This is a genomic window from Neobacillus sp. NPDC093182 (genome assembly GCF_044754045.1).
Map to the genome: position 1 here is coordinate 173,015 of NZ_JBIVOI010000003.1, position 57,671 is coordinate 230,685.

Here is a 57,671-nt window from a genome sequence, read left to right on the forward strand (position 1 = left end):
TTGTCGCTGAAGGCCCAAAGCATATAGCCAGTACAATTGGAGCCCTCTTCAACACCTTTTAACAACCACTTCAAATGATCACTAATAAATTCAATGCGGTAATCGTCTTGGATCATGCCTTCTTCATTTTTAAAGCGGTATTCATTTTCCACGCCCATACCATTTTCGGCAATAAACCATTCGATATTCCCGTACTCCTCTTTCATCCGCATTGCAATATCATACATTACTTGAGGATAGATTTCCCAGCCGCGGTGAGGATTCATTTTTCTTCCTGGTAAATCAAAGCTTTCATAATAATAGGATGGATGGAAAGGCGTTTCCTCATTCCATGCCGTTGAACGAGCTTTTACACGGTATGGGAAATAGATATTCAATCCTACATAATCGACTGTGTTCTCTTTAATGATTTGCAATTCTTTTTCTGATGCTTCAAAAGCAATATCATGTTTATACATTAAGTCCATCAATTCTTCAGGGAATTCCCCTTTAATCGAAGGATCCAAGAAAATTCTGTTGTAAAACAAATCAAAAATGCGGGCTGCTTTTTGATCATGTTCAGCAGATGAACGAGCATAGGCTACCTCAGGATTAATGATGTTACCAATCTTTGCACCATATTTATCTTTTAAGCCCATTTGTTTAAATAAACGAATAACTTTAGCTGTTGCTAAACTTTTATTAAAATTCCATTGCATCCATTTCTGCGTATTTTGTTCAAATGGATAACGAATCGCATCTAAGTATACACGCGTTTGAATGACAATCGGTTCATTAAACGTAAACCAATGCTTAACGCGATCGCCATAACGTTCAAACACTTTTTCTGCATATTTAACGAATAGATCAACAACATGCTTCGATCCCCATCCGCCATATTGCTTAAATAAAGAAGAAGGAAGTTCGTAGTGTTCAAGACAAATCATCGGCTCCACGTTATTCTTAATTAACTCATTGATCATATCATCTATATAACTAGCATATTCTTCATCTACCACGGCATTTTCATAATCTAATAAAAAACGTGACCAGTTAATAGACGTTCTAAAGTTCTGCAAACCAATTTGTTTCATATAACCAATGTCTTCTTTATATCTATTTTTAAAATCAGTTGCCACAGCAGGACCATACCCATTGTGCCAAACATTTTTATTCTCTTTATACCACATGTCCAGAAAGGAATCCTGTGTCTCTTTTTTTCCTGACCATCCTTCCGTCTGCCAAGCAGACACGGCTGCTCCAAGGAAAAAGTCCTTCGGTACATTCATTTTCTTTTGCATTCTACTTACCTCCAGTTCCATAAGACACTCTTATGAATGATTGATATTATTTGCTGATACGTTTCTATACTTTGTTGGCGTATAGCCAGTAAATTTTTTAAACACATCAACAAAGTACTTATATTCTCGATAACCCACCTTTTCAGCTATTTCATTTACATTAAAAGGGGTTTCTTCAAGAAGCTGCTTAGCTGCATCAACACGCAAGGTATTAATATATTCATTAAAACTCTTGCCAGTTTTTTGTTTAAATAATGAGCTGAAATAATTGGGGGAAATATTAATGACGTCCGCTACCTCATGTGCCTTGATTGGTGAAGCGTAATAGGACCTAATATATTGTTCTGCCCTATCCATTAACCAGTCGTTCGCCTTTGACTTATTAGCCAATGATTCACTTACAGGACTGACAACAAGCCCACCTTCACTAAACGGAAGATACCGAGTATCTTCATACAATCTTAGATAAACCTCATTCAGCTGACCTATTGTGATGTCTGTATCATTAACGACACAATTTAACTCTTGAAAATCCAAATTCTCTGGAGTAATACAAGAAAAATTATTTGTTACACAAGTTAGTAAGACATTTTTACTCGTAAACACCGATACACTTCCAAACCCCTGACTGTTTAACGAATTTTCCACTTGGTTTTCCCAATCCACATTCAAGTTTTGCAGTTCTTCTTCAGAAAGATCTTTTGTTTTATTTTTATACTCTTTTAACATCGTAACAAAGGGATAAATACGCACATCAGCAAATAAACTCGAGTAGTTTGGAGTCGTATCAGGTATATCTAAAACTTGATGAAAAATAGCATTTTGTAAATTCATCTGATAGATTTGCTGTGCAGATTTTTGGTCTTCTTGTAAGGTACTAGTAATTTTTGTGATGACCCGTAAAAGCTCATCTACCTCTACCGGCTTCAATAAGTAATCCTTTACACCTGATTGAATCGCCTGTTGTGCATATTTAAAATCGTCATACCCACTTATAATAATCGTCCGAATATCAGGATAGTTCTCTGCAAGGAATGCTGCCAATCTCAAGCCATCAACATTCGGCATTCTGACATCGGTTAATACTAAATCTATGTCACCATGTTCCTTAATCTTCTGAATAGCCTCCGCCCCATCGTACGCAAGGTCAACAACTTCCACCATATATTCATCCCACGGAATTGTCTGTTGCAAACCACGACAAATAATGGGTTCATCATCAACGATTAGCATTTTAAAGGGCATACTACTCACCTGTCTCATTTGAAATTAGATTACGATTATAATTCTCGGATATAGGGATCTTCAAACGGATCCATGTTCCCGCCTCTGAATCTAATACCTCGAATTTTGCCTCTTCACCGAACGCGATCTCTAAGCGGTCGATGAGATTAGAAATCGCATAACCGCCTTTCCGATTATCATCTTCATGCTGTTTCTCGTTCTTAAATCCCCAGCCATTGTCGATTACATCCATCCAAATTTCCTCATCAACCTTATAGCACCGAATCTGGATAACACCCTGTCTAGGCAAATTTTCAAACCCATGAAGGATACTATTTTCTACTAATGGCTGTAAAATTTGTTTAATAATATAGACATCTTTTATTTGATCATCATAAAAAATGCTATAATTTAGACGATTACCAATTCGACTCTTTTGTAACTCCAGGTAATTTTGAATATACTGGATTTCTTCCTCTACCTTTACCCACATTTTTCCCATATTTAAATTCATACGGAATATTTTGGATAAACGCTCAATTAACTGACCTGTTTCCAATGCTTTTTCTAACCGTGCTGTCCAACGAATCATGTCCAGCGTGTTGTATAAAAAGTGTGGATCAATCTGGCTTTGAAGAGCCTTCAATTCCGATTCACGCTGCTTAATCTTTAACTTGTATTCTCGATTAATATAATTTTGAATCGTGGTGACCATTTGGTTAAATCGGAGTCCTAATTTTCCAATCTCGTCTTGTGAGGAGATATGAACCTTGGCACCGAAATCCCCTTCTCCCAGTTGCTTCGTTTGCTTCGTCAATTCCACAATCCTTCGGATAAAGGACTGATAAAATCCAACAAAAGCCAGCGCCCCGAGCGCTAATAAGAGGAAAATCATAAAAACAAACAAGCCGCGGACATTATATAAACTTCTAACCACTTCTCCCTCATTAACCATAGCAATCGAAACCCAATCCGTTCCTGCAATTGCCTTTTTCACAAGTAAATAGTCACTTTGATTTGCTTTAGTTTTCAACGTTCTATTCTTGCTGTTTACAATCCAACCGGTTATTTTTGGATCAGGAAAGGGCTTCCCGGCTAATGAAGGATCCTGGTGCAGGACGACTTCTCCTTTTTTGTTCAATACAAAATAAACACCAGTTTGGCTGATTGTATTATTTTCTAATGTCTTATATAGCTTAGATTCGTCTAATCGAATTCTCACCATTCCGATAGGTTCGTTGATATGGTTAATGTCATTAATAACCCTTGTCAAACTAACAACATTCTTTTTTTCAGACCCATTTTCAATGACGCGAAAGGTATTGCTCCAATATGGACCACCTTCCAGGTCCTTGGCTCCTTGATTCATACTGACTTCATTACCGATTATGTGGCTGCCTATTTCTAAAACATGTCCATCATTCGCGATTAATAGAATCGAATCAATATAACTATGACTCATAAGCTGAAAGGTAAAATAACCATTAATCCCTGCAACTGCCTCTTTATACTCCGCTTGATTAATATCTTCCTCCGTAGCCGTAAAAAACGTTCGGAAGTTTTTTTCATAAATCATATATGAGGACATATTCTCAATCCCACGTATGATGGATGTTACGTTATCTTCATTTTTTTCTAGTTTACCAACCGCATTTTTTTCAGCCTGCTGCTTAAAAACTGTTGTGGTTTGATAGTAGATAATGCAGCCAATAATTAAGGTTGGTAAGGTAATCAAGAGTAAGAATACGGTAACAAACTTATTTTTTAATCCCCAATTTCGGATCATTGCACATCAGCCTTTTAATTTATTACCATTTAGTTTATCCTTTTACGGCTCCGGCTGTCATACCATTTACAATTTCTTTTTCTAAGAATAAATAGAAAATGATAATTGGAATCATGGACATCGTTAATCCTGCCATCTGCGCTCCATAATTAACGGTAAACTGACCAGCAAAACTTGCAAGACCTAACGGCAATGTTTGAAGGGCTGGATCATTTAGTAATACGAGTGCAAACGAGAACTCGTTCCAGTTATAAATAAAGTTCAAAATGATAACGGTAGCAAGCGCCGGACGAGACATCGGCAAAATAATTGACCAGAAAATCCGGAAGATTCCGCAGCCATCGATAATCGCTGATTCTTCAATATCTTTCGGAAAAGCCTTCATAAAACTGGTTAAGATAAATATCGTTATCGGTAAATGGAAGGCAATATACGGAAATAACAAGGTAATTGGATTATTTAATAATCCCAAATTTTTCAGTAAAATAAACATTGGAACAAGAGTAGCGTGAATCGGTATTAACATCCCGAAAATAAAGAAAGTGTACAAGGCGTTCTTAAACTTAAATTCAATTCTTGCTAGAAAATAAGAAGCTAACGCTCCGATTAACACAGTGAGAATAGTTGCAAGTAAACATATAAAAATACTATTTTTGAAGAGGACGCCTAAATTAGCGGTGCCCCACGCTTCAATATAGTTATCAATAACCAAAGTCTTAGGTAAACCAAATTGATTCACCGCAAATTCTTTTTCTGACTTAAATGAGTTAATAATCATCCAAATAATAGGATAAACATTGATCAACGAAAAAATAATTAAGACTGCATAAATAAGGGTATTTTTTACACTCATTTTCCTGGTGCTTTGATGCAGCGGCAATGCAGATTGTGTTGTTTTCTTAATGGTTGTTTCCATTCTGTGCCCCTCCCCATCAAATAAATTTTTGGCCAAGAACTTTTTTTACAATTCCAATCAATATAAGACTGAAGAAGAAAATAAATACGGATACCGCACTGCCGTAACCATATTTCAGATTCGAAAATGTCTCATTGAACATATACAACGCCATAACATCGGTAGAATGCGATGGTCCGCCATGCGTCATAACATAAATCAAATCAAAGGTTCTTAAACTACCAGAAATACACAATATGATAGCAACTATAATGGTATCCCAAATCATAGGGATGGTTATTTTCCATGTAGTTACCCATTCAGAAGCACCATCCATTTTTGCCGCTTCCATTACTTCTTCCGGTATGTTTTGCAAGGCTGCTAGGAAAATAATTAAATAGAGTCCAACGAATTGCCAGATGACCGTAATACAAACAGCCACCATGGACCATTTTGTATCACCTAACCAGTTTTTTGCCAAAAAGTCTAACCCAACAGCTCTTAGAATTTCGTTAATCATGCCATCCTTCGTATTATAAATCAGGCTCCATGTTAGCGAGATAACAACCGTTGATAAGACCACAGGAAGAAAACCAATGGTTCTAAAAATCTTTAAGCCCTTGATTTTTCGATTTAATAAAAGGGCTATAAACAAAGCAATCGGAATTTGTCCAAATACTGAGGCGATGACAACAAAAATGTTATTACCTACTGAATTCCAAAATAATTGATCTTGAAAAAGATTCTCAAAGTTTTGCAGACCGATGAATTCCATTTCCGAAAAACCGTCCCATTCCATAAAGGAATAATAAAACGATTGGATAATCGGATAGATAGCAAAAACGGTATAAATCAAAAATGCCGGCAGTAAACCGATAATAAGAGCCGCTTTACTTTTCCCAGTTAGTTGCATATTTATCCCCCTATGAAATGACAGGTTGCCTTGAGGGAGGCAACCTGTATTTTAAAAGATTATTTCTTTCCTTGTTCGTTTTCCTTCTGCATATCTTCAGCTAATTCTTTTGGTGTCTTTTCACCAATCGTAATAGATTGTAAACCATTGTTGATCATGTCTGTTAACTCAGGTGTTAACGTGGCATCGTACACTGGTGCTAAACCGCCTTGTGCAAATCCGTTAGCTGTTTGGTAAATTTTAGGAATACTATCATCCATTTCTACTTGTACTGGAACAACAATATTAGACTTAGCTAATCCTTGGTACAGCTCATCACCATAGAAGTACTCTAAGAATTTAAATGCTGCTTCTTTCTTCTTGCCGGATAGTTCAGCATTTAGAGCGATACCACCGCCCGCTGCACCAGAAATTTTCGCAGTATCTCCTTCTCCGCCAAAGCTTGGGAACGGAGCAACACCGATATTATCAATATTTTCTACACCTTCTAGGATTGGTCCAATTGCCCAAGAACCTGCGAAGTGCATTGCAGCTTCTCCACTATTAAATAATGTTCTAGATTGTGCTTCATCAATCGTATTGAAATCTTCGTTAAATGCTTTAAGCTTCGCTAATTCTTCCACTACTGATAATGCTTTTACAAAGTTCTCATCTGTAAAAGAACCTTTACCACTTAAAGTATTTGGTAAGAATTCACTGCCTGTAAAACGATCTGCAATCGTTGAAATATAAACAGACTGTAAAGGCCAAATCGATTTATTACCTAATGCAATTGGTGTTGTTTTTTGGTCATGTAAAGCCTTGATTAAATCTTTTAACTCATCATACGTTTTTGGAAATTCTTCAAATCCTGCCTTCTTCACTGCATCTTTATGATAGTAAATCAAGCTAGTTTCACTAATGTTTGCTGGAATAGCGTACTGCTTTCCGTCAACTGCATAATCTTTCATGATACCTTCTGGGATTTTTCCTTCCCACGTATCAAGGATCTCATTTAAAGGAAGTAACGCTTTTCCTTCAACTAGAGGCTGAATACGTGCACCAGGCCATACACGGAACATATCCGGTAATTGTTTTCCTGCTGCTTGTGTTCTTAACTTTGTTTCATATTGATCATGTGGAATACTTTCAATTTTAACGTGGATACTATCTTTATTTTCTTCATTGAATTTAGCAATGATATCTTTATAAACCTTATATTCCGGACGATTTTCAGTCCAGTCATTCCAAACTGTTAGTTCTGTGACCTTGCTGTCTCCAGAAGCCTTCTCTTCTCCACCGCCACATGCGGTTAAAAATAGTAATAACAAGCTTAAGACTAATACGCCTAGCTTCTTCATGCTTTTTCCCCCTTAATCATATCAATCGCTTACATTTCTTATTGTAAAGGTTTTCATTTTTTACACTATCCGAAAAAATTTAAAAAATATCTGATAATTTACAGTCTTTTTAAAACGGTTTCATTTTTTACATCTAACAACAGTATGAGTTAATACCGTCAAAACAATAAATAAAAAAGCGTAAATGGACCTTACGCCCACTTACGCTTTTAATATAAAGAATTCAATTTTATGTGGTGACAGGCACCACTTATATCACTTTTTGAATTTGATCCTGATCTTGTTTTCCTCGTTTATGATATCCCTTTCCATAATAGAAAGCTGTTAAAATCCCGAGCCAAAGCGGCCCAACGATTAAAGCGATTCTTGTATCTGGGAAGAATGCCATTAACCCTACTACTAGAAGTAAGAATGCTAATGAAACGTAGGATGTGAATGGGAATAACGGCATTTTATATTTTAAACCTTTCAATTGATTTGGAGAAAGGCTCTTACGATACTTGATTTGTGATAACAAAATCATTGACCAAGTCCAAATCGCACCAAACGTTGAAATCGCTGTTACCCATGTAAATACTTTTGCTGGTACTAAATAGTTAAGAACGACACCTACTAATAGGGCACCCGCTGTTACTAAGACGGCAGCACTCGGAACACCATTCTTGTTTAATTTACCAAGACCCTTTGGTGCCTCATCATTTTCAGCTAAGTTGAATAACATACGTGCTGTACTGAAAATACCACCGTTACACGAAGATAACGCAGCCGTTAAGACAACGAAGTTAATGATTCCTGCTGCTGCAGGTATCCCAAGCTTATCAAACGTCAATACGAACGGACTGCCTTGTGCACCGATTTCAGTCCAAGGATAAATCGACATAATGACAAACAATGCACCTACATAGAAAATAAGAATTCGCCAAAATACAGAATCAATGGCTCTCGCGAGTGTTTTCTCAGGATTCTTTACTTCCCCGGCCGTAATACCAATCATCTCAATACCTAAGAAAGCAAACATAACCATTTGTAATGACATTAATACCCCAGTGATACCATTAGGAAGGATACCACCGTTCTCCCAAAGATTGCTGATACCAGTAGCAATACCGCCATTACCAATTCCTAAAACAATCATTCCAATACCACTTACAATCATGAACACGATCGTTACAATCTTAATTAAAGCAAACCAAAATTCAAGTTCACCATACGCTTTTACATTAAGGAAATTGACGGCTGCCATAATCACTAATGCTGCCAGTGCCCAAATCCAGCGGGGTACTTCAGGGAACCAATACTCCATGTAAATTCCTGCTGCCGTAATCTCAGCCATACAAGTAACAACCCATAAGAACCAATAATTCCATCCAGTTAAGAAACCAGGCAACGCACCTAAATAGTCACGAGCATATTGACTAAAGGATCCGGCAACAGGTTTTTGAATCGCCATCTCACCAAGTGCCCTCATAATAAAGAACATAATCATACCGGCAAATGCATAACCGAGAATAATACCAGGACCCGCAAGCTTAATAGCCGTTGCTGACCCTAGAAACAGACCTACCCCAATCGCTGCTCCTAGAGACATTAGCGTAATATGTCTTTCTTCTAAACCTCTTTGTAGTTGATTTTGATTTGTTGATTGATTTTTTTGCATATTCTTCCCCCTAGTTTGGTTGAAATATCCTATTCCCCTTTTACAGTAGAAAAGATAAAATATTATTCGAATAAAACTTATGGTTTGTATTTAAATAATATCCTCCTATTCTTTTTATTGAATGATAGCGTTTACAATAACAACAAAAAAATAAAAAGTGAAAACTTTTCAAAATTAATATAACATATTTGTGAACAAATTATATTGTAGTATAAATACAAAAATATTAAAAGCATATTGTTTAAAATTACAAAATTGTTACATGATGCACAATCTCATTGATAGAGGTGGTATAAATGAAAAACGATCCGTTTCGTGCTAGTTTTGATAGTCTAGAAGAATTTGCAGATATGGTAAGTGAAGTTCTACATTGTCCGATAACCATAGAAGATGCGAACCATCGTCTCCTTGCCTACAGTACCCATGATGATCGGACCGACCCGGCACGGATTGCCACGATCATCGGCCGACGTGTACCTGAAAAAGTCATCAATTCCTTATGGAAGGAAGGGGTCATTCCTTCCTTGTTAAACAGCCGTGAGCCTGTACGGGTTAAGACGGTAGATGAGATTGGGCTGGGAAATAGAGTCGCGGTATCGATTTGGAAAAACGATGAAGTACTCGGCTTCATTTGGGCGTTAGAGATTGAAAAAACACTAGGTGACGAAGAAATGGACTGTTTAAAGCGTGCAGCGGACGCCACAAAAAATAAACTGATTCAGCTGCAGAACCGGAAAAATAAAAAAGAAGAGCAATTTCAAGAGTTTTTCTGGCAGCTGTTAACGAGTCATCTTTCTTCCAATGAAGAAATTACGAATAAGTTTCATGCACTGCAAATTTCGCCTCCTTCTTTATTTGCGGTTGCCGTTTTTCAATTTTCAAAGGAATTAGGAAGAGATGATGAAAAGCATATCGCTTATCTATTAAAAACAATTCAACTGCCAAAGATATTGCTGCACACGATTGACCATCAACAATTAATCTTGTTTATTGCTCTTGATGGAATTGGGCAGCCAGTGAATAAACTAAATGCATTTTGTGAGCTGTTTGTAGCGAAGATGAAAGAGCGATTTGGAATTGATTCAATTGTTCAGGGCTATAGCAGTGTTTATAGTGATTTAGGAAAAGTGGAAAAATCATACAAAGAAGCTCGAACCGTGCTATCAGTAAAAAGAAAGTTCCCTGTTGAAGCAAAAGAAATCCACGGCTATCAAAGCTTAGGAATCTATAAGTATATTGATGTATTGATAGAAAAAGCGGGAACAGACCAAAATGAAAACTATTCTCTGAAAAAGCTTCAAGAATACGATAAAAAAAATAACACCGACCTCGTGGAAACATTAGAAGTCTTTTTAAACAAAGACAGCAATGTCCATGAGGCCGCATGCGCACTAAATGTGCACACCAACACACTAAATTATCGGCTCAAGCGAATATCCGAAATTGGTGAAATCAATCTAAGAGACCCAAACCAAAAAATAACCCTCTACTTAGACCTTAAACTGGAAAAGTTCAAATAATAGTGGTGCCTGTCCAAGGTGACACCTTGTCACAGATGGTGACAGGCACCATCTGTTTGAAAATTTCAACAAAAGAAATTTTGATTTTTTCACTATGTAGGCTCCGTTATTTTTCCTTTTATATCAAGGTTTTTGTGAACGTTTTGTGTAAATACACAAATAGAATCCTGTTATTTCTGCTTTCTAAACAAAGAAAAAATGTTTCGAAGGGATTATTCTAAAGTCAGAAAAAATCACTTAAGACTTCTAAGGGGGATAACGATAATGATTATTGGCGTAGTGAAAGAAATCAAAAACAATGAAAACCGTGTGGCATTAACTCCAGCAGGGGTGGTTTCATTTGCACAAGCTGGACATAAAGTATTAGTTGAAAAAGGGGCCGGAATTGGAAGCGGTTTCGTAGATGTAGATTACGCTCAAGCAGGTGCTGAATTAATAGAGTCAGCTGCTGATGTTTGGAATCAATCTGAAATGATCATGAAAGTGAAAGAACCACTTGAAAGTGAATACAAATACTTCCGTTCAGGTTTAGTATTATTTACGTACCTGCATTTAGCTGCAGAACCTGCGTTAGCACAGGCTCTTAAAGATAGCGGCGTTATCGCAATTGCTTATGAAACCGTTTCTGTTAACCGTACGCTTCCGCTTCTTACACCAATGAGCGAAGTTGCTGGCCGTATGTCTGCGCAGATTGGGGCACAATTTTTACAAAAGTTCAATGGCGGTAAAGGGATCCTTCTCGCTGGTGTTCCAGGGGTTAGCCGTGGTAAAGTAACGATCATTGGCGGCGGTATTGTTGGAACAAACGCAGCAAAAATGGCGATTGGTTTAGGCGCAGATGTAACGATTATTGACTTAAGCGCAGACCGTCTTCGTTACTTAGATGATATCTTTGGAAACCAAATTAAAACATTAATTTCAAATCCTTTCAACATTGCTGAAGCTGTAAAAGAAGCTGACTTAGTCATCGGTGCGGTATTAATTCCAGGGGCAAAAGCTCCTAAATTAGTAACGGAAGAAATGGTTAAAACGATGAAGCCTGGTTCTGTGATCGTTGACGTTGCGATTGACCAAGGCGGAAGCGTTGAAACGATTGACCATGTAACCACTCACGACAACCCAACATTTGAAAAACATGGCGTTGTTCACTACTCCGTGGCGAACATGCCTGGGGCGGTTCCAAGAACATCTACAATGGCTCTTACAAACGCAACCGTTCCATATGCATTGCAAATTGCCAATAAAGGTGTTGTGAAGGCCATCTCTGAAAATCCAGCATTAAAGCTTGGAGTCAACGTGGCGAACGGTGAAATTACCTATGAAGCAGTAGCAAGAGACCTTAACTATGTATACGTACCAGTGGAAGAAGCATTGGAAAAAGAAATCGTATTGAACTAACCATCTAGGTACCCTCAAGTTAATCTTGAGGGTATTTTCATAGGGAATTCAGGGAGGGAGAATGGTGAATCATCATAGTTATCGAGATACATGGGCGGAAGTTTCAATAACTGCCATTAAACACAATGTTAACCAATTTAAAAAATATATCGGTTCGCCCGTGAACTTAATGGCTGTGGTAAAAGCTGATGGTTATGGTCACGGGGCCGTCCCAGTTGCTAAAGCCGCTATAGAAGCAGGTTCAGATTACCTGGCAGTGGCTATTTTGGATGAAGCGATTGAACTGCGTGAGGCAGGGATAACTCAGCCAATTCTGGTATTGGGATATACCCCCGTTCGCTCCATTCGGCAGGCAATGATCGCCGGGGTAGATATTACTGTATTTAGTGAGGAAGTACTTGATGAAATTATTTTACAGTCCGGTGTGCTTCAAAAAACCGTATCCATCCATTTAAAAATCGATACCGGTATGACCCGAATTGGTGTGCAAACACGCGAAGAAGCACTGGTTTTAGCAGTCAAAGCATTGGAGTCACCATTTATTGTTCTTAAAGGTATTTTCACTCATTTCGCTAACGCTGATAGTGAGGATCCATCCTACACACGACAGCAATTCGAGCGATTTCGTTCTGTTACTTCCTATTTAGATGACAACGGAATCTTTATCCCTTTAAAGCATTGCTGTAATACGGCTGGGACAATGAATTTTCCTGAAATGCACCTAGATATGGTCCGTGTCGGAATTGGTTTATACGGTTTGTATCCGGACGTGTCATTGAAGGAGCATCCCATTTCACTTCAGCAAGCGATGACACTTAAAACAAAAATTGCTTGGCTGAAAAATGTAGCCAAGTCGCAGCCAATTAGCTATGGATGCACCTATACCCCATCAACGGAAAGAATAATAGCCACACTACCCATTGGTTATGCGGACGGACTATCTAGACATCTTTCCAACTGCGGTCAATTTCTTGTCCATGGACAAAAGGTTCTAGTAGCAGGCCGCGTCTGCATGGACCAAACGATGATTGATGTAACCAGCGTACCCTCTTGCCAGCAGGGAGATGAAGTAGTTATTTTTGGGGGAAATGGTGAAGCTTTTCAATCCGTTGATGAAATCGCGCTTCTTATGGGGACGATAAACTATGAGGTTGTGTGTTTAATTGGGAAACGTGTTCCGCGTATTTATACTGTTTTAAAAAATGAAATCCACGATCAAGTCCTGCAAACCGTTGAATCTACATAATTCTTGAAAAACAGGTCACATCAACTTTGGATGTGACCTGTTTTAAACTATAATTCTATCTTTGAAACAGGTAATAACAGCTTAATCCCGCGTTTATTAAACGGTAATATTTTTAAATCGGCAATTAAATGACTGATATATCCCCCAAGACAGGCATAGAAAACCCCATGTATTCCAAGTGACCCTTCTAGTTTTGAAGATATTACCCCAAAGAAAATGACGCCCAAGATAGAATGAGTATAGCTGCGGTGCGAGGAGATCGAAGCTGCGACGATATAAACCCCAAGCAGAATTAACCATACCTCCGATAATGAAATACCTCCCGCAAGGACACCAACTCCTGTGATGGTTAGCATGTGCTTTTGTTTGATAAACGACGAGACAATCAAAATCGCCAGTCCGCATCCGATACCAAACCATTTATCAACTGCTCTGCCCTCATAAAAACTATAGAAGACCATTAGAATCCCAATAAACAAGGCAGCCAGTCGAATCACTTTATGGGATAAGGTAATTTTTCCGCGAAGCTTTCCATCAATATCCAAATCAGGCATTAAGCCCGAAACTGCTCCTAGCCCAACTAGGATGATTGTCTCAGTTGGAGAGGAATGGAAGGTGTTGGCCGCAATAAATCCTGTTGCAGCTCCAATTGCTGTATGTGCAGTACCATTCAAATTAAATCCACCTCTATTTTGATAATAAATCTTATCATACAGCAAAACATTTGTTCTGTTTAGAAGTTTCTTATAAAACCCTACTATTATCCTATGAAAAAATAGCCAGGCAGGCAGCCAGGCTATTTCAATCACTACTTTCCTAAATACTTTTCAAGAAACTCAGCCATCTCCGAATAGGAATTTATTTTATTTTTTAGTTTCATCATCGTATGGCCTTCCTCTTCGATGCGAATATACCGGACTGGATGTTTTCGTTTCTTTAGTTTACTGACAATCTGATCGGATTCCTGGATGGAAACACGAGGGTCATTAACTCCATGAATAATCATTAGCGGTGCTGTAATCTTATCCGCATGATTCAAGGGGTCAATTTGGTCAAAAAAATCGCCATCCTTTTCAATCGTACCATATTCGACCTCTCGCAATTTTTTTCGCCAAGGACTGGTTGTTTGCAGGAATGTTCGGATACTCGACATACCTACGATATCAATGGCCGCTGCCCACAATTCCGGAAAGTGGCTGATGGCAGCGAGGACGATAAATCCGCCATAGCTCCCTCCGACAATCGCTGCCTTATCAGCATGAATGTCCCCTGCTTTTTTCAGCCATTCCATTAAAAAAATAACATCCTTTACCGCGTCCATTCGTTTTCGCCCATCATCGAGATGTGTGTAGGTTTTTCCATAACCAGTACTGCCTCGGATATTCGGGGCGACCACGGCATAACCCTGGTTTAAGAAATATTGCAAAAAGGGGCTGTACACCGCACGGCTTTGGCTTTCCGGTCCTCCATGAATATAGACAACCACCGGGGCTTTCTCAGCATTACGATTGGGCTTATAGTAAAAGGCAGGTATTGGAAGCTGGTCAAAGGACGGGAACGATATTTGTTCTGGCTCAATTAGTTTTTCCTCAAGAATGGGTGCGCGCGAGATATAGGTTAGCCGCTTCGCTTGGAGAGTCTTTATGTCCACCTCCCATATGTCAGGAGGATGGGCGGGTCCATTTAATACAAAGCCCAGCTTTTGTTGATTAGGTGAGAATCTGAGATTATAAATCACTCCCATGGGTGTATCCCACGTATATAATTTACTTCGGTCCAGGTCAACGAGGCAGCCCTTTGAAATTCCCCCTTCATTGACCGAAAAAGCTAATTTGTTTTTATCCTTATTCATGGCTAGGTCTTCAAGGTCCCACTCTTCTCTCTCCAGCCAGGTAAATTGCTTTGTAGATAACTCAATCAATGCGAGTCCAAAGAACTCACTGTCCTGATTGGTTAAAAAATATAGATGGTCCCCTTCCTTATTAAAATGAAAATCCTTATAACTGGCTTCACCTTGATGCTCAGTAATCCAGTCCATTTTTCCCGTAGAAAGTGAAAATACCCCTAAATCATGATCAAGGGGAGAGTTTGCCTTTTTTACTAAAAGCGATTTTCCATCAGGAAACCACTTTTCAACCATGTACGTTCCGTCTTCGGTAAATACCCGGCGAATTTCCAAGGTCTCTAGATTCTGAATATAAATATCCAAATAAGCTTGATTCCGGCGGTTACTGGACCAAGCAATCCATTTCCCATCTGGCGAGCTGTCGCCAAATAAATGAAGATGTTCAGGTGAGTTGGTCAAAGCGATTTTATCACCATTCTCCTTTAATAAGTACAGCTGCTCTTTTTCATCGCCGTCCGCGTCCATCCCAAAAACCAAGTCTGACGTTCCAGCAATATATTTAATAAAGGTGATTCCTTTCATCGTAAAAGAGGTTTGCGCCGGCCACCTGTCCTCCCGATCAAGCTCCCATACCTGCGGGATCCCAGTAAAATCCGAAATAAAGCTAATTTTCTTTCCCCTCGGGTCGTATTCAAAACTTTTTACCATACGAACGTGGATATAAGGGTCAATGGTTATTTCCTTCATTCCATTACCACCATTCACTTTAACTTTTTAAAAAAGCTCCCCCTTTCATTCTATTTAAATTGGTTTCTGTTCATTCGGTATTATTTGGCAGAAAAATGACGATTCAAATTTGAATCGCCTTTCCTTACTCTAGAAATTCAATAAACCATTTCACACATTGATAGGTTGTTTCCCAATCCGCTAGATCTTCTACACCCCAGCATGCATACAGGGTTCCTAGTGCAATGGCAGCTTTTAGCAGTCGCTCGCGATCAAGCCCCATCTGTTCGCTGATTGTATCGACACGAAGCTTCAGGATACTTTTTGGATCAGGCTTTGACTCTAATTGATTGGTTAAAAAAGAAACCACATCAAAATATCGGTCCCCTGCGACCCCTTTTGGGTCAATGGCCATCCAGCCCTTTTGTTCAGAATAGAGAATATTTTCATGGTGCAGGTCGCCGTGAAGCAGCTGGGGTCCTTCCGATGTTTCCATTACCTGTTGAAAAAACTCCTCTGCTAACTGAACATGTTCCAATGAAATGGGGCCCACACCGGCCTTCCGGTAGCGCGTTAACCCCTCAAACCAGCGTGTGAGAGAAGGCGTCGAGGTTCCTTCTGGTACAGGTATGCGAATCGCCTGCCAAACTTTTATGAAGTTCTCTAAAACAACCATTTCATCACTTTCAGCTGAAAGCATTCTTCCAGGGACGAGTCGTTCGAGCAGCATGACGCCATTTTCAGGGTCAGACTTCAAAAGCTTAGCACATCCCTCCCCATTATAGGCTTGAAGTGTCACCATCTCATTTCTGGTGTCAAAGTTCGGAACACCAAGTTTCAAAATCAAAGGAGTTCCATTTGAACCCGTAACTTTTAAAACAAAATTATAAGAAAGATTATCAACAGGACCTTCACTCGTGAGCTCCCATTTTTGTAAATAGGTCTCGACTGTTTGCTCTAAAGACTTTAACCAAGTCTCCCCAGCTGGGCCAAATGCGCTGGTGATTTTCTCCTGAAATTCACTAGAAATTTGCATAATATGATTTGCTCCTTATTTTTACGATTACCAGAATAATAAATTCAACATTTCACCCCTAAACTCCTTTTTTAACACAAAAAGAGCGAATCAAGGGGGACGATCCGTCTTTTTTCTAACTACCTTTTATGCTGTTGCTTTTGCTTTATTTTTTGCAACTGTTTTGATGATGAATGGTACTACCCAGTCTTCAGGATAATCCAGATAAAATGTCTTCTAACGTAGGTATTGCAGAAATTGCACCTACCTTCGTACATACCAAGGCACCTACTTTATTACTAAAATAAATAATTTCTTTAAGTTTTTCAAAGTCTTCTATCTCGGGGTTATCTTTTGCAAATTGGTATAAGGTTGCACCAACGAATGCGTCACCAGCACCAGTGGAGTCAATGGATTTTATTTTTACACTAGGAACAATTTCGCTATTTTTCCCATTTGACAGATACGTTCCAACACTCCCTAATGTTACAGCGACTACTTTTGCTCCTAATTCATGAAGATAATTTGTTCCCTCAGCCAAGTTATTAATTCCTGCAATCAGTTTTAGCTCCTCATCACTCACTTTAACAAAATCAGCAAAGGCGATTCCTTTCTTTGCCAAGTCGATAAATTCAGGAATCCTGTTTTTCCATAGATCTTTTCGGTAATTAGGATCAAATGAAATAAATTTCCCTTGTTCCTTTGCAATACGCATTACATGAAAATAAGTGGATTGAAAGGGGTCGCTTAGTAAAGCGGTGGCAGAGCCAAAATGATGTATAGCGGCCTCATTAAGCTTCTCAGAATCAATTTCTTCCTCCACTAAAAAAGCATCAGCTCCGCGATTAAATACAAAATCTCTTTCGCCATTTGCCTGTAAGGATACAAAGGCCAATGTGGTTGGGTGTAAATCATCGAATACAACCATTGAGGTATCGACTTGGACGTCATCAAGAGTCTTCTTTAGAAATTGCCCAAAAGGGTCATTCCCAACTTTTCCACTAAAAACAGCTGTACCTCCTAATTTCGCAATCGTCGCGCAGACATTTGCCGGTGCTCCCCCAGCCTGTTTTTGAAAATTTTGTCCTTCTATTAAGTTAATGTCCACATCGGTACAGAAAAAATCGATTAATAATTCACCCATACATATAATTGATGAACCCAAACCAAACACCATCCTTTTAAAAAATAAAGCTCTAACCAATTGAACGATTAGAGCTTCCATACTAAATTACTTGCTCCAAATGGAATCAAGTTCCGTTACGTTTACTTTCAACACATTTGTGGTCCCTTCATTTGAAAACAAAACGAGTTCTTGCGCTGATTCAGACGGAAACAATAAGCTTGTAATAGCAGCCTCACCATTGTTTCCAAACACCTCAATGGAGGATGTATCTAAGAACAACTGAAGTTTCAACCTTTGATCATCTAACTTTAATGGGGCTTCTTGTACCGCTGGGAAGGATGTCGAAAAGCTATGTTCTCCAGAAAGTGTTCGGTCAACAAATAGCTTTTCCTCTGCTGCATTATAACCAATTACGGTTTTTTCTTCCTCAGAGTGCCGTATGATTAATCCATATTGGCTTGAACTTTCTTTTTCAAACTCAATCGTTATTTCCATTAAAGAATGAGTTAACGGAATTGAAACACCGTTCCCTGATTCAACTGACATTTTTGGATATGATTCCGTTTCTTTTCTAATTCTACTAACCTCAGCAACGGGTTTTTGGAATAAGCGGACGCCAGCCTCAGTGGCAGCTAACGATAATTCTCTTGGTAACGTCATCGCGCTTCGCCACACCTCAGTTGGCACTTGATTGGCATAGCGCCAGTTACTCATCCAGCCAAGATAAATACGTCTTCCATCTTGGATATCGGACCAGCTCACACCCGCATAATTATCACGGCCGTAATCTAACCAAAGAATCGTCGAATCGTCATGGTCATTCACAAAAGTGGTTCCATCAAACTGGCCGATAAAATATTGTGTTCTCGAACCTTCTGCTGATTGGCCGTTATCACCTATACTTACAATCATTACCCACTTTTCTTGTCCGCCATCTACTGGTAGTTTGAATAAGTCAGGGCATTCCCAAACGCCATCATGTGAACCGGCAGTATGTCCAAATTCGCTGGCAAACTCCCATTCTTTTAAGTTAAGGGAAGTATAAATCGTAATCGTTTGTCCAGTCGCCAGAACCATCACCCATTTATTTGTCTCTTCATGCCAAAAAACTTTTGGGTCACGGTAATCGGTAATGTTTACGTCTGAAAGAACAGGATTGCCTTCAAATTTCACCCAGGTTCTTCCATTGTCCTTACTGTAAGCTAAGCTTTGTTGCTGAAGCGGTCTATCCGAATCAGGGTAAGTGCCGGCACTCGTATAAATTGCCACCAATCCTGGTTGATCTTTTTCAAAAAAGCCTGTGGTATTTTCCCAGTCGACGACCGCGCTCCCTGAAAAAATGGCACCCAGTTCATCCGGGTATAAGGCAATCGGCAGGTGCTCCCAATGAATCAGGTCCTTACTTACCGTATGTCCCCAGTGCATTGGTCCCCAGGTCGTACCAAATGGATGGTGTTGATAGAACAAATGATATTCATCATTAAAAAAGACCATTCCATTCGGATCATTCAGCCACTTTTCTTCCGGTGAAAAGTGAAATTGTGGACGATACTGCTCTTTATAGGTTTTTATCATTTATATCGCTCCTTATTCTATTAAATTAGTAACAAGGGGCTGTACAATTGCCAAAGCACCTGTACAGCCTTGAGACTATTTACCGAGTATTATTCCTGATTTCGATCGTAACCTTTTTGCTTAATATCCAGCCATTCTTGTAATCCAAGTCGATCTAATTCTGCTAGATACTCATTCCATTCTTTTTCAACTCCGCCATTGGCAATCCATTCCGCACGTTTTCGCTTTATATAAGCAAACAAATCTGTTTCGATCACAGAAAGTCGATCTAGGTCCTCAATTGAGAAAAATACACGTGGGTAAATATTATCTGCTTCCATGTAAGGAACCATAACTTCTTTCATTAAGTTCAATCTCCAAGCAGCATCGTCTGGTTTCGTTGTAACAGTACCATAGTAGCTATCTAAGATGGCTAACGGTCCGCCGACAGATGTTTTTTCTCTCAATTCAACAGGTGCGGTACCTTCTAAAGGAAGGTGTTTTAGCATTTTTGTTGCCTCATCCATTTCAAAGATGTTTTGTTGCTTTTCATCCCCATACGTACCCCAGTTATTCTGTACAGATTGAGACGGATCATAAAGCTGGTCAATCCACTTTGCTGTTAATTCTAGATTTTTATTTGCGGATGTTACTACTAAACGTGAGCGGTCAAAGCCCATTCCATTTGTTCTCGCAACATTTTGATGTCCTTCAGGACCTTTTAATGGAGCTAACAGATCGTAATCATCGCCCATTCCAGTGATATTTCCTTTATCCCAGGTGAAGTACAAACCATATTTTTTGTCTCGGCCTTTTGCTAGATACGTATTCCAATCATGTTCAAATGCCTCAAAATCGACTAGTCCTTCATTGTATAAATCGTTGAACCAGCTAATAGCCTTTTTATAGCTTTCATCAGCCGCCGTAAGTTTTACTTCTCCATCATTGGTGACAACCGTGAAATCCCAGTTATCGCCTAGGCCAAATGCACCGAATAAAGAATGGGGATCTTGTCCGCCATCATTAATGATGAATGACATTGGGATTTCGTCTGCTTCGCCATTACCATTTGGATCCTGTGTTTTAAACGCAAGTAATACTTGCTTTAACTCTTCGGTTGTTTTTGGAACTTCTAATCCTAACTTGTTTAACCATTCCATATTAATCCATGGGAAAGCGTCGACGGAGTGAATACTTTCTTTTCCTTCACCTAACTCCTCAATCCATGGGAACGCATAGATATGTCCATCAGGAGCCGTCATCATTGATTTATATTGTGGTGCTTTTTCAAGGACTGCTTGCAAGTTCGGCATATACTGAATTAAATCCTCAACCGGTACAATCACTCCATCCTTCGCATGCTTCAATAATTCATAATCGCTGAAACCAGCATTTAAGATAGCGTCTGGAAGTTCACCACTCGCGATAGCTAAATTTCTTTTTTCATTAAAGATATCCGTGGTATAGTTTCTCCAATCAATTTTTACACCTGTTTGATCTTCTAAGCGTTGAAAAATTAACTTCTCATTTGGATCCTCCGGTGCTAACGGTGAACTGGATGTCATAATCTTTAAGGTTTTTTCTTCTTTCAATGGAAAGGTTACATCCTTTAGCCCATAATCCTTAGAAGAAAAACTTTCGCTGCCGCCGCTTTTGCTGGTACAGCCAGTTAAAAGTAATGACCCTGAAAGCAGTAGAGCTGAAGCCGTTGTAAGCATTCTTTTTTTCATCATAAACCCCCACTTTTTTTGTATTATTTTAGTGAACCAACCATTACTCCCTTTTCAAAATACTTTTGGAAGAATGGGTACATAATCAATAACGGTAAACTTGCAATTACAATCGATGAATAGCGGATCATTTCTGAAATTCTCATTAGCTCGTTTCTTGCCTCTACATCCGCAACCATACCAGGCTGTACTTCGTTTTGAATCAGAATGGACCGTAATACTAATTGCAGCGGATGTAATTCTCGATCATCAAGGTAGATCATGGCGTCGAAGTAGGCATTCCATTGTCCAATGAAGGCATATAAAGCTAGAACAAAGATAATCGGTTTGGATAAAGGTAAAATGATTTTAAAAAAGATTTTTAAATCGGAGGCGCCATCGATTCTTGCTGCTTCCTTCAGCTCATTTGGAACCGCTTTAAAATATGTTCTAGCGAGAATAATAAACCAGACATTAACAGCACCAGGCAGGATAATCGCCCAAATTGTATTCAGCATCCCTAAATCACGAATAACAAAATAAGTCGGGATTAATCCTCCTCCAAAAAACATGGTAAATAAGAAGAAAACCATAAATACTTTTTTTCCAACTAAGCCTTCTACCGATAACGTGTATCCGGCAAAGAGACAAACGAGAACGGTCACAATCGTAAACCCAGTGGAATAAAGAAGTGAATTTATAAATCCTCTCACAATGGTGTCGTCCGTAAAGAGTCGCGTATAACCTTCTAACGACCAATCAGAGGCATTTAACGATAGTCCTTTTCGAATGATTGCATTCGGTTCTAAGAAAGACGACAGAAAGACATACAATAGAGGTCCAACTATGACAAGGACGATAATCGTTAGTAGAATATTATTGGTCAGAAGCAGAATTCGGTCGCCCTTTGGATGTTTGATTTGGTTGTTCATACTTTTCCTCCTTCCTTAAACAAGTCCTTCGCCTTCGTTTAGTTTCTTAACCACTTGATTGACAACTCCAAGTAAAATCACATTTACTACTGCATTAAATAATCCAAAGGCAGTCGCAAACGAATAATCTCCCGCTAGCAGTCCTCGTTTATAAACATAAGTGGCGATAATTTCTGATGATGGTGAATTCATTGGTGTTTGCAATAAATAGGCTTTTTCAAAACCGATCCCCATAATGCCTCCAGCCGCCAAGATAAACAATACGGCCATTACTGGCTTTAACGTAGGAAGATCGATATGCCAGATTCGTTGTAGGAGTGACGCCCCGTCGAGTGTTGCCGCTTCATGAAGCTGCGGGTCAACGTTCGCAAGTGCGGCAACATAAACTATCGATGCCCAGCCAGCCCCTTGCCAAACTCCCGACCAAATGTAGATGGACCTAAAATAGTCAGGATCAGACATGAATGAAATCGGCTTATCCAAAAAGGTTGATAACAACGCATTAACTGGTCCAACCGGTGATAGAAAAAGAAACACCATCCCCGAAACCACTACCACTGATATGAAATGCGGTGCATATAGTGCTAATTGAATATTCTTTTTCACACTTGATTTTCTGAGTTGGTTTAACATAAGAGCCAATATGATTGGAATAGGAAATCCTATCAACAGTTCAAACGAACTTAATTTAATCGTGTTCATTAATATTTCGATGAAATTAGGTGACGTTAGGAAACTTGTAAAATGTTTAAAACCTACCCATTCACTCCCTGTGATCCCCCTGATTGGACTAAAATCTTTAAAGGCAATCGTCGCCCCGTATATGGGGATGTACTTAAATATAATTGTAAGAATAACGGCAGGAGCAATAAGCAAATAAAGAATGTAGTTCTTTTTAATGTAAGTCAGGTTTTTGCTTAGTTTTGTAGTTGCTGCTGGTTTACTAACCGGTATCGTTTGCTCCGCTTTTACTATTTCTTCCACTCTCTTACCCTCCTATTCAGATAATCTGTTGAAAGCACTTTCAACTTGGGTTAAATATAACAAAAAGGAAGAAAATAAGAGTTTAATATTTTTGGTTGATGCCTTTTAAAATTTTCGGGAGTTGATATCGCTTTCACACCATAAGAAAATCCTCTAGTTTCCAAACTAGAGGATTACTTTTTGATATCTTTTAAACCATTATTAATCTTCTCTACGGCTATGTTTGCGGCTTCTTCAACATTTTTTCCTTCCAGCCCGACTTCTTCAAATAGATCCTTAATCGCTTCGCTGATGACTGGATAGGCTGGAGTTACCGGTCGATTTTTCGAGTAGTTTTGGTCTTGTTGGACAAAGATATTCTTGGGATATTCATTGAGTTCAGGGAAGTCTTTTGCGACTGAATATCTCGCAGGTAAGTCACCGGAGATTTCGACGAACAATTTCGAACCCTCATACCCTGTAGCGAATTGTACAAATTCCCAGGCCTCCTCCGGATGCTTGGATTTGGAGGATATCCCAAGTGCCCAGCCGCCATTCGGGACAACTTGATTTTGCCCCTTCGGCAGCGGGGCGACCCCAAAATCTTCTCCTAACACAAAATCAGGAGTTTGTTGCAATTCCGACATGGCCCAAGAACCCAATACCGTCATCCCAAGCTTATCTGTTTCGAAAGGAGCTGGAGGCATTTCAGCCGACGCTACACCATGCTTATGATATAAATCTTGATAAAATTGCAAGGCTTGTAAGGCTTCAGGAGAATTGAGATACCCCTGTGCGGTTGACCCATCCGGACTAAGAACATCCGCTCCGAACTGCCAAAGAATCGGCATTTTAAAATAAGCTGGACCTTCTCCGACCCCAAAGCCTTGAGCCGGATCTATCCCTATTACACCTTTTGCAGGATTGTTGATTTTTTTCGCAATCTCCAGCACTTCATCCCACGTCATGGGGTTGTTTGGATTTCCTGATGGAAAAGGGATTCCCGCCTCCCTGAAAAGATTCATATTGTAAAATAAGGCAATACTCGACTCGACAATTGGGGCAAGGTAAATTTCATCCTTATAAGTTAAACCCTTTAATATTCCTTCAGGTATATCTTCAATATTCCCTTCCGCTTTCATATAGGAATCAATCGATAATAGCGAGCCGGAATTTGCATAAAGAGCCAGGTTAGGGCTATCAATCGCCATGATATCGGGATGGTTTCCTGCCGCCAGTTCGGTTCGAAGCCTTAATTCGTATTCACTTCCCCAGTGCATCGATTGCATATTAATCTTAATATTAGGGTGCGCTGCTTCAAAAGCAGCAACCACCTCTTCATAGGCTTTGTTAAACGCTGGATTCGCTAAGTTTCGTAAAAAGGTCAGCTCGACTTGTTTTGCCTGTTTCTCTTTATCTGGGCTGTCACTTGATAAAATAAAAAAATAAAAAAAGGCAAAACCCGCTATACTAAAAAGAATGATGAGCGTTAACCATTTCTTCACCTGAATACCCCCCTCACTAAAAACTGACCTATTCCCCTATCGAGTTACGAAACTCTACAGGTGTTTGTCCAACGTGTTTTTTAAAGACCGTACTAAAATAACCTGAGTTTGAAAAACCAACTAGATTACTGACATCAATGATTTTCAACTGTTTATCTTTAAGCAGTTGTTTTGCCTTTGTCATCCTCAGATTAACCAGATAATCACTGAAGTTCTGGCCCACATGATGTTTGAATGTTTCCGATAAATGAGCACTATTTATGTGAAATAAAGTGGATAAGGTGGTTAGAGATATTTCACTTGCATAGTGCTGGTCCAAATAATGGCGGATACTATCGATTAATTTCTTATTGGAGAAACGAGCAAGACGAACTTTTTCAATGATTAATGAGGCTAATTGAATCAGGTACTCTTTCACTTTATGTTGGGAATAAAGCTTCCATATATTTTGCTGGCAATTCCAAATCGTATTTTGGATATCTTTCGTCTCGACATCGTACTTTTTGGCTAATGAACCTAACATAAATAACACCTGGTTGGCAGCAAAAGAAAACGACATAACCGAACGGCCTTCTGTCCCTTCAAGTACAATCTGTAGATTATCTTTAAACGCAGCAAAATCAACATTTTCAATTGAGTTCGTTATCCGTCTCTCAAAATCGGGAGAAAAGTCAAACACTTCTTCGCTTGCAGCAGTTTGATCTATAATCTGTGATTTCGATCCAAGTTGACTTTGGCTCCAAGCAAGTAAACTGGATATATATCCGCTCCTAAATTCTGAAAGTCCATTCACAATCGTACCGATACCAATGACCGTTTCTAATTTTAGTAACTTTTTAATGGTTTGTTGAATGTGCAAAACGAAATGATTGGTCGTTGAAGAATTGCAATCAATCAGCTGTAAAAATTGAACCATATTCGGATAGCTTGGATCCGTAAATACATATGTTGCTTTCTGCTGTTGAGCGATTTCCTTACACAACAACTGAAATGGAATTCTTAGTTCCTCAAGACGAGTGGGATCGTGGCTTTCTCTGATTTCCACCGTTAAAAACTGTACTTTTGCATTTTCATTTGCTAGTTCTTCTAGCTGAAGCTGTTGTAGCCTTTCAGTTACATTAGGAAGCTGTAATCGTTCTTCTTTTGCTAAATGAAGGATGAATTGTTCCTGCAATTCTTGTAAATGAGAATGAACGAGCCGGCTCATTTGCGCGATTTCAATCTGTTTTCTTTTCTCTTCTTCTACTTCTTTTCGAATCTTCCTCAACGCTTCTACTAATTCATCAGGGGCAACAGGTTTCAATAAGTAGTCTTTAACGCCTTGCTGCAGTGAATTCCGCACATAATCAAAGTCGGAATAACCCGATAAAACGATGACTTTTACATGGGGAAAATCTTGATGGCAACGTTTGGCCAATTCTACTCCATCCATAATTGGCATTCTCATATCGGTAATCACTACATCGATATCCTTGGTCTGGAGGATTTCAAGAGCTTCTTTTCCATTTGAAGCCTCTTCTACAAGTTGAAATCCCTCTTCTTCCCAGTCTACTTTTAAGCGTAATCCTTTTCGAATTTGAATCTCATCATCCGTGATTAACACCTTCATCCTGTCGATCCCCCCTTTTCAAATCAATCAGTAAAGTTATCTTAGTACCCTCATCTTTTTTAGATTCAATATGATAGGAAAAGTTATTTCCATAGGTAAGTTTTAATCGTCCCAGGACATTTCTTAGCCCAATGCTGTTCCCTTTGCTTTCCAATACGTGTTGGGTTTCATCTGCTTGGGATAATAAATCTGAAATGATCTCTCCAGACATCCCTACCCCTTTATCTGCCACTGACAAGCTAATCTGGTTTCCAATCTTTTCGGTTTTTATAAAAATAGCTGCAAACGTCTTTTCGCTGAAACTATATTTCACAGCATTTTCCACGAGTGGCTGTAAAATAAATTTTATTACGGGAATCGTTATGGTGTCAGGATCTACATCCAATTGAACCGAGATCCTGTCCTCATATCTTAACTTTAATATGTTCGTGTAACTTTTGATATAGTTTACTTCTTCACCTAACGGCACAATTTTGCTCTTTGTATTTAAGGAATATCTGAGCATTTTTCCTAAATAAACGCTAACATTCATAACCTCTTTATTTTTCCCTTGAAGCGCTAAACTTCCAATGATTTCAAGCGTATTATTTAGAAAGTGAGGGTTGATTTGTAATAATAGGGCTTTATATTCCGCATCCTTCCGGCGCAAATTGGCTTCATATTCGGTTTCAATTAAATTCTGCAATTGATCAATCGTATGTTCCGTAACATTAATAAGGTAATCAACTTCATTATTTTGAGATTTAATGTGCGGCATAAAACGTTTTGCCCCTGAAAAATCTCCCCGTTTGATAAATCCCATCGCTTTTGCCAGTTTTCCTAAAGGACTTGTAATGTTGTTAGACAGAATCAATGAAGCGATAATCGTTATGAAAAAAAGGACTGCACTCGTTAGCAGAAGGTTCTGCTGTAAATGATTGGCCCTTGCGAATAAATCGGACTCTGTCACTTCACTGACTAAGATCCAACCCCCTACTGGCAGCTTTTGAAAGAAAACCAAATACTTCTCCTTCTGATAAGCGGCTTCAATTAGCCCTTCTTTGTCAGCGCTAGTGGTGATTTGCTTTAAACTTTGTTTCAGAATTGAATTTGGTGTCTTTATTTTCCCTGACAACATATTTTCACCCTGCGGATTTAACAAATAGGTGTGCCCATTTTGTCCAATTGTTATCTTATTTAGGGCCGTTTCCAGTAAAGCAGAAGGGAAATTTACCTTAATGACCCCTGCTGATATCATCGTATTGGTATCAATGAGGGGCAAAATATAGCTATTGATTTTCTTTTGCTGCATTTCATGACTTTGCTGAAAAGGATCTAAATGCGACTTAACATAGTCCTGATTATGTTGGGTAAAGTCCTGATACCAATCTGTTTCATGAAGTGAAGAATGAACGCCCCAAGTCCCGGTCCCATCATCAAGCAGTACTGAAATCGACATCGCATTAGAATTGTTAATCATGATCGAGGATAGACCCTGTTTAAGTTGATTCATCAAGGAATCGATTTCTTCCTTGTCAGCACCTTGTCTATTTAGCCTAATCCATTCTTGCGTGGTCTGGTCAACAAGCACCTGTTTGCCCAAATCCTCTGCCTGGGTGGTAACCGAATCAACATAAAGAGAAAACTGATCCATCATTTCTATGGTCAACTCTTGAGTCTGTTCTCGAATAACAGAGGTAAAAAAGCTAGGAATGATAATTGATAGAATTACAAATGGTATTGTTAGTAAACATGTAAAAATAAGTAATAAACGATTGCGTAATGAAAAAAACATGCCACCCTCCTTCAAAAAAGAAGCTCGGAAACCCTTACAATTTTTTTAATAATAGGAATAATCCATTATAGCACTTAAATATTGCTAGACTCTAGTGCATGTAAAACAGGGGTATCAGGAACAATTTGGCAGTGGATTTTGCTACTTATATGCTTATGTGTAAAAATAGGTAGGAATATCCATGTGGTAGTTTTCATGCTAGGATAATGATGTACCCAATTTTTTTAAAATGGAGGACGTAGATGATGAGAACAATGAATCTAGGAAGCAGTACGTTAGAGGTACCAGTTGTAGCGGTTGGCTGCATGCGGATCAATTCACTTGAAAAGAACGAGGCTGAACGCTTTGTCCAAACTGCGTTAGAGCAAGGTGCGAACTTCTTCGACCATGCGGACATTTATGGCGGTGGAGCCTGTGAGGAAATCTTCGCCGACGCTATACATATGAATGCGAACATCCGTGAGAAAATCATCCTGCAATCAAAATGCGGTATTCGCAAAGGGATGTTTGATTTTTCAAAGGAACATATTTTACATTCCGTCGATGGAATTTTGAAACGGTTGAACACCGAATATCTGGATACTCTGCTCCTGCACCGCCCGGACGCACTAATGGAACCTGAGGAAGTGGCAGAGGCATTCGATATCCTGGAGAGTACAGGAAAAGTACGCCATTTTGGTGTTTCCAACCAAAACCCAATGCAAATTCAGCTGCTGCAGAAATATGTGAAGCAACCCATTGTCGCTAATCAGCTGCAATTGAGTATCACAAACGCGAACATGATCTCCAATGGATTGAATGTGAACATGGAGAACGATTCAGCGATTAATCGTGATGGAAGCGTGCTTGATTTTTGTAGACTGAACGACATCACCATTCAGCCGTGGTCACCTTTCCAATACGGTTTCTTCGAAGGCGTATTCCTAGGGAATGAAAAGTTCCCAGAATTAAACCAGAAAATCGATGAAATTGCCGCTAAATATGAAGTGACTAATACAACCATCGCAATTGCGTGGCTGCTGCGCCATCCAGCCAAAATGCAGCCGGTTATTGGTACGATGAACGTGGATAGGTTGAAGGAATGTTGTAAAGCAAGCGAGATCTATCTCACACGCGAAGAATGGTACGAAATCTATCGTGCTGCTGGAAACATCCTGCCATAGTATAAAGCAAAGGAGTGCTGTTAAGGCACTCCTTCTATTTTGTGGTGATAGGACAAAAGGGTTTAACACTTATTCATCATCAACCTCGTCATCACCGATTTGGTCCTCTTCCTCTACATCTTCAATCTTTTCCCCTTCTTCCGGCTGCTCATCATTTCCACAACCCGTTATCGTGAAAAGAGAAAAACCTAAAAGCAACATCATCAATAACCTCTTCATCTTCATTCCAATCCAACCTCCTTTTATCCTTAGCTTTTCCAGATTAACCAGCAATATGACCAAAACAATTTGGTGCCTGTCACCACCCGTGGACAGTGTCCACGAGTGGTGACAGGCACCATTTATACATCACTGTATATTTCTTACGTTATTCTTTTTCACTTTCTTCCTCTGTTTCTTCTGTTTCTTCTCCCGCTGTTTCTTCTTCTGGTTCTGCTTCTTCTAGTGCCTTTTCTGCTTTTATTCGTGCGATTTCTTCTTCTAGCTGTTGAAAGGCGTTTAATCGATAGTTGGCACAGGCTAGCAGGTCATCTATGATTTGAAGGAATTTTTCATAGGGTACTCCGTGTTTGCTGCATCCATTGATCAATTTGAAGAGGTCTTTTTCAAATAAATGATAGCGTTCTTTAAATGTTTTTGGATCCATGGTTAAGAAATATTCATCATCAACAACAAATTCGTTGAAGACCTTTTTGGTTAAACGCTTTTTCGTTACCTCTATCTCCTGTTTGTCCTGGTCATTTTCGTAGTGAGCTTCGTCCTCATACTCGGAACAAAGCGTATTATAGATCTTCTCGAGAAGCTCGGTCGGATTTAGATAGTTTAATTCTTCCACAAAAGTCACCCCTCCCTATATTTTTGCCCCAAAAAAGGAAATTTCCAACACTTGGATTACTTCATATGCCTATTGTTACCTTATTTTTAAATTCCTCGATTTACGGGCACAATTACACCTTTATTGTTACCGTATTTTTACTTCCCTCGATTTACGGACACAATCACACCTTTATTGTTACCGTATTTTTACTTCCCCGGATTTACGGGCACAATCACACCTTTATTGTTACCGTATTTTTACTTCCCCCGATTTACGGGCACAATCACACCTTTATTGTTACCGTATTTTTACTTCCCCCGATTTACGGGCACAATCACACCTTCATTGTTACCGTATTTTTACTTCCCCCGATTTACGGGCACAATCACACCTTTTTTGTCACCATATTTTTACTCCCCCCGATTTACGGGCACAATCCAACCTCCCAGCAAAAAAAGCCACAAAAAAAGCACACGCAGTTGAACTGCATGCACATTTTACGAAAAACTTATTATACCAATACGCCTTCTTGATACTTTTTAGTAAGCGTTGGCCAGTATTCTTTATTTGCCTCAATTAGATCATCGAGAATTTTCTTGGCGACAATCGCAGATGGAGTCGTCTTATTTAGCGTAAACGCTTGTAATGTTTTTACATAAGAACCTTCTGTGATCGCTTCTACTAGAATTTTCTCAAAAGCAAGCTGCTGGTCAATCATGGCTTTGTGGAAGTATGGAATTTCTCCCACATATTCAGGTACTGGACCTTTGCTCGTGATTAACGCTGGACTTCATTCATCGCATCCGTCGGCAGGTTAGGAATGGTTCCGTTATTTTCTAACATTACTAGATAGCGTTTTGCTAGATTCTGAGCGATAGAAACCGTTACATCGACGATAAAGATTCCGTGAACACCAACGTGGAAGGCGTCACCTAAAATACCTGTTTCTTCAAACTTCCTAACCGTTTCAAACAAGGACTGCTCTCGGCCTTCCATCACTTTATTGGCACGAGTATATTCTTTGTTAGAATTCTCAACAATGTAATGGGTCGCATATATACTCCATTATCCAGGTTCATAAAAACAATGAGAATTCAACTTTATGATAACATCACAGGAAAGCTGCTTAATCGACCTTCCATTTGTTTTCTAGCATCGTTCATCATTCCATCAAGCAGTTCTTTCACGGTTGGAATATTTTCAATGAGTCCGGCCACCTGCCCGCTATTCATGAAACCATTCTCAACATCCCCCTGGATTGCACCAGCAATGTGATGGTCCTCTGATGTCATGTCACGGTATTGTTCCGAGGCCAATCCGCTTTGTTCCAATTCAATAATGCGAGCAGCATATGGAGCTTTTAAAACGCGTCTTACTTGTCCTACTGAACGTCCTAAAATAACGGTTTCGGTATCCCCTGCGTCAAGAAGCCTTTGCTTATATAATGAATGAAAGGGTGCTTCTTTCGTTGCAATCAAGCGGGTTCCTAACTGTACGCCGGCAGCACCGAGCATTAAAGCTGCAGCCATACCTTGACCATCTCCAATGCCACCCGCAGCCACAACCGGTATTGTGACATGGCGGCTTATTTGTGGTATGAGCGTAAATGTGGTTAATTCCAGACTTGAATTAATACCGGCAGCCTCAAACCCTTCTGCCACCAGTACATCTGCCCCTGCAGCTTCTGCCTTTTGAGCTTGTTTCACCGATGCAACAACCGCAATTACTTTTATGCCTTTTTCATGTAAGAGTGGAATAAAAGGAGCAGGATTACCAGCTGATAATGATACAATCGGTATTTTATGCTTTAACACCAGTTGAATCATTTCTTTTGTATAAGGACTAACATTAATTGGTATATTCAACGCAAAACTGTTATGCGTTTTGTCTTTCGTTTCAAGAATAATGGCTTCGACCTGCTCAGGCGTCATCGTTCCACACCCTATCGTACCAAGACCTCCAGCTTTAGATACAGCAGCCGTAAGCTGTGCATTACTTATATTCCCCATTCCCCCCTGAATGATTGGATATTGAATAGAAAAAAGTCGGCAAATATGTTTCATTTTTTCATCCCTCCGTTAATTACATGTTATACTATAATCAATAGAAAAACAATTCTGATTTTTTAAAAGGAGCGAAAGAAATGATTATCCCTTTCAATGGCATAACCCCATCTATTCATAAAACAGTTTTCGTGGCACCTGGCGCTTACTTAATTGGCGATATTACGATTAAAGAAGAATCTTCCATCTGGTTTAATGCTGTGTTACGAGGGGATGAGGATTCGATAATCATTGGCGCAAAGTGCAGTATTCAAGATAACTCCACCATTCATTTATTCGAAGGATGTCCTGTTATCATTGAAGACGAAGTTACAGTGGGGCACAACGTTATTTTGCACGGCTGCAAAGTAGGGAAACGTTCCATTATCGGCATGGGCTCTACCATATTAGACAATGTGGAAATCGGAGAAGAATGCATTATTGGCGCGAACACACTGATCGCCGCGGGCAAAAAGATACCGCCTCGCTCACTTGTCGTTGGTTCGCCGGGAAAAGTCGTCCGGGAGTTAACCGATAAAGACCTAGAACTTATTCGACTATCTACTGATTCATATGTACAAAAAGGACGGGAATTTAAAGAGATCCTTAAATAAATAATTTAAGGGCGTATACTGTTGGTTTTTGGAAAAGTGAAAAACTGCGCCGGATTTCGAACCTACTTCATCACAAAAAAGGCTGCCTCGAAAGTCTTTTATTAATGACTTTTGAGGCAGCTTTTATTTTTTTGAATGAATAATTAACGGATGATTTTTCGCGTCATAGGAATGTTCCTTTCTGCGTAAATCATTATCCGCTTCAAAGACATTTTCAAAAAACCTGCTGGCTGGGTCCGCTAAAAGTTTATAATACTGACTAAAAAGCAGTGCCGCATGATTACCACTCCACTTTGGCGGCAAAAGTTCCTTTGGCAGACCTGGATCAATGAACAGAAATTTTCTGTATTCATGAACTAGATTTGTTCTCTCCACAAAGCACTCTGAGTCGGACATTTCTCCTTTGCTTAGCACACTTTGATGTACAATGAATTGCTTACTGTACTTTGAGATGAACTCCTCATACTTATTCTCGATTTCCTCAAGCGGCCAGCTTTTTTCCACAAGCGATTGACTATCTTTTGGCCCTTTATAGTCCGAGACGAAGAAATCAACGTATTCTCTAATATCATACTTTTCGATTAAAAGATTCACTTCTTTTTCAAGGTTATTCGGTGAAATCCAGCAGGCATTAGCGAAACTGCCAAATCCACTCCACAATAGTTCCTGTCGAAGTTCATCACGAATCTGTCGTTTTTCTTCTGGAATCGAATACATTAAAATACGCCATTTTCTGTCCCATTCATGCGGGTTCAGTTTAAAAATCCGGTTGGCGGCCTCATCCATCCGGGAAACACCTCGTCCTGTCAAAAAGTAAAAACTTTTGTTTCCCTGCTTTTCCGACTGAATCCACCCTTGCTTCACCATTCGGGAAACCGCGACACGAACGCCCTGTTCATTATGCCCAAACTCTTTCAATAATCGAACTAAGCTGCCAATCCAAATTTTGTTTCCATAATGACGTAAATAATCTCCATAAATGGTGAAAATCATCGATTGTGTGTTTGCACCCATAACCTCTTCACTCTTTCTTTTCCCTGTCCATTACATATTTTGAACGAGACGTTTTTTTCTATTATATCATAAACGTCCATTTTATCTCCCCGAAAATTGAGGTTTTCTCCGCTCACTAAACGCATTGAGCGCCTCGATCCGGTCTTCCGTTGGAATCGTCAGTTCATACGCTTTCGCTTCAATCGCAAGCCCTGTTTGTAAATCTGTGTTCATTCCCTGAATGATCGCATATTTCGCCTGTTTTAACGCAACAGGACCATTTTTCATCATGTTTTCAGCAAATTGTTTGCACTCTTCAGAAAGCACATCATGTGGCACCACTTTTAATACAATACCCAGGTCGAGCGCCTCCTCTGATGAGATTTTTTTCGCCGTTAAAATTAATTCTTTGGCCTTCATTTCACCAATCAGTCGTGGAAGACGCTGTGTTCCACCTGCACCTGGAATGATTGCCCAGCTCGTTTCGGTTAACCCCATGGATACACCTTGTGCCGCAATCGTAAAGTCACACGACAGCAGCCACTCAAATCCTCCGCCCAGCGCGTAACCATTAACCGCTGCTATTGTCGGCTGTGGCAAGCTAGCAATACTATTAAACACATCCCGAATCGCTTTAACATTTCTTCTTACTTGTGCCTCATTCAATGTCTTTCTTTCTTTCAAATCAGCACCGGCACTGAATGCTTTTTGGCCAGCTCCTGTAAAAATAACAACTCGTACCTCAGGATTTACATGAATGGAATCAACAGCCTCCTGCAGTTCACGTAGTGTATCATAGTTAAAACAATTTAATACGTCCGGTCGGTTTACTGTTACATATCCAATATGATCTATCACTTCATATAATACGTTTTCCATGACATTTTCCCTCTCTTTTTTTAAAAATAAAGGCCATCTCTCTTATTCGAGACAGCCTTTGTAATTTCTACTCTATATTTTCAATAATTGCCGCTATCCCCTGACCGACACCTACACACATTGTTGCCAGTCCATATTGAACATTTTGTTTTTTCATTTCATATAGAAGCGTCGTCAAAATACGGGCTCCACTTGCACCAAGTGGATGTCCGAACGCAATTGCACCGCCGTTTACATTAACCTTTTCCTGATCTAACTCAAGCTGGCGGATGCATTCCAGCGCCTGTGAAGCAAAAGCTTCATTTAGTTCTACAAGACCGATATCGTTTACCGATAAGTTTGCTCGATCAAGCGCTTTTCTCGTTGCATATATTGGACCGAGGCCCATAACAGCAGGCTCAAGACCGGCAACCGCTCCAACCACATATTTTGCAAGAGGCTTCAAACCAAGTTCTTTTGCCTTATCTGCACTCATTAATAATAAAGCGGATGCACCGTCATTTACTCCTGATGCATTACCAGCTGTTACAGTCCCGTCTTTAAAAATCGGACGCAGTTTAGCAAGTTTTTCAATCGTTGTATCTGGACGTGGATGCTCATCTCGATCGAAGACAACTTCGTTTCCTTTCCGATCATGAAATCGAACTGGTACAATTTCTTCCGCAAAACGATTGGATTCCATTGCTGTTTTTGCCCGCAGCTGACTTTGAAGTGCAAACTGATCCTGATCTTCCCGTGAAATCGAGCAGCGTTGTGCGACATTTTCAGCTGTCTGGGGCATGGAATCTGCTCCATACATCTCTTCTAGCTTTTTATTCGTAAATCGCCATCCAATCGTTGTATCCTGAAGCTCCATCGATCCCCGAGGGAAGTCACTCTCAGGTTTGGCCATGACATATGGTGCTCTTGTCATACTTTCCGTTCCCCCTGCGATGTAAATATCGCCTTCCCCTACAGCGATAGATCGTGCAGCATACATAACCGCATCAAGTCCTGATCCGCACAAACGATTAATCGTTGTTCCACCTACGTTCACTGGAAGACCAGCTAAAAGTGCGGACATTCTCGCTACATCTCGGTTATCCTCTCCTGCCTGATTCGCATTTCCGAAGATGACATCTTCAATTTGTTCCGGTGGCAGCCCTGGATTCCGCTCTGTCAGCGCTTTAATTACAATTGCTCCGAGATCATCTGGACGTACACTTTTTAAAGCTCCTTTATACTTCCCGATAGGTGTTCTTACCGCATCAACAATTACAACGTCCCTCATTTTCCCACCAGCTCTTCAATTTTTGTATAGTCGTACACACCTTTTCCAGACTTGCGGCCCAGCCTTCCCGCTTTTACATACTGTTCAAGAAGTGGCGCTGGACGGTATTTTTCACCAAGCTTTTCATGTAAATATTTTAAATTATTTAAACGGGCATCTAGTCCTACTAAATCCCCCAGCTCAAATGGCCCCATCGGATAATTCAACCCAAGCTTGATTGCTTTATCAATTTCTTCAGGTGTTCCTAACCCTTCTTGAAGCATATAGAACGCTTCATTCCCAACCAAGCAGCTGATCCGGCTTGTTACAAAACCCGGAAATTCGTTAATGACTACTGTCTCTTTCCCCATTTTCTCAGCGACCTTTTTTATGACTGCTGCTGTATCATCACTCGTTTCGAGGCCGCGTACAATTTCGACCAGCGGCATTTTCTGTACAGGATTGAAGAAATGCATCGCAATCGTTTTTTCAGGACGCTTTCCATAAGAACCAATTTCTGTCGGGCTCATAGTGGAAGTATTAGTCGCAAAGTAGCAGTGTTCTTGTGCATGTTCTTCAATTGTTTCAAAAACAGCCTTTTTAATTTCTGCACGCTCTGGAACGGCCTCTATGATTAAATCAGCTTTAAAAGCAGCTTCTTTTAAATTGGAAGAATATAACAATCGATTTTTTGCGGCATCCGCTTCTTCAGAAGTGATTTTTCCGTAACGTACACCTTTTTCAAAAATAATATCAATCTCTTTTTGCGCGCTGTCTAATGCAGATGGATTCACATCTACTAATGTGATGTCAAATCCTCCGGTTGCTCCTACATAGGCGATCCCTCTTCCCATTACTCCGGAGCCTACGACTACTATGTTTGAAATCATTTAATTTTCTCCTTCCAAATAATAGAGGCTGGCTGCGATAGAATCAGATTAGCATCCAGCTATACCCGAATGATTTTTCTGAAATATTTTCAGCCAGCCTTTATTCAATATTTTTTAGCGCTATTTATTATCTATCAGCAACAGGACCCCCTGATAGAAGTTTTAGATTATTGAATGCCGAAAGGATTTAATGGGCGGCTTCCATAATAGGAAATAAAACTTTTCGTTTCAGTATAAAGATCTAATGTCTCAATACAAAGCTCACGTCCGAACCCTGATTGTTTATAACCGCCGAAAGGTGTTCCTGGGAAAGCTGAGAATGGGCAGTTTACCATGACAATCCCTGCTTGGATTTGGTTCCCCACACGAGTTGCACGGGCACCATCTTTCGTCCAAATGGCTGAACCAAGACCGAACTCTGTATCATTTGCTAGTTTAATAGCTTCTTTTTCATCTTTGAACTTCATCATCACGACTACTGGTCCAAAGATTTCTTCTTTCACTACTTTCATATCGTGATTCACATTACCAATGACTGTCGGCTCATACCAATAACCGCCTTCGAATCCTTCAACTACTGCCGGCTTTCCACCTACTAAGATTTCAGCTCCATCTGCAATAGCTGATTGAACATAGCTATCAACAACATCTAATTGACCTTGATCGATAACGGATCCAACATGTGTTTCTTTATCTAATGGATTTCCTAATTTAAGCTTTTTCGTTTTTTCTACGAATCTAGTAACAAATTCATTATAGATATCTTCATGTACATATAAGCGAGATCTCGCCTCACAAGATTGTCCTGTATTATAGAAAATACCGAATAGTGACCCATCTATAGCCGCTTCAATATCAGCATCCTCGAATACGATATTCGGAGATTTCCCGCCAAGCTCCAATGTTACCCGCTTTAATGTTTGAGAAGCCTTGCCCATGATATCTCTGCCAATTGGCGTCGAACCTGTAAAAGCTACTTTATTTACATTCGGATGTTCAACAAGATAATTTCCAACGTCAGAACCAGAACCAGGAATAATATTAACAACTCCAGCCGGAACTCCTGCTTCAATACAAATTTCCCCTAAAACAATGGCCGTTAATGGAGTTAACGAAGCTGGTTTTACGATGACAGAACATCCGACCGCGATTGCAGGTGCAATCTTCCACGCCGCCATCATCAATGGGTAGTTCCAAGGAATAATTTGCGCACATACACCTACAGGTTCTTTCTCGGTATAGTTATGGAATTGACCTGCCATATTATTTACGGAGCCGCTATGGCCAACAATGGCACCTGCATAAAATTCAAAAACTTCAACAGCTTGCATAACTTGACCTTGTGCCGCTGAAATAGATTTACCGCTATTTAATACTTCTAATTCAACTAATTCATTAAAACGGGAACGCATAATTGCCGCAATTTTATTTAAAATACGAGAGCGTTTATTCACAGGGAACTTTTTCCATTTTCCATTTTCGAATGCTGCAAGAGCTGCTTGTACCGCTCTTTCTGCGTCTTCTTGTGTAGCTTTTGCAACCTTGGCAAGGATTTCACCAGTGGCAGGATTGTAAGCATCGATAGTCGCTCCATTAGAGCTTTCAACTCTTTCGCCATTAATAACTAGATGGTAATAATCACGCTTCATTTCTACTTTTTCAAATATTGGTGCCTCTTGTACTTTTACCATTTAATCCCACTCCCTTTTTTATGTTATTCACCTATAAATTGAGCTTTGCGTTTCTCTGTAAATGCCGTTACCCCTTCAACATAATCTTTTGTTAAGCCGGCAATTCGTTGTCCTTCCGCTTCTTCTTTCAAATATTCTTCAAAAGAAAGATGGTAGGAGGCTTCTAAATATCTTTTGATTAACCCGATTGCTTTCGTTGGTCTGCTTGCAATATTTTCTGCATAGGCTGTCACTTCCTCGTTCCAGTCCTCTACAGCGATTACTTTTGTAGCAAGACCCATTTTTTCTGCCTCAGCAGCAGGTACTTTTTCACCTAATACAGATAGCTCTAATGCTTTTGCATGACCGACAATTCGTGAAAGGTAATACAGATTACCCGAATCAGGAATTAACCCAATATTGACAAAGGCATTTAAAAAGCTTGCTTTCTCAGAGACAAGACGGAAATCGCAGGCTAATGCCAGACTGAAGCCTGCCCCTGCAGCCACACCGTTTACTGCTGCAATAATCGGTTTCTCACATCTGGCGATTTCCTTCATCATCGGACCGTAATCGTCACGGAGCATTTGCCCTAAATTCATGCTGTCATCCACATCTGCTAAGTCTTGGCCGGAACAAAAGGCCCTGCCTTCTCCGGTAATAACAATCGCACGCACTTCATGAGAGTTTGACGATTGTTTGATTGCCTTTTGGATTTCTTTATTCATTTGTGATGTAAAAGCATTCAGTTTATCAGGTCGGTTTAGACTGAGCCAAGCTACCCCGTTTTCAATCCGATAAGTAATTGTTTCGTACATAGCATAACTCCTTATCTGCCAGTAAAATTAGGCTTTCTTTTTTCTACAAAGGCTTCCATGCCTTCCTTTTGATCTTCTGAAGCAAAGAGCAAGTAGAAATTTTTTCTTTCATATTGCATTCCTTCATATAAGGAGTGATCCACTGCCTTATTAACAGAGTCTTTGATCATTCTGACTGCTAAAGATGGCTGTGCCGTAATCTTTCTTGCGAAAGCTATTGCTTCCTCCATCAATAATTCAGGTGCGACAATTTTATTAATAATGCCGTATTTTAAGGCTGTTTCTGCATTGATTCTTTCGGCGGTCAAGATCCATTCAAGCGCCTTTGTTTTACCTACCAACTTCGTCAGTCTTTGTGTGCCTCCTGCTCCAGGCATAACTCCAAGTGTTACTTCTGGAAAGGAAAACAGTGTATCTCCAGCAGCTATAAGTAAGTCACATGATAAGGCAAGTTCAAAGCCGCCGCCGAATACAAAGCTTTTGACTGCACCAATGATAGGCTTTTTAACGAGACTTAACCGGTCCCAATCAGCAAATTGATTCAACAATTCCAACCTAACAGGATTGTCATTGGCCATCTCATCAATATCCGCCCCAGCAGAAAATGCTTTTCCATGACCGGATATTAAGATTACTTTTACTTGGATATCACGGTCGAATTCTTCTGCTGCAGAAACAATTTCAGCGACCATCGTCCGGTTCAGCGCATTCAATTGTTTTGGCCTATTTAATGAGATAAAACCAATTTCATTCTCGACAGAAGTTTCAATATATTGAAACAGTCCCATCCTTATACTTCCTCACCAATCATCATGGTGACGAGTTTCCCAGCAAAGCCCATCAAGTCTTTTCCTGATGCTTTTCCTTCAGGGGAACGCATACCTTGTTGAAGCGCTTCATGATTTTCATAATACATTTCGCATAGAATGTGATATTCAGAGTCTTTCCCCATTGGTGTTCCGACTATTTTCGTAACAACCATTTTTTGAAGACCTGGGATTTTTTTTGTAATAGGACCGTGAACATTGAAATAATGTTCATCAAATTCTTCTTTATTTTCCGGCTGCTTATATAGAGCAATTAACTTTACCATTTTATTTCCTCCGTATTTTACATAAATTTAATCATTGGTTTCATTGCTTCAAATGGGTTTTTACATGATTTGCAATATAAAATACTGCGGCACGCTGTTGGTCCGAATATGTTTTCCATCGTGACATACGTGGATTCACAATACGGACAATCTATATGCCACGATCCATCTTCTTTTATTTGCCGAGGGGGAGGTGAGATACCGAATACCTTTAGTCCCGCTTTCCCCTTTTCTGTAATCCGGTCAGATGTCCAGGATGGGGAACGCAGAAATTCTACACTCACTCCTTCAACGCTTGGCAGCTGTTTAACGGCTGTTTCAACATTTTTTTGAATGATAGGCAGAGCTGGACAACCTAGAAAGGTAGGCAGTATTTTTACTGAAACATCTGATCCTGATATCTCCACATTCTCCACCATTCCTAAATCAAGAATGCTGACGGTACTAATTTCAGGATCTTTTACGTTTTCAAGTAGTTTATAGATTTCTTCTGATGTTATTAACACGGTAGACATAGTACCCTCCCCCTTTTCCTCTCGTATTACCAGGAAGCTGCTTTGTTACTAGCGTATACTTCACATAAAGTTTCGAGTGCCTTCTCTAAATCCTCTGTGTGCTTCCCATTGCGTCCATCGCCTTGAGCCATTCCTACTTCAATGGGCCCTTCTAGCCCAACACTTTCCAATATAGGTGAAACAGCCTGATTCCACTTAGTCAGTAACACCGCTTCGCTTTCAATTAAACCTTGTTGTACGATTTTATTTCGATGTTCTCCAAGAGAGAAAACACCTTGGAAATCCTGCAGCGTTTTTTCAATAGCTGCTTTCATTCGGGAAACAGCTTCTTCATGGCCTGAACCTAAAAGTTGAACGAACCATGTTTTCCAGTGCATTAGATGATAGTAAAGTTCCATTTGTACCTTTGCGGCAACTTCAGCCAGAGGCTCATATGAACTTGAATGTAAAGATTGAATCTTAATCGCTTTAGCTTGGGTATAGAAGTAATTTCGTACAACCGCAAAAGCCCAATCATAAACCGGTTCTTCCATATAATAGCCAGGTCCATTAACGAGTTCCAAGATAATCGCATTACGCCTTACATTTGCTGGACGGTCATGGGCCAGTTGATTGGCGTCCCCTTCACCGAGTTCCTCTAACAATTGATAGAAGATGGCCGCGTGACCCATTGTATCTTGTGTAATAGAGGAAGTAGCTATGTCTTCCTCGATGTGGGGCGCAAGACCAAGCCATTCAGATCCACGATAGGAATGAATAAAGTCATCATCTGCTAATTGAAATAACAACTCTTTAATGGCCGTATTCTCTGCTGATGAATTATTTGCCATTTTTCACACCTCCAGCCCAAGACAAAATTTCCTTTTCGTCAAGCATTTCTTGTTCGTATTTCCGCCATTTTTTCTTTAAATAGCCATATCCTTTTGTTTTGCGGTAATCTTTATTATCTAAACGTAGAAGCGTTTTCTTTTCTTCCGAGGTCATTTTACGTATATTCTGACGTTTGACAACCCAGATATCATCCACTGTTTCACGTCGCATAAAATTTTCCTGCGCCATCAGGATCGCGATATCCTCATTAGGCGCGAGTAAGCTAAAATGATATTGTACTGGTGCAGTTGGAGTCTTGCGGCTAAATACTTCAAACTCTTCAAAATAAGATTCTTGCTTAGTTTCCATGTGCCTTCCCCTCCCTTAGACAGTTTTTGGAGCCAATGCTTCACGTACCCATTGGTTATTTTTGTAAGAAACTCTCCTGAGATTTAAGCGCTCTTGTGAACGAGGTCCTTCATTTCTAGCAATTTTCTTTAATTTGTTCCAGTCAGGCTGTTGATAAATCCATTTTCCCGTTTCTTCATCAAACCGCAGCGTTTCATCTGGAATGGTAAAACCAAGAGAATGAATCCGCTTAATATATTTGCTAAAGAAAGATTGACGAAGTCCTTCATTCGTGCCCGTTCTGATTTTATACTTTAAGGTAACATCTTGTTTGGAAGCACCCATTTCATTCTTGCTTGGCGGTCCGAAGAAAAGCAGCAAAGATTCCCACCAATAATTAAGTGCATCTTGCACCATTTGTCTCTGTTCATCTGTACCTTCTGCCAAAGCCATAATAATCGCTTCTCCGTGTTGAGCGTGGAAAACCTCTTCTGCACAAATTCTGTGTAAGGCACGGGCATATGGACCGTAAGATGCACCAAGCATATCCGTTTGGGTGATAATTGCCGCTCCGTCAACTAACCAGCCAATCAAGCCTGCATCTCCCCATGATTTAGCTTCCATATGGAAAACATTATGAAACTTTAAATTTCCTGTAAAAAGATCCTGCATCAAATCGTCCCGCTTTTTGCCATACGGTTTCAATAAATCTTCCGCAACGCGAAGTAATAATTGTCCGTGTCCCATTTCGTCTTGTACCTTCGCCATTATCCCGAGCTTTCGATGCAAAGTGGGAGCTTTAGGTACCCATTCCTTTTCAGGAAGTGCTCCCATAATTTCGCTCATACCATGCATAGAAATCAATTTGATTAATGTATTCCGATATTCATCTGGCATCCAATCATCGGCTTCAATTTTATCTCCAGCTTCGATCCTAGCTATAAATTGCTCCAGCTTTTCCTGTTCTGTTATTTCATTTAATAGAACGCTCATTTCAAATCCCCCTTTTTTTCATAAAATCTATATAACGTTTATTTAACGTAATTATAGTTTGTTGTTATATTAAAAGCAAGAATATTGCGTCACTTTTTTTAAATAAAAAGAATGGGCAATACTCTCCTTTATTCAACTGATACTTTAAACCGTGAAAACTCTACTTTATTCGTAAATTGTGGATGGGTACAGGGCACCAGAAATTGTTGATTACAATGACAGGGGAATGGCATTTGTTCTTCTTGACGAAAATAAAGGAACAGCATGCATCATTCCCTGCTGTGATAATGACAGATTCACTATACGCTGATCATAGCACTTTTTCGCTTATCAACAATACGAATGGCTTTTCCTTCAGAACGCGGAATGCCTTTTGGAATATTGACAACAATATCCATCGTCACTAGACATGTGTTTTTCATATGATGCTGGACCTTCTTCTTCAATTTTTGAACATTGACATGCGTTAAGTCTCCATCAATTCCAGAGTAGAAATCGCTTTCAATTTCAACATGCAATTCAACACTGTCCATTGCACCTTTCTTAACAAGGTGAATCTGATAATGAGGAACGAGTCCCTCCACTTGCAACAATGCCCGTTCAATTTCAGAAGGGAAAACATTGACACCTCTGACAATGATCATGTCATCTGTTCGGCCTTTTACCCTGGACATTCTTGTTGTCGTACGTCCGCATTTACATTTTTCTCGAGTAATAGAGGCAAGATCCCCTGTTCGATAACGAATAATTGGCAGCGCTTCCTTCACTAAGCTAGTAAAAACAAGTTCTCCAACTTCTCCATCTGCTACCGGTTCGAGCGTATCTGGATTAATAACTTCAACTAGGAAGTGATCATCTGCGATATGAAGTCCATCCTGTGCTTCATGACACTCTATCGCAACACCCGGTCCCATAACTTCACTAAGGCCGTAAATATCAACCGCTTTCAATTTTAGTTTCTTTTCAAGTGTCGCTCTCATTTCTTCCGACCAAGGCTCAGCGCCAAAAATACCATATTCGATTCCATTATCAGCAGGGTTGATCCCCATTTCTTCCATCTTTTCAGCAATATTTAGAATATAAGATGGCGTTCCGCAAATACCTCTCGGTTTTAAATCATTAATAAGTGTAATTTGTCGATCTGTGTTTCCCCCCGAAATTGGTAATGTTGCAGCGCCTAACTTTTCTGCTCCGTAATGAAGACCAAGCCCGCCTGTAAACAATCCATAGCCATAGGCATTATGAAAAATATCAGATTTCCGACCGCCTGCAATCACAATGGCACGGGCAACCATTATTGACCAGTTTTCAATATCATTTTTTGTATATCCTACAATTGTCGGCTTTCCGCTCGTTCCAGATGATCCATGAACGCGGACAACCTCATCCATGGGAACCGCAAATAGACCAAATGGGTATTGCTCACGAAAATTCTGTTTTTTGGTAAATGGAAGCTTTGTCACATCGCTTAACTGTTGAATATCTTCTGGCGTAATGCCCAGTTCATCAAATTTCTCTTTGTAAAATGGTACATTCTCAAATACATTTCTAACCGTTTTTTGAAGACGTGCAAGCTGCAAACTTTCCATTTCAAAACGGGCCATAGTTTCGATTTCTGGATTGTACATTGTTTCAGTCCCCCTCATTCGTTTTTCATTTTGCAAAATATTACATAACGGAATTACAACGAAAATAAAAAATCTAGTAATATATTTTTCAGATTAATACGACATTTCCACGTTGTCAATAGTGTTAACTATGAATTTTAATGGAAAATAGAAAATTTTTTTAATATTTTAATTTACTTAATTTTCTGTTTATGATAATTTTAACGAGAGTGATATATATCAATTTTTATCACTCTCGTTTTAAAATCGTATTATTTAAGGGGAGGTTATTATGGAATCACCAGTAAAAAAAAGTTGCTTAGCCGAAGAACATGTCGAAAAGAAGCCCTATGATCAATTGGTTGAAACCGAAGATTTTAAGGGTTTACTTCAAAAGAAAAAGGCATTTATTATCCCGGTCACTACTTTCTTCCTTACGTTTTATTTTGTTCTACCTGTTTTAGCTGCTTATACAGATGTATTAAAAGGAGAAGCTTTTCTCGATATAACATGGGCATGGGTTTATGCACTTCTTCAATTCGTTGTGGTTTGGATCGGTGGAATTGTCTACCTTAAGAAATCAGAGAAGTATGACAAAATGGCCCAAAATATTTTAACTAAATACCAGAAGGAGCTTCGCGGATGAGTACATTATCTCTTATACTTTTTTTAGGGATCATATTGTTAACGCTTACAATAACATATTATTCTTCTAAGAAAACAAAAAATGCGAGCGATTTTTATACAGCTGGCGGAGGTTTGACTGCATGGCAAAATGGATTGGCTGTGGCTGGTGACTTTATGTCTGCCGCTTCTTTTCTCGGAATTACAGGGGCTATTGCTCTGATTGGGTTCGATGGATTTTATATGAGCATTGGCAATCTTGTCGCGTTCCTCGTCTTATTATACTTTGTTTCGGAGCCGCTTCGTAATCTTGGGAAATACACGTTAGCCGATATGATTTCTGCTCGTTTTAAGTCCAAAAAGGTACGTGGGATTGCCGCAGCGAACACTCTTGTCATTTCTATTTTTTATATGATTGCTCAACTTGTCGGTGCTGGTGGATTGATTAAACTTCTACTTGGGATTAATTACGGTCTTTCCGTTCTTCTCGTTGGTGTATTAATGACAATTTATGTTATTTTCGGTGGGATGCGGGCGACAAGCTGGGTACAAATAACCAAGGCTGCTCTCTTGCTTGGCGGTTCTTCCGTACTGACGTTTATTGTATTTTCCCGATATAACTTTAACATCGCAGAAATGTTCCACCACGTTCAGACAGCAACACCTCTCGGTAATGACTTTTTAAATCCAGGAAATAAATACACGAATGGGCTCGATATGATTTCATTTAATATGTCACTTGTCCTTGGCGCAGCAGGACTTCCGCATTTACTTGTGCGCTTCTTTACGGTAAAAGATGCGGCGACGGCACGAAAATCTGTTGTATATTCAACATGGTTTATTGGCGCATTTTTTATTATGACGATTTTTCTAGGGTTCGGTGCTGCTTCATTCGTTGGTTTTGACCGTATTGTTGAGGCTAACCCTGCTGGAAACATGGCCGCACCGCTTCTCGCATTAACCGTAGGCGGTGAATTTTTGTTCGCATTCGTTTCAGCTGTCGCATTTGCGACTATTTTAGCGGTAGTGTCCGGTCTTGTTTTAACATCAGCATCTGCCTTTGCCCATGACATTTATGGTGAAATTATTAAAGACGGAAAAATGACCGAAAAGCAGCAAGTTCTTGTAGCACGTATCTCGGCAGTTAGTGTAGCGGCTATTTCAATCGTGCTAGCCTTGTTCGCACAGTCCCTAAACGTTGCTTTCCTTTCTGTACTTGCATTAGGTATCGCAGCAAGCGCTAACTTGCCGGTTATTCTTTGCACAATTTACTGGAAACGATTTAATGCATCCGGAGCAATCACCGGCATGCTGTTTGGATTAATCAGCTCTCTTGTTTTAGTTTTGCTTAGTCCGAATGTATGGAATCCGCAGCCTGGAATGGGTATTTTCACAGGAGACCCTATTTTTACAATGAGTAACCCGACCATTTTCACCGTACCTATTGGGTTTATAGGTGCATATTTAGGTACAGTGTTGTCTAAATCAAAAGAAAACGAAAATAAATTCGCAGAGGTATTGTTTAAGTCAAACACTGGATATGGTATAAGCTCTGCAAAAGATCATTAAGCAAAGGAGAATTCCATGACAATTCAATTAGATGATCAGACTATTCACGATTTACATTACGATGAAATTAAACAAGTTCTAAAAGACGAACCCTTTGCAGCTTTTCTTGGCATGAAGTTGACAAATCTCGGGCCTGGTACAGCGGAAGCTGAATTAGTTCCGGACGACCGCATGCTTAATGCACATGGAACAGTTCACGGGGCAATTATCTTTTCACTTGCAGATTACGTATTTGCCGCAGCGAGCAACTCATATGGCAAAACAGCAGTGGGTGTCACAACAAATGTTAATTTTATATCCGCTGGCAAACCTGGCAGGACTCTAACTGCAAGTGCAAAGGAAATAAAGAAAAATCACAAACTCGCTTGGTACAAAATCAATGTCCAAAGTGATAATGAACTAATTGCGACAATGGAAGCGATGGTTTACAGAAAGAGTCATTATTTTGTAAAACAGGATAAATAAAGGTTCTATACCGGACGGGGCAAGTAATCGAACAGAGATTACTTAATAGATTAAGAGACCGGCTTCATATTGAAGCCGGTCTCTTAGAGTCAATAGTCATAATTATATAGCTTGAGCTTCTTGTCCACTTTTCTCTTTCGTAATTGAAAACTTCGGTCTAAAAAGACTAAATACGAAAAAGACAATCGCTAGAATTAGCACAAACGTCCAAATTTGTTGAACAGCCGGTGTATTCCAAATACCTAAGAAATAAAGCATTGCTGGAATCGTAAGTGTTACCCAAGACAGTACAATCGCTACCATACCAACATAGCCATCAATATTCTTATTAAGTGAGCCTGTTAAAAAGAACAGCAGCCATAGAAATGCCCACAGTCCCCATGTTAAGGCGTTGACCACATCATGAAAGTGAACAAGAGAAGTAATCGTATAAACGACCGCAATCATCGCTACCCACAAGCTAAACCAGCCAAGACCATTTCCCTCGAGGCCCTTCACCAAGGTAACACCAACATATAAATAAGTTAAACCAAATAAGAAGATCGCAGCATTATTATAAAAGTCCCAATTACTTTGACTAGAAGTCATAATCAAATAAAATGGATTTATGATTTGAATGATTCCGACAAAAAGATTAAAGTATCCAACCGCTTTGGTATCTGCCTTTCCTAAGGACATAAGCCCGTTAAGAAAAAGAACAGCACCCGATAAAAATAGTCCAACAAAACTCATAGTAGTCGCTGTGAAAAGAGCTTTTTCACAACTTTCCCCTCCTTTAAAATAAGAAAAAGCAGTTCCCCTTCTCGAATAAGAAAAGAAAATGCTTTTTGTTCCTGTACCAATATAGCATATTCACCGAACAAATGTTAACAAACCTTTGAACATAATGTAAATTAAGTTTTTTCCATTTTCACCATTAGTGCCCAATGTAAAGAACTGCCCCAAATGAGGCAGTTTGCTTTATACCTGTATGAAGTTTACCTTTTGACCAGGTTTGAGATAAGAAAGTAGCACGATGTCTTCCTCGATAACTCTTCCCACCACATTGACCCGATCATCAGCTGGCAGGTCGCAAAGGGTGATTTGAACCTCTCCCCGGTAGCGGCCATAACGGTCATTATCTCTTGTAATACTTCCAACGATACGTTCAGAAGTATTATCAGGGCTGATCGGCACTACACTTCTTGTATCCATCAACCGTAAAACATCACGTGCAAAATCTGGACGGAGCTTAAACTCCCCTTCTTGAAAACCTTCAATGTGAATAGTTGCAAGACCATTTTCAAGAAAGTCTATAAGCCTCTTAAGAAGAGTCTCGCTAACCTCTGGATCACCAATATAGATATCCTCTACTCCAAAATGGGCTAATTCCAGTGCCGCCAAAAACGGATCCATTTCCCGGTGCTCTTCTAGTGTAGGAAGCCCCTCAAACAACGGACCACGTTTCTCACCATCACCTGGAATATAGGCACTAACCGGGATTCCATACTTCCCAAAAAGGTCATTTTGCTTTTGAAAAAACCAATCGGATAATCCTGTCTCAATCCTTGGATAGAAATTATGCCACGCCAAAAGCTGATCCGCTTTTAGACCGCCTTCAAGCAGTGCACGAATATCATTCTCAAATAAAATGCTGGCATTCAGTGCTAGCTTAAATTCAGCCGCCAGCTTCAAAATTAACTCATTTTCAAAAAAATCATCAAGTCTAAGACCGCTGACCCCAAGTGATTTCAACGCAAACAAACTATCTAATCCCAAGTGATTAGGTGTTTTTAAGGAAACATCTGCATACACTTCTATTCCAGCTTCCTTGGCACACTGAAGCAGCACCATCGCTCGACCCGCTAAATCTCCAGATTCTTCGGGAATGTGAAGCGAGGTAAACGCCCGCTTCACACCCATTTTTCCAGCCATGGCAATCCGTTCTTCTGCTAAGGGATCATTTAAATAGAAGGAAATACCGATCAATCAAATTCACCAGCCATCTCATCTTTGAAACCGAATAAATACGTGAACAAGAATCCTGCTGCATAGGCAATTAAGACCCCTACTAAATAAAGGAGAACTTGGCCTGTAACAACTAGGAACGCAAGTGGTAAACCAGATACACCAATTGCAACCGTTGCGATACCAAACGCTGCTTGAAACGCACCGCCGACACCAGCACCTAAACATGCTGTTAAGAACGGACGGCCTAATGGAAGGGTAACACCGAAGATTAACGGCTCACCGATCCCAAGAATACCTGCTGGCAGACCGCCGCCAATCGCTCTTTTTAAGCGAGTTTTCTTTGTTTTAAGGTAGATGGCAAACGCAGCCCCTACTTGACCTGCTCCACCCATTGCTAGGATTGGAAGTAGCGGGTCATCACCAATGGTATTAATTAACTCTAAGTGGATCGGTGTTAAACCTTGGTGTAAACCAGTAACAACAAGCGGAAGGAATGTTGCACCAAGAACGAAACCGGCAACTACACCGCCCATATCAAGTAAGGAAGTTAAACCTTTTGTGATAATATCTGAAACGAACCCACCAAGCGGCATAAATACAAGATAAGTAACAATACCAGTAACCAATAAAGCCACGGTTGGTGTGATGAAAAGATCAAGACTTGTCGGAACAACCTTACGTACTCGCTGCTCAACTAACGCGATAAAGATAGCAGCAAACAGAACGCCAATTAAACCACCGCGACCAGGAAGCAAATCTTCGCCAAATAAATGAATACCTGCAACTGCCGGGTTAATAATTAAGATACCGGCAATCGCACCAAGTGCTGGTGAACCGCCAAATTCTTTGGCTGCATTTGTACCTACTAGAATTCCTAGATATCCGAATAATCCGCCGCCAATAACAGAAAGAATTGTTGCTAACTGTGAATCAGCTGCCAACCAGCCTGCTTGAACAATCGCTTTAGTAATCCCTGTAATTAACCCTGATGCCACAAGGGCTGGGATTAACGGAATGAAAATTCCAGCAATTTTTCGTAAAAACATTTTAAATGGTGTAGCATTCTTCTTGTTGATTTCTGCTTTTGTGCTGGCTGCTTTTTCTTTTAAGTTAATGCCGCCTGCAGCGTCAATCAACTTGCCAAACTCTTCCGTAACTTTGTTTACTTTTCCAGGTCCAAGAATGATTTGAAGCGTTTCTTCCTCGACAACTCCCATAACTCCGTCAATTTTCTTAAGTGCCGCCTTATTGACAATAGACTCATCCTTTGGTGTAACGCGAAGTCTTGTCATACAATGTGTATAATTGCCAATGTTAGCGGAGCCGCCTAATTGTTCAAGGATTTTTTCAGCTAATTGTCTATTTTCTCCAGCCATGAATTTCCCCTTCTCTCTGTTGTATTTTTAAAGCTAGAATCACGTGAATCTATTTCCCCATTCAACACGGTATAAATAGTGTTCACATCACCCCCTGCAAGGTTAATTGCCTTCTTTAATAAACCGAATTGCTTCTCTTGTTTGATCAATCGCTTGAATCGTTTGATCATATTGAACGGTTGCCATGGATAAAAACAAAATATCCATCATGTATAACTGTGCGAGACGTGACGATGTTGCTGCACTTCGGAATGCTGCCTCTCCGGAATAAGAGGTATATAGTTTAATATCAGCTAAAGATGCAACCGAAGACTGTCCGTATTTGGTCAGACTAATTGTTTTCACGCCGCGCTCTTTCGCCAGTGCCATCACTTTTACAACCTCTGCTGTTTCGCCAGAATGCGAGATGGCGAATACGACATCATCCTTGCCCGCATTCGCAATCAGTGTTGCAACAAGATGTGTATCTGTAAAAGCGGTTGCATTTTTTTGAATCCGCAGGAACTTCTGCTGCGCATCCTTTGCAATAATATTAGAAGCGCCAATTCCAAAAAAATGAACATTCTGAGCATGGAGCAGCGTTTGAACACCCCGCTCCAATTCCTCATAATTGATAATCTCCTCAGAATCGCGGATACTTTGAATACTATTGCTGGTTGTCTTTTGGACGATGGAATAATACGATTCACCAGGTTCAATATCACGATACCCTTGTTCTGCTTTGGGCTTCACTAAATCTCCCGCAATTCTAACCTTTAAATCTTGAAAACCATTTAATCCAAGTGATTTGCATAAGCGAATGACTGCAGCTCCGCTGGTTTTCGCCTGGGTCCCAATATCATTTACCGTACTGTTTAAAATACTTCGTGGATTTTCAAGAATGTATTGTGCAATTTTTCTCTCGGAAGCCGGAAGCTGATCCAGCATATTTTGAAGCATTTTTAATCCGCCTGCTGCCACACGCATTACCACCTTTTAACCCATCATTTTTTCTGGATTGCGATTTTTACATAACCATTTGCTGCTGCCAATAATTCTTCTGCCTGTTGCTTTGTTGTTTCCGTCATAATCATGACAATTGCTGTCTTAACTTGAAGGTTTGATTTTTCTAAAGTCTCCAACGCTGTTTCATAGGAAACGCCAGTAATCTTGCGGATAATCCCAATCGCGCGTTCCTTTAACTTTAAGTTGCTCACTTTTACATCAACCATTAAATTTTCATAGGCTTTTCCTATAAGAATCATCGATGATGTAGAGATCATGTTCAAAATCATTTTATGAGCGGTCCCTGATTTCAAACGAGTTGAGCCTGTTAGAACCTCTGGACCGACAATGACTTCAATTGCTTGGTCGGCTTCTTTACTAATCGCGGCATTTTTATTACAGGAAAGCGCGACGGTTTTTGCTCCAATGCTGCGTGCATAGCGAAGGGCACCAATGACATAAGGTGTTCGTCCGCTGGCAGCAATACCAATCACGGTGTCATTTTCAGTCAGTTCCAACTGCTTCAAATCATTCACACCAAGTTCAGGGTCATCCTCTGCTCCTTCAACGGCTTTCAAAAAGGCGCCTTCTCCTCCGGCCATAAGACCTACAACCATTTCAGGTTCGGTGCTAAAAGTAGGCGGACATTCAACTGCGTCCAATACACCCAATCTGCCGCTCGTGCCGGCACCTAAATAAATCAGGCGGCCGCCGTTTTTAAAGGATTCAAATACAAACTGAACCGATGCCTCTACTTCTGGTAAAACTTCTTTGACAGCCAGTGCTACCAATTGATCTTGTTCGTTCATGATTCGTAATATATCAAGCGGACTTGCCGTATCAATCTGCATCGTTTCTTGATTTCGGGACTCGGTCGTTAATAATTCGAGATTTTCTTCGATCATTTCCTAATCCTCCTGTTTGTATTGTCTAGCTGTAAGCGATTTCTGCAACCTCATTATAACGCCGTTGAAATAATAATTCAATAACTATATTAAAATTTTAAAATATCATTTCAAAATTTCTTTTAAAGGCTCTCTGTTAAAGACAGATGTTGGTTTTTCTCGCAGGAAATCCTTATTAAGGACTAAACCAATGAGATCTCTCCTGATTTGTCTTTCATCACACTTATGAAGGACTAATCCCTTTGAAATCTCTCCTGATTTGTCTTTCATCAGCCCATGAAAGACTAATCTCAGTGAGATCTCTCCTGATTTGTCTTTCATCGTCCTTTTATACCGTTGTGCTGTGAATCAACTATGAAGTTTAACAAAGCTCTTATAATAAATAACGTCGGATCGCCTGTGCAACCCCCGCCTGCTGATTACTTCCAGTCACCTGATCGGCCAATGCCTTTACTTCATCTGGTGCATTGCCCATTGCAATTCCAAGCCCTGCTGCCCTAAGCATCAGGGAATCATTATAATTATCTCCAATCGCTGCAATTTGGGAGATGGGGATGTTGTATTTCTCACTTAGCTTTAAAAGTGACGAAGCTTTGCTTACTCCAGATGGTGAAATCTCTAAATTTAAAAAATTGAGACTGCTGCTGACCTCCATCCCGCCAATCTGGTCACCAATAACTTTTGAAAAATCAGCAAGTCTTCCCTCTTCATCAAAAACAGCAATTTTTGTGATATCAGGTTGGTTAGACTTCATGTAATGATAAAAATCATCCACGATTTTCACCTGGCACTGCCCCCGAAAATTTTCTAATTCTGTTGCACTGCTCCCTGTTTTTTCAAGGGAAGGGATATTATTCTCAATCCAGTTCTTATTCCATTTCGTTTCTTTTGGAACGAGTAATGTGTCTCCTTCGTAAAAATGAGCGTAGAAGCCCTCCCCCTCACATAATTTCCAGAAACTCAATAAGCGATCATGCTCAAAAATAGCCTGTTCACTGATCTCTCCATTTTCATCCAGAATAATCGCCCCATTATAAGCAATGATCGGTTCTCCTTTCAAACCGATGGTATTGGCAATCCACCGTGTTGAAAGGGGTGAACGGCCGCTGCAAATAACCACCCTTCCTCCTTTTTCACGAAACTCATGAATCGCCAGAATGTTTTCCCTATCAATTTCTCTTTGTTCATTTAATAATGTCCCGTCCAAATCTGTTGCTAATAATTTATATGCCAACTTACTCTCCCCTTTGCACTATTTTTTCAATATGTTTATAGTATTTATTAAAATATCATTTTAATCAATGGCAGGTGGTGCTGTACATGCTTCAACCAGAACTTGCGGAAAAAATTGTCAGGGAAGTCGAGAGATTACTACAGGAAGAGATTATTGTTGTGAACACAGAGGGAATCATCATGGCCAGCACCAATCAAGATCGAATAGGTACCTTCCATGAAGGGGCTTTAATTACATCACAGCAGAAGAAAAAGCTGATTATCACCGAAAAAGATACCCCTCAACTAAAAGGGGTAAAGTCCGGAATCAACCTCCCGATTTTCTTTCAGCATGAAGTCATTGGCGTCATTGGGATTACCGGTGACCCAGAAAGCGTCACCCCCTTTGGTGAAATCATTCGCAAAATGACGGAGTTATTAATCAGCGAAAATTATTATGGTGAACAATTTGACTATCATTCCCGGGGGATGGAAACGTTCGTGCTCGAATGGCTTCAGGCAAAAGAACCAAGTGCCGATCTCTTTGAAAGGGCTCGAGCACTGACTATAAATCTTGATCTACGACGCACCGCAGTCATCATTGAGTTGGAACAAAGGGAGCATCCATTATCAAGGGATATGTGGTCATCTATTTTGAATTCTTTCTCTACAAATAAAAATGATGTAGTCACCAGGTCCAGAAACGAACGAATCATTTGGTTAATCGATTGCTCCAAATCCCAGCAGCCAAAATCCATCAAACATCGACTTGAACAATTTCTTCTATTTATGAAAAATAACTTTGGGATATCTGCCTATGCCGGGGTTGGTCAATGTACAGCTTCGTCCAGCCTGTACCTATCCTATGCGCAAGCAGAACGAGCATTGAAACTGGCGAGACGGAATAAAGGAATTATTTTTGATGAAGAATTAATCCTTGAAATGATAACAGGGGAAATACCGTCAGAGATAAAAGCGGAATACATTCAACGGAGTATTGCTCCGCTGTTAACAGAAAAGGACCTTCTCGAAACATTAATTGAGCTATTTAAACAAAACCATTCTTTAAAAAATACTGCTAAGGTCTTACACATTCATATCAACACCCTCCATTATCGTTTAAAGAAAATCGAGGAATTAACCCATTTAAATCCAAATGCTATCCATGATTTGTTTTGTTTGTATCTTGCTGTTCTCTTTTTAGATGAATAACTAAATATCGACCGTAAATACGTATATATTTTGGATGTTTCTCCATAGCAGGCTTAGGCCTGTTTTTTTTATACTTTAAATAGCATGAAAATAGTACGTAAATGGGGGAAATAGCATGCTCTCAAATGAAGTAAAAGACAAATTGATTTCGATTGTGACGGAAAAAAACTTCGATGATTCGAAAATCGAACGTCTAGTATATTCTTACGATGCCACACCTAACTTCCAATCAATGCCGGATGCGGTGGTCAGTCCGCGAAATACAGAGGAAGTATCAGAAATATTGAAGATTTGTAATCAATACGGAGTTCCAATTGTGCCGCGCGGTTCCGGGACGAATCTTTGTGCAGGCACTTGCCCAACAGAAGGCGGGATTGTCCTGCTTTTTAAACATATGAATAACATTCTTGAGATTGATGAGGAAAATCTCACGATTACCGTTCAGCCTGGTGTCATTACGCTTGATATGATTCAAGCTATTGAAGAAAAAGGGCTTTTCTATCCGCCTGATCCAAGTTCAATGAAAATCTCTACCATCGGCGGCAATATCAATGAGAATTCAGGCGGTTTGCGCGGTCTTAAATATGGTGTAACCAGAGATTATGTGATCGGACTTGAAGCCGTGCTGCCAAATGGCGATATTATTCGCACAGGCGGAAAGCTGGCAAAAGATGTTGCCGGGTACGATTTAACACGTTTGTTTGTCGGTTCTGAAGGTACGCTTGGTGTCATAACTGAGGCGACTTTGAAGCTGATTCCAATGCCGGAAACGCGTAAAACAATGCTCGCTCTTTATCAGGATTTAACTGCTGCTGCTCGTTCTGTTTCCAAAATAATTGCTAATAAAATCATCCCGACCACCCTTGAGTTTTTGGATCAAGCTACTTTAAAGGTTGTTGAAGATTATGCCCAAATCGGTCTGCCGACAGATGTTCAAGCGGTTCTGTTAATTGAACAAGATGGTCCGCCTGAAGTCATCGAACGCGATATCGCTAAAATTGCAGAAGTCTGTAGGCAGGAAAATGCGGTATCAATTCAAATTGCCGCTACTGAAGAGGAAGCCATGGCGCTTAGAACAGCAAGGCGGGCGGCACTTTCAGCAGTCGCTCGTTTAGCACCAACGACCATTTTAGAGGACGCAACCGTTCCTCGCTCAGAAATTGCCAATATGGTGAAAGCCATTAATGAAATTACGGAAAAATATCAGTTGACGATTTGTACCTTTGGTCACGCTGGCGACGGGAATCTCCACCCTACCTGTGCAACGGACGCAAGAAATCATGAAGAAATGGAACGTGTTGAAAAAGCATTTGCGGAGATTTTTGAAAAAGCGATTCAATTAGGCGGAACGATTACGGGGGAACACGGAGTCGGTGCAATGAAAGCACCGTACTTAGAGTGGAAGCTGAAAAAAGAAGGAATCGCCGCCATGATGGGGATTAAGCAGGCATTTGACCCAAATAACATCATGAATCCTGGGAAAGTTTTCGCGAAAGACAGCAAGAAACGCGTGGTGATTACAAGATGACAACCTTACTTGAACAGGAAAAAATCCAACAACAATTTAAAGAGCGGATGAATGAGGATGAACTCTTAAACTGTATGCGCTGCGGCTTTTGTCTCCCAACCTGCCCCACATATATAGAATCAGGTTACAAAGAGTCTCATTCTCCTCGCGGTCGAATTGCGATGATGAAAGCAGTCGTTGACGGAATCGTTGAACCAGATGAGGATTTTGAACGCTCCCTCGAACTCTGTCTTGGCTGCCGGGCCTGTGAACCGGTCTGTCCTTCCGGTGTTAATTACGGGCACTTATTAGAAGAAGCAAGAGACATTATCAATCAGAACAAAAAACACTCTTTACCAGTTAAAGCGGTCAGAAAAACGGTGTTTGAAGGGTTATTTCCTCACCAAAACCGCATTCGCACGATGGTTGGTCTTCTTGGTTTTTATCAGCGATCTGGGATTCAAACCCTCGCGCGTAAAACAGGTTATTTAGGCTTGTTGCCTGATAATTTAGCCACGATGGAAAAAGTGCTTCCAAAAGTTCCAACGATGAAAGAAATGAAAAACCGGCCTGAGCACCTGCCGGCGATTGCCGCAAAAGTTCATAAGGTTGCTTTTTTCAGCGGCTGTTTGATGGATACCATGTTCATGAAAACAAATGACGCCACCATGAAATTATTGCAATTAGCAGGCTGTGAGATTGTGATTCCAAAGCAGCAAACCTGCTGCGGAGCTTTGCACGGCCATAGCGGTGAAAGGGATGGTGCAAAAGAGCTTGCCAAGAAAAATATTGCGGCATTTGAAGATTTGGGCGTAGATTTTATTATTACGAATGCCGGCGGCTGCGGGGCCTTCCTTGTTGATTATGATCACCTTTTAAAGGACGATGCTGATTGGTTCGGACGTGCAGTGGCGTTCAAATCGAAGATAAAGGATATTTCTGAAATACTAGTCGCCGTTTCTTTTCATAAAAAAGTGAAACTAGAGCTCCCAGCTCAGGTTATTACTTATCAAGACTCCTGCCATTTACGGAATGTGATGAAAACTGCTTCCGCACCACGAACACTGTTGGCGGCGATCAAAGGAATCCAGTATAAAGAAATGAAAGAAGCGGATCGCTGCTGTGGATCTGCTGGAATCTATAATATCGTCGAGTCCGAAATGTCGATGGTCATGCTCGATTATAAAATGGTTCAGGCGAAAGCGACACATGCGACTACGATTGTTACGGCTAACCCTGGGTGCTTGCTGCAAATGCAGCTTGGGATTGAGCGAGAGGGGTTGTCTGATAAAATGCGGGCTGTTCATATTGTGGATTTATTGGCAGAAGCGGTGAAATAGCATTGGGA

Annotated in this window: 51 protein-coding genes and 1 pseudogene (1 of these 52 cut by a window edge); 11 read left to right on the forward strand and 41 right to left on the reverse strand. The window is 40.1% G+C overall.

What is annotated here, in order from left to right; genetic code table 11:
* The 7 genes from ACIQAA_RS08175 to ACIQAA_RS08205 all read right to left on the reverse strand — a co-directional run.
* Window positions 1–1,280, reverse strand: the 5' portion of a protein-coding gene (locus ACIQAA_RS08175; protein ID WP_402617498.1) for a glycoside hydrolase family 1 protein. 157 nt of this gene lie to the left of the window's left edge; 1,280 of the gene's 1,437 nt are visible here — the first part of the coding sequence; the start codon lies at window positions 1,278–1,280; its stop codon lies beyond the left edge, outside the window.
* Window positions 1,281–1,310: 30 nt separating this feature from the next.
* Window positions 1,311–2,525, reverse strand: coding sequence for a response regulator transcription factor (locus tag ACIQAA_RS08180; RefSeq protein WP_402617501.1), 1,215 nt, complete (start codon window positions 2,523–2,525; stop codon window positions 1,311–1,313).
* Window position 2,526: 1 nt separating this feature from the next.
* A complete protein-coding gene (locus ACIQAA_RS08185; RefSeq protein ID WP_402617504.1) occupies window positions 2,527–4,290 on the reverse strand; it encodes a cache domain-containing sensor histidine kinase in 1,764 nt (587 codons plus the stop codon).
* Between the two features lie 34 nt (window positions 4,291–4,324).
* The gene (locus ACIQAA_RS08190) at window positions 4,325–5,143 is read right to left on the reverse strand and encodes a carbohydrate ABC transporter permease (RefSeq protein ID WP_402617887.1); all 819 of its coding nucleotides are present in this window, start codon (window positions 5,141–5,143) and stop codon (window positions 4,325–4,327) included.
* 79 nt (window positions 5,144–5,222) lie between these two features.
* Window positions 5,223–6,098, reverse strand: a complete 876-nt coding sequence (locus tag ACIQAA_RS08195; protein WP_402617507.1) for a carbohydrate ABC transporter permease — start codon at window positions 6,096–6,098, stop codon at window positions 5,223–5,225.
* Between the two features lie 59 nt (window positions 6,099–6,157).
* Window positions 6,158–7,438 carry an extracellular solute-binding protein gene (locus ACIQAA_RS08200; protein WP_402617510.1) on the reverse strand — a complete coding sequence of 427 codons (1,281 nt, stop codon included), beginning with the start codon at window positions 7,436–7,438 and terminating at the stop codon, window positions 6,158–6,160.
* A 250-nt stretch (window positions 7,439–7,688) separates the two neighbouring features.
* Complete coding sequence (locus ACIQAA_RS08205; protein ID WP_402617512.1) at window positions 7,689–9,095, reverse strand: amino acid permease; 1,407 nt, start codon at window positions 9,093–9,095, stop codon at window positions 7,689–7,691.
* 296 nt (window positions 9,096–9,391) lie between these two features.
* On the opposite strand from ACIQAA_RS08205, the gene ACIQAA_RS08210 reads away from it, so the two are divergent.
* From ACIQAA_RS08210 to alr, 3 genes are all read left to right on the forward strand, one after another.
* Window positions 9,392–10,615 (forward strand): PucR family transcriptional regulator, encoded by a 1,224-nt coding sequence (locus ACIQAA_RS08210; RefSeq protein WP_402617515.1) that lies wholly within the window; start codon window positions 9,392–9,394, stop codon window positions 10,613–10,615.
* A gap of 264 nt (window positions 10,616–10,879) precedes the next feature.
* Window positions 10,880–12,013: an alanine dehydrogenase gene (gene ald / locus ACIQAA_RS08215; RefSeq protein WP_402617518.1), complete on the forward strand. Its 1,134-nt coding sequence runs from the start codon at window positions 10,880–10,882 to the stop codon at window positions 12,011–12,013.
* A gap of 64 nt (window positions 12,014–12,077) precedes the next feature.
* Window positions 12,078–13,259, forward strand: coding sequence for an alanine racemase (gene alr, locus ACIQAA_RS08220; RefSeq protein ID WP_402617521.1), 1,182 nt, complete (start codon window positions 12,078–12,080; stop codon window positions 13,257–13,259).
* 47 nt (window positions 13,260–13,306) lie between these two features.
* On the opposite strand, the gene ACIQAA_RS08225 is transcribed toward alr, so the two are convergent.
* From ACIQAA_RS08225 to ACIQAA_RS08275, 11 genes are all read right to left on the reverse strand, one after another.
* The gene (locus ACIQAA_RS08225) at window positions 13,307–13,933 is read right to left on the reverse strand and encodes a metal-dependent hydrolase (protein ID WP_402617523.1); all 627 of its coding nucleotides are present in this window, start codon (window positions 13,931–13,933) and stop codon (window positions 13,307–13,309) included.
* A gap of 134 nt (window positions 13,934–14,067) precedes the next feature.
* Window positions 14,068–15,852, reverse strand: coding sequence for a S9 family peptidase (locus ACIQAA_RS08230; protein WP_402617526.1), 1,785 nt, complete (start codon window positions 15,850–15,852; stop codon window positions 14,068–14,070).
* A 124-nt stretch (window positions 15,853–15,976) separates the two neighbouring features.
* Entirely contained in the window at window positions 15,977–16,867 is an 891-nt protein-coding gene (locus ACIQAA_RS08235) for an aminoglycoside phosphotransferase family protein (RefSeq protein WP_402617529.1), read from the reverse strand.
* 190 nt (window positions 16,868–17,057) lie between these two features.
* On the reverse strand, window positions 17,058–17,990 hold the full coding sequence (locus ACIQAA_RS08240; protein WP_402617890.1) for a carbohydrate kinase family protein: 933 nt from the start codon (window positions 17,988–17,990) through the stop codon (window positions 17,058–17,060).
* A gap of 87 nt (window positions 17,991–18,077) precedes the next feature.
* Complete coding sequence (locus ACIQAA_RS08245; protein ID WP_402617531.1) at window positions 18,078–19,547, reverse strand: glycoside hydrolase family 32 protein; 1,470 nt, start codon at window positions 19,545–19,547, stop codon at window positions 18,078–18,080.
* 89 nt (window positions 19,548–19,636) lie between these two features.
* Window positions 19,637–21,259 (reverse strand): ABC transporter substrate-binding protein, encoded by a 1,623-nt coding sequence (locus ACIQAA_RS08250; protein ID WP_402617535.1) that lies wholly within the window; start codon window positions 21,257–21,259, stop codon window positions 19,637–19,639.
* A 20-nt stretch (window positions 21,260–21,279) separates the two neighbouring features.
* Entirely contained in the window at window positions 21,280–22,167 is an 888-nt protein-coding gene (locus ACIQAA_RS08255) for a carbohydrate ABC transporter permease (protein WP_402617537.1), read from the reverse strand.
* Window positions 22,168–22,182: 15 nt separating this feature from the next.
* On the reverse strand, window positions 22,183–23,121 hold the full coding sequence (locus tag ACIQAA_RS08260) for an ABC transporter permease (protein ID WP_402617892.1): 939 nt from the start codon (window positions 23,119–23,121) through the stop codon (window positions 22,183–22,185).
* A 203-nt stretch (window positions 23,122–23,324) separates the two neighbouring features.
* Window positions 23,325–24,635: an ABC transporter substrate-binding protein gene (locus ACIQAA_RS08265; RefSeq protein WP_402617540.1), complete on the reverse strand. Its 1,311-nt coding sequence runs from the start codon at window positions 24,633–24,635 to the stop codon at window positions 23,325–23,327.
* Window positions 24,636–24,663: 28 nt separating this feature from the next.
* Window positions 24,664–26,244: a response regulator transcription factor gene (locus ACIQAA_RS08270; RefSeq protein ID WP_402617542.1), complete on the reverse strand. Its 1,581-nt coding sequence runs from the start codon at window positions 26,242–26,244 to the stop codon at window positions 24,664–24,666.
* A complete protein-coding gene (locus ACIQAA_RS08275) occupies window positions 26,222–28,018 on the reverse strand; it encodes a cache domain-containing sensor histidine kinase (RefSeq protein ID WP_402617545.1) in 1,797 nt (598 codons plus the stop codon). The genes ACIQAA_RS08270 and ACIQAA_RS08275 overlap by 23 nt, the downstream gene beginning before the upstream one ends.
* 245 nt (window positions 28,019–28,263) lie before the next feature.
* Between ACIQAA_RS08275 and ACIQAA_RS08280 the strand changes: the two genes are divergently transcribed.
* Window positions 28,264–29,181 carry an aldo/keto reductase gene (locus ACIQAA_RS08280; RefSeq protein ID WP_402617894.1) on the forward strand — a complete coding sequence of 306 codons (918 nt, stop codon included), beginning with the start codon at window positions 28,264–28,266 and terminating at the stop codon, window positions 29,179–29,181.
* 69 nt (window positions 29,182–29,250) lie between these two features.
* On the opposite strand, the gene ACIQAA_RS08285 is transcribed toward ACIQAA_RS08280, so the two are convergent.
* The 4 genes and pseudogenes from ACIQAA_RS08285 to ACIQAA_RS08300 all read right to left on the reverse strand — a co-directional run bounded on the left by ACIQAA_RS08285 (window position 29,251) and on the right by ACIQAA_RS08300 (window position 32,061).
* The gene (locus ACIQAA_RS08285) at window positions 29,251–29,406 is read right to left on the reverse strand and encodes a hypothetical protein (protein ID WP_283862292.1); all 156 of its coding nucleotides are present in this window, start codon (window positions 29,404–29,406) and stop codon (window positions 29,251–29,253) included.
* A gap of 142 nt (window positions 29,407–29,548) precedes the next feature.
* Complete coding sequence (locus ACIQAA_RS08290; RefSeq protein ID WP_402617547.1) at window positions 29,549–30,016, reverse strand: hypothetical protein; 468 nt, start codon at window positions 30,014–30,016, stop codon at window positions 29,549–29,551.
* 493 nt (window positions 30,017–30,509) lie between these two features.
* Window positions 30,510–30,994 (reverse strand): annotated as a pseudogene (locus ACIQAA_RS08295) (family 4 glycosyl hydrolase).
* Window positions 30,995–31,098: 104 nt separating this feature from the next.
* Window positions 31,099–32,061 carry an NAD(P)H-dependent flavin oxidoreductase gene (locus tag ACIQAA_RS08300; protein WP_402617550.1) on the reverse strand — a complete coding sequence of 321 codons (963 nt, stop codon included), beginning with the start codon at window positions 32,059–32,061 and terminating at the stop codon, window positions 31,099–31,101.
* An 80-nt stretch (window positions 32,062–32,141) separates the two neighbouring features.
* On the opposite strand from ACIQAA_RS08300, the gene ACIQAA_RS08305 reads away from it, so the two are divergent.
* A complete protein-coding gene (locus ACIQAA_RS08305) occupies window positions 32,142–32,654 on the forward strand; it encodes a gamma carbonic anhydrase family protein (protein ID WP_402617553.1) in 513 nt (170 codons plus the stop codon).
* 123 nt (window positions 32,655–32,777) lie between these two features.
* Here the strand turns inward: ACIQAA_RS08305 and paaX are convergent, their stop codons facing one another.
* The 13 genes from paaX to ACIQAA_RS08370 form a co-directional block, all read right to left on the reverse strand.
* Entirely contained in the window at window positions 32,778–33,668 is an 891-nt protein-coding gene (gene paaX, locus ACIQAA_RS08310) for a phenylacetic acid degradation operon negative regulatory protein PaaX (protein ID WP_402617555.1), read from the reverse strand.
* An 81-nt stretch (window positions 33,669–33,749) separates the two neighbouring features.
* Entirely contained in the window at window positions 33,750–34,526 is a 777-nt protein-coding gene (locus ACIQAA_RS08315) for an enoyl-CoA hydratase-related protein (protein ID WP_402617557.1), read from the reverse strand.
* A 67-nt stretch (window positions 34,527–34,593) separates the two neighbouring features.
* Window positions 34,594–35,796, reverse strand: coding sequence for a thiolase family protein (locus tag ACIQAA_RS08320; RefSeq protein WP_402617559.1), 1,203 nt, complete (start codon window positions 35,794–35,796; stop codon window positions 34,594–34,596).
* Window positions 35,793–36,665: a 3-hydroxyacyl-CoA dehydrogenase gene (locus ACIQAA_RS08325; protein ID WP_402617562.1), complete on the reverse strand. Its 873-nt coding sequence runs from the start codon at window positions 36,663–36,665 to the stop codon at window positions 35,793–35,795. The genes ACIQAA_RS08320 and ACIQAA_RS08325 overlap by 4 nt, the downstream gene beginning before the upstream one ends.
* Window positions 36,666–36,832: 167 nt before the next feature.
* Window positions 36,833–38,356 (reverse strand): aldehyde dehydrogenase family protein, encoded by a 1,524-nt coding sequence (locus ACIQAA_RS08330; protein ID WP_402617565.1) that lies wholly within the window; start codon window positions 38,354–38,356, stop codon window positions 36,833–36,835.
* A 23-nt stretch (window positions 38,357–38,379) separates the two neighbouring features.
* Window positions 38,380–39,153 carry an enoyl-CoA hydratase-related protein gene (locus ACIQAA_RS08335; protein WP_402617567.1) on the reverse strand — a complete coding sequence of 258 codons (774 nt, stop codon included), beginning with the start codon at window positions 39,151–39,153 and terminating at the stop codon, window positions 38,380–38,382.
* Window positions 39,154–39,164: 11 nt separating this feature from the next.
* Window positions 39,165–39,941 carry an enoyl-CoA hydratase-related protein gene (locus ACIQAA_RS08340; RefSeq protein WP_402617570.1) on the reverse strand — a complete coding sequence of 259 codons (777 nt, stop codon included), beginning with the start codon at window positions 39,939–39,941 and terminating at the stop codon, window positions 39,165–39,167.
* A gap of 2 nt (window positions 39,942–39,943) precedes the next feature.
* Window positions 39,944–40,246, reverse strand: coding sequence for an EthD family reductase (locus ACIQAA_RS08345; RefSeq protein ID WP_402617573.1), 303 nt, complete (start codon window positions 40,244–40,246; stop codon window positions 39,944–39,946).
* A 17-nt stretch (window positions 40,247–40,263) separates the two neighbouring features.
* Window positions 40,264–40,761 (reverse strand): 1,2-phenylacetyl-CoA epoxidase subunit PaaD, encoded by a 498-nt coding sequence (paaD, locus tag ACIQAA_RS08350; RefSeq protein WP_402617576.1) that lies wholly within the window; start codon window positions 40,759–40,761, stop codon window positions 40,264–40,266.
* 26 nt (window positions 40,762–40,787) lie between these two features.
* Complete coding sequence (gene paaC / locus ACIQAA_RS08355) at window positions 40,788–41,591, reverse strand: 1,2-phenylacetyl-CoA epoxidase subunit PaaC (RefSeq protein ID WP_402617579.1); 804 nt, start codon at window positions 41,589–41,591, stop codon at window positions 40,788–40,790.
* The gene (gene paaB / locus ACIQAA_RS08360; RefSeq protein ID WP_402617582.1) at window positions 41,581–41,940 is read right to left on the reverse strand and encodes a 1,2-phenylacetyl-CoA epoxidase subunit PaaB; all 360 of its coding nucleotides are present in this window, start codon (window positions 41,938–41,940) and stop codon (window positions 41,581–41,583) included. The genes paaC and paaB overlap by 11 nt, the downstream gene beginning before the upstream one ends.
* Window positions 41,941–41,955: 15 nt before the next feature.
* Window positions 41,956–42,912 carry a 1,2-phenylacetyl-CoA epoxidase subunit PaaA gene (paaA, locus tag ACIQAA_RS08365; protein ID WP_402617585.1) on the reverse strand — a complete coding sequence of 319 codons (957 nt, stop codon included), beginning with the start codon at window positions 42,910–42,912 and terminating at the stop codon, window positions 41,956–41,958.
* Window positions 42,913–43,211: 299 nt separating this feature from the next.
* Window positions 43,212–44,540, reverse strand: a complete 1,329-nt coding sequence (locus ACIQAA_RS08370) for a phenylacetate--CoA ligase family protein (RefSeq protein WP_402617588.1) — start codon at window positions 44,538–44,540, stop codon at window positions 43,212–43,214.
* Window positions 44,541–44,811: 271 nt separating this feature from the next.
* Here ACIQAA_RS08370 and ACIQAA_RS08375 point away from each other — a divergent pair, with 271 nt between their 5' ends.
* Genes ACIQAA_RS08375 through ACIQAA_RS08385 form a run of 3 tightly spaced genes read left to right on the forward strand, consistent with a single transcriptional unit; the run spans window position 44,812 to window position 47,177 of the window.
* Entirely contained in the window at window positions 44,812–45,165 is a 354-nt protein-coding gene (locus ACIQAA_RS08375; protein WP_402617590.1) for a DUF485 domain-containing protein, read from the forward strand.
* Window positions 45,162–46,712 carry a solute symporter family protein gene (locus tag ACIQAA_RS08380; protein ID WP_402617593.1) on the forward strand — a complete coding sequence of 517 codons (1,551 nt, stop codon included), beginning with the start codon at window positions 45,162–45,164 and terminating at the stop codon, window positions 46,710–46,712. Before ACIQAA_RS08375 ends, ACIQAA_RS08380 begins: the two co-directional genes overlap by 4 nt.
* Window positions 46,713–46,727: 15 nt before the next feature.
* The gene (locus tag ACIQAA_RS08385) at window positions 46,728–47,177 is read left to right on the forward strand and encodes a PaaI family thioesterase (RefSeq protein WP_402617596.1); all 450 of its coding nucleotides are present in this window, start codon (window positions 46,728–46,730) and stop codon (window positions 47,175–47,177) included.
* Window positions 47,178–47,279: 102 nt separating this feature from the next.
* On the opposite strand, the gene ACIQAA_RS08390 is transcribed toward ACIQAA_RS08385, so the two are convergent.
* The 6 genes from ACIQAA_RS08390 to ACIQAA_RS08415 form a co-directional block, all read right to left on the reverse strand.
* Entirely contained in the window at window positions 47,280–47,909 is a 630-nt protein-coding gene (locus ACIQAA_RS08390) for an AmiS/UreI family transporter (protein ID WP_402617599.1), read from the reverse strand.
* A gap of 228 nt (window positions 47,910–48,137) precedes the next feature.
* Window positions 48,138–49,145, reverse strand: coding sequence for a MupG family TIM beta-alpha barrel fold protein (locus tag ACIQAA_RS08395; protein WP_402617602.1), 1,008 nt, complete (start codon window positions 49,143–49,145; stop codon window positions 48,138–48,140).
* Entirely contained in the window at window positions 49,142–50,503 is a 1,362-nt protein-coding gene (locus tag ACIQAA_RS08400; RefSeq protein ID WP_402617605.1) for a PTS transporter subunit EIIC, read from the reverse strand. Before ACIQAA_RS08400 ends, ACIQAA_RS08395 begins: the two co-directional genes overlap by 4 nt.
* Before the next feature lie 102 nt (window positions 50,504–50,605).
* Window positions 50,606–51,463, reverse strand: a complete 858-nt coding sequence (locus tag ACIQAA_RS08405) for a MurR/RpiR family transcriptional regulator (protein WP_402617608.1) — start codon at window positions 51,461–51,463, stop codon at window positions 50,606–50,608.
* Window positions 51,464–51,486: 23 nt separating this feature from the next.
* Window positions 51,487–52,392, reverse strand: coding sequence for an N-acetylmuramic acid 6-phosphate etherase (gene murQ, locus ACIQAA_RS08410; RefSeq protein ID WP_402617611.1), 906 nt, complete (start codon window positions 52,390–52,392; stop codon window positions 51,487–51,489).
* A gap of 373 nt (window positions 52,393–52,765) precedes the next feature.
* A complete protein-coding gene (locus ACIQAA_RS08415) occupies window positions 52,766–53,626 on the reverse strand; it encodes a Cof-type HAD-IIB family hydrolase (protein ID WP_402617614.1) in 861 nt (286 codons plus the stop codon).
* Window positions 53,627–53,712: 86 nt separating this feature from the next.
* Between ACIQAA_RS08415 and ACIQAA_RS08420 the strand changes: the two genes are divergently transcribed.
* The 3 genes from ACIQAA_RS08420 to ACIQAA_RS08430 all read left to right on the forward strand — a co-directional run bounded on the left by ACIQAA_RS08420 (window position 53,713) and on the right by ACIQAA_RS08430 (window position 57,663).
* A complete protein-coding gene (locus tag ACIQAA_RS08420) occupies window positions 53,713–54,816 on the forward strand; it encodes a CdaR family transcriptional regulator (RefSeq protein WP_402617617.1) in 1,104 nt (367 codons plus the stop codon).
* A gap of 115 nt (window positions 54,817–54,931) precedes the next feature.
* The gene (glcD, locus tag ACIQAA_RS08425) at window positions 54,932–56,344 is read left to right on the forward strand and encodes a glycolate oxidase subunit GlcD (protein ID WP_402617619.1); all 1,413 of its coding nucleotides are present in this window, start codon (window positions 54,932–54,934) and stop codon (window positions 56,342–56,344) included.
* On the forward strand, window positions 56,341–57,663 hold the full coding sequence (locus ACIQAA_RS08430) for a (Fe-S)-binding protein (RefSeq protein ID WP_402617621.1): 1,323 nt from the start codon (window positions 56,341–56,343) through the stop codon (window positions 57,661–57,663). The genes glcD and ACIQAA_RS08430 overlap by 4 nt, the downstream gene beginning before the upstream one ends.
* Window positions 57,664–57,671 lie beyond the last annotated feature (8 nt).

Excerpts from the sequence above, each read along its gene's own strand:
- ACIQAA_RS08180 (WP_402617501.1), bottom strand. The coding sequence starts at position 2,525 with ATGCCCTTTAAAATGCTAATCGTTGATGATGAACCCATTATTTGTCGT.
- ACIQAA_RS08185 (WP_402617504.1), bottom strand. The coding sequence starts at position 4,290 with ATGATCCGAAATTGGGGATTAAAAAATAAGTTTGTTACCGTATTCTTA.
- ACIQAA_RS08190 (WP_402617887.1), bottom strand. The coding sequence starts at position 5,143 with ATGAGTGTAAAAAATACCCTTATTTATGCAGTCTTAATTATTTTTTCG.
- ACIQAA_RS08195 (WP_402617507.1), bottom strand. The coding sequence starts at position 6,098 with ATGCAACTAACTGGGAAAAGTAAAGCGGCTCTTATTATCGGTTTACTG.
- ACIQAA_RS08200 (WP_402617510.1), bottom strand. The coding sequence starts at position 7,438 with ATGAAGAAGCTAGGCGTATTAGTCTTAAGCTTGTTATTACTATTTTTA.
- ACIQAA_RS08205 (WP_402617512.1), bottom strand. The coding sequence starts at position 9,095 with ATGCAAAAAAATCAATCAACAAATCAAAATCAACTACAAAGAGGTTTA.
- ACIQAA_RS08210 (WP_402617515.1), top strand. The coding sequence starts at position 9,392 with ATGAAAAACGATCCGTTTCGTGCTAGTTTTGATAGTCTAGAAGAATTT.
- ald (WP_402617518.1), top strand. The coding sequence starts at position 10,880 with ATGATTATTGGCGTAGTGAAAGAAATCAAAAACAATGAAAACCGTGTG.
- ACIQAA_RS08230 (WP_402617526.1), bottom strand. The coding sequence starts at position 15,852 with ATGAAGGAAATAACCATTGACCCTTATATCCACGTTCGTATGGTAAAA.
- ACIQAA_RS08235 (WP_402617529.1), bottom strand. The coding sequence starts at position 16,867 with ATGCAAATTTCTAGTGAATTTCAGGAGAAAATCACCAGCGCATTTGGC.
- ACIQAA_RS08240 (WP_402617890.1), bottom strand. The coding sequence starts at position 17,990 with ATGGGTGAATTATTAATCGATTTTTTCTGTACCGATGTGGACATTAAC.
- ACIQAA_RS08245 (WP_402617531.1), bottom strand. The coding sequence starts at position 19,547 with ATGATAAAAACCTATAAAGAGCAGTATCGTCCACAATTTCACTTTTCA.
- ACIQAA_RS08250 (WP_402617535.1), bottom strand. The coding sequence starts at position 21,259 with ATGATGAAAAAAAGAATGCTTACAACGGCTTCAGCTCTACTGCTTTCA.
- ACIQAA_RS08255 (WP_402617537.1), bottom strand. The coding sequence starts at position 22,167 with ATGAACAACCAAATCAAACATCCAAAGGGCGACCGAATTCTGCTTCTG.
- ACIQAA_RS08270 (WP_402617542.1), bottom strand. The coding sequence starts at position 26,244 with ATGAAGGTGTTAATCACGGATGATGAGATTCAAATTCGAAAAGGATTA.
- ACIQAA_RS08275 (WP_402617545.1), bottom strand. The coding sequence starts at position 28,018 with ATGTTTTTTTCATTACGCAATCGTTTATTACTTATTTTTACATGTTTA.
- ACIQAA_RS08280 (WP_402617894.1), top strand. The coding sequence starts at position 28,264 with ATGAGAACAATGAATCTAGGAAGCAGTACGTTAGAGGTACCAGTTGTA.
- ACIQAA_RS08285 (WP_283862292.1), bottom strand. The coding sequence starts at position 29,406 with ATGAAGATGAAGAGGTTATTGATGATGTTGCTTTTAGGTTTTTCTCTT.
- ACIQAA_RS08300 (WP_402617550.1), bottom strand. The coding sequence starts at position 32,061 with ATGAAACATATTTGCCGACTTTTTTCTATTCAATATCCAATCATTCAG.
- ACIQAA_RS08305 (WP_402617553.1), top strand. The coding sequence starts at position 32,142 with ATGATTATCCCTTTCAATGGCATAACCCCATCTATTCATAAAACAGTT.
- paaX (WP_402617555.1), bottom strand. The coding sequence starts at position 33,668 with ATGGGTGCAAACACACAATCGATGATTTTCACCATTTATGGAGATTAT.
- ACIQAA_RS08315 (WP_402617557.1), bottom strand. The coding sequence starts at position 34,526 with ATGGAAAACGTATTATATGAAGTGATAGATCATATTGGATATGTAACA.
- ACIQAA_RS08320 (WP_402617559.1), bottom strand. The coding sequence starts at position 35,796 with ATGAGGGACGTTGTAATTGTTGATGCGGTAAGAACACCTATCGGGAAG.
- ACIQAA_RS08325 (WP_402617562.1), bottom strand. The coding sequence starts at position 36,665 with ATGATTTCAAACATAGTAGTCGTAGGCTCCGGAGTAATGGGAAGAGGG.
- ACIQAA_RS08330 (WP_402617565.1), bottom strand. The coding sequence starts at position 38,356 with ATGGTAAAAGTACAAGAGGCACCAATATTTGAAAAAGTAGAAATGAAG.
- ACIQAA_RS08335 (WP_402617567.1), bottom strand. The coding sequence starts at position 39,153 with ATGTACGAAACAATTACTTATCGGATTGAAAACGGGGTAGCTTGGCTC.
- ACIQAA_RS08340 (WP_402617570.1), bottom strand. The coding sequence starts at position 39,941 with ATGGGACTGTTTCAATATATTGAAACTTCTGTCGAGAATGAAATTGGT.
- ACIQAA_RS08345 (WP_402617573.1), bottom strand. The coding sequence starts at position 40,246 with ATGGTAAAGTTAATTGCTCTATATAAGCAGCCGGAAAATAAAGAAGAA.
- paaD (WP_402617576.1), bottom strand. The coding sequence starts at position 40,761 with ATGTCTACCGTGTTAATAACATCAGAAGAAATCTATAAACTACTTGAA.
- paaC (WP_402617579.1), bottom strand. The coding sequence starts at position 41,591 with ATGGCAAATAATTCATCAGCAGAGAATACGGCCATTAAAGAGTTGTTA.
- paaB (WP_402617582.1), bottom strand. The coding sequence starts at position 41,940 with ATGGAAACTAAGCAAGAATCTTATTTTGAAGAGTTTGAAGTATTTAGC.
- paaA (WP_402617585.1), bottom strand. The coding sequence starts at position 42,912 with ATGAGCGTTCTATTAAATGAAATAACAGAACAGGAAAAGCTGGAGCAA.
- ACIQAA_RS08370 (WP_402617588.1), bottom strand. The coding sequence starts at position 44,540 with ATGTACAATCCAGAAATCGAAACTATGGCCCGTTTTGAAATGGAAAGT.
- ACIQAA_RS08375 (WP_402617590.1), top strand. The coding sequence starts at position 44,812 with ATGGAATCACCAGTAAAAAAAAGTTGCTTAGCCGAAGAACATGTCGAA.
- ACIQAA_RS08380 (WP_402617593.1), top strand. The coding sequence starts at position 45,162 with ATGAGTACATTATCTCTTATACTTTTTTTAGGGATCATATTGTTAACG.
- ACIQAA_RS08385 (WP_402617596.1), top strand. The coding sequence starts at position 46,728 with ATGACAATTCAATTAGATGATCAGACTATTCACGATTTACATTACGAT.
- ACIQAA_RS08390 (WP_402617599.1), bottom strand. The coding sequence starts at position 47,909 with ATGAGTTTTGTTGGACTATTTTTATCGGGTGCTGTTCTTTTTCTTAAC.
- ACIQAA_RS08400 (WP_402617605.1), bottom strand. The coding sequence starts at position 50,503 with ATGGCTGGAGAAAATAGACAATTAGCTGAAAAAATCCTTGAACAATTA.
- murQ (WP_402617611.1), bottom strand. The coding sequence starts at position 52,392 with ATGATCGAAGAAAATCTCGAATTATTAACGACCGAGTCCCGAAATCAA.
- ACIQAA_RS08420 (WP_402617617.1), top strand. The coding sequence starts at position 53,713 with ATGCTTCAACCAGAACTTGCGGAAAAAATTGTCAGGGAAGTCGAGAGA.
- glcD (WP_402617619.1), top strand. The coding sequence starts at position 54,932 with ATGCTCTCAAATGAAGTAAAAGACAAATTGATTTCGATTGTGACGGAA.
- ACIQAA_RS08430 (WP_402617621.1), top strand. The coding sequence starts at position 56,341 with ATGACAACCTTACTTGAACAGGAAAAAATCCAACAACAATTTAAAGAG.